This window comes from Cloacibacterium sp. (assembly GCF_047601505.1).
Lineage (GTDB): Bacteria > Bacteroidota > Bacteroidia > Flavobacteriales > Weeksellaceae > Cloacibacterium.
On the sequence record NZ_JASGJD010000001.1, the window covers coordinates 2,708,751 to 2,766,421 of the forward strand.

At 32.1% G+C, this 57,671-nt stretch carries 48 protein-coding genes (2 of these 48 cut by a window edge); 14 read left to right on the forward strand and 34 right to left on the reverse strand.

Translation table 11 applies throughout. From position 1 onward, the window contains the following. Positions 1–2,071 carry the 5' portion of a metallophosphoesterase gene (locus QM746_RS12345; protein WP_414984510.1) on the reverse strand. It extends 1,652 nt beyond the left edge of the window, so 2,071 of the gene's 3,723 nt are visible here — the first part of the coding sequence; its start codon is at positions 2,069–2,071; its stop codon lies beyond the left edge, outside the window. Between the two features lie 28 nt (positions 2,072–2,099). Here QM746_RS12345 and QM746_RS12350 point away from each other — a divergent pair, with 28 nt between their 5' ends. Beyond that, a complete protein-coding gene (locus tag QM746_RS12350; RefSeq protein WP_414984511.1) occupies positions 2,100–3,272 on the forward strand; it encodes a Pycsar system effector family protein in 1,173 nt (390 codons plus the stop codon). Here QM746_RS12350 and QM746_RS12355 read toward each other — a convergent pair. The 11 genes from QM746_RS12355 to QM746_RS12405 form a co-directional block, all read right to left on the reverse strand. Next, entirely contained in the window at positions 3,269–5,575 is a 2,307-nt protein-coding gene (locus tag QM746_RS12355) for a GAF domain-containing protein (protein ID WP_414984512.1), read from the reverse strand. The two genes, QM746_RS12350 and QM746_RS12355, sit on opposite strands and share 4 nt — an antisense overlap. Before the next feature lie 109 nt (positions 5,576–5,684). Continuing rightward, complete coding sequence (locus tag QM746_RS12360; RefSeq protein WP_414984513.1) at positions 5,685–7,217, reverse strand: TSUP family transporter; 1,533 nt, start codon at positions 7,215–7,217, stop codon at positions 5,685–5,687. 6 nt (positions 7,218–7,223) lie between these two features. Continuing rightward, a complete protein-coding gene (locus QM746_RS12365; RefSeq protein WP_414984514.1) occupies positions 7,224–9,800 on the reverse strand; it encodes a TonB-dependent receptor in 2,577 nt (858 codons plus the stop codon). 324 nt (positions 9,801–10,124) lie between these two features. Then, positions 10,125–10,544, reverse strand: coding sequence for an RrF2 family transcriptional regulator (locus QM746_RS12370; RefSeq protein WP_374365066.1), 420 nt, complete (start codon positions 10,542–10,544; stop codon positions 10,125–10,127). Positions 10,545–10,609: 65 nt separating this feature from the next. Further along, a complete protein-coding gene (locus QM746_RS12375) occupies positions 10,610–12,256 on the reverse strand; it encodes an NADPH-dependent assimilatory sulfite reductase hemoprotein subunit (RefSeq protein WP_414985154.1) in 1,647 nt (548 codons plus the stop codon). 90 nt (positions 12,257–12,346) lie between these two features. After that, entirely contained in the window at positions 12,347–14,044 is a 1,698-nt protein-coding gene (locus tag QM746_RS12380) for a sulfite reductase flavoprotein subunit alpha (protein WP_414984515.1), read from the reverse strand. Further along, positions 14,034–14,855 (reverse strand): uroporphyrinogen-III C-methyltransferase, encoded by an 822-nt coding sequence (gene cobA / locus QM746_RS12385; RefSeq protein WP_414984516.1) that lies wholly within the window; start codon positions 14,853–14,855, stop codon positions 14,034–14,036. Before cobA ends, QM746_RS12380 begins: the two co-directional genes overlap by 11 nt. 162 nt (positions 14,856–15,017) lie before the next feature. Continuing rightward, complete coding sequence (cysK, locus tag QM746_RS12390; RefSeq protein ID WP_414984517.1) at positions 15,018–15,926, reverse strand: cysteine synthase A; 909 nt, start codon at positions 15,924–15,926, stop codon at positions 15,018–15,020. Between the two features lie 30 nt (positions 15,927–15,956). Further along, a complete protein-coding gene (locus tag QM746_RS12395; RefSeq protein ID WP_414984518.1) occupies positions 15,957–17,189 on the reverse strand; it encodes a sulfate adenylyltransferase subunit 1 in 1,233 nt (410 codons plus the stop codon). Between the two features lie 73 nt (positions 17,190–17,262). Beyond that, entirely contained in the window at positions 17,263–18,168 is a 906-nt protein-coding gene (gene cysD, locus QM746_RS12400) for a sulfate adenylyltransferase subunit CysD (protein ID WP_414984519.1), read from the reverse strand. 18 nt (positions 18,169–18,186) lie between these two features. Further along, positions 18,187–18,879 carry a phosphoadenylyl-sulfate reductase gene (locus QM746_RS12405; RefSeq protein WP_414984520.1) on the reverse strand — a complete coding sequence of 231 codons (693 nt, stop codon included), beginning with the start codon at positions 18,877–18,879 and terminating at the stop codon, positions 18,187–18,189. 617 nt (positions 18,880–19,496) lie between these two features. Between QM746_RS12405 and QM746_RS12410 the strand changes: the two genes are divergently transcribed. Further along, the gene (locus QM746_RS12410) at positions 19,497–20,453 is read left to right on the forward strand and encodes a TIGR01212 family radical SAM protein (protein ID WP_414984521.1); all 957 of its coding nucleotides are present in this window, start codon (positions 19,497–19,499) and stop codon (positions 20,451–20,453) included. 43 nt (positions 20,454–20,496) lie between these two features. Here QM746_RS12410 and QM746_RS12415 read toward each other — a convergent pair whose 3' ends face one another. Continuing rightward, positions 20,497–21,429, reverse strand: a complete 933-nt coding sequence (locus QM746_RS12415) for an SPFH domain-containing protein (RefSeq protein ID WP_374363696.1) — start codon at positions 21,427–21,429, stop codon at positions 20,497–20,499. A 236-nt stretch (positions 21,430–21,665) separates the two neighbouring features. Beyond that, complete coding sequence (dgt, locus tag QM746_RS12420; protein WP_414984522.1) at positions 21,666–23,024, reverse strand: dGTP triphosphohydrolase; 1,359 nt, start codon at positions 23,022–23,024, stop codon at positions 21,666–21,668. A 137-nt stretch (positions 23,025–23,161) separates the two neighbouring features. Here dgt and QM746_RS12425 point away from each other — a divergent pair, with 137 nt between their 5' ends. After that, positions 23,162–23,638, forward strand: a complete 477-nt coding sequence (locus QM746_RS12425; RefSeq protein WP_374363694.1) for an Lrp/AsnC family transcriptional regulator — start codon at positions 23,162–23,164, stop codon at positions 23,636–23,638. Positions 23,639–23,717: 79 nt separating this feature from the next. Here the strand turns inward: QM746_RS12425 and argH are convergent, their stop codons facing one another. The 8 genes from argH to QM746_RS12465 all read right to left on the reverse strand — a co-directional run bounded on the left by argH (position 23,718) and on the right by QM746_RS12465 (position 32,358). Then, entirely contained in the window at positions 23,718–25,028 is a 1,311-nt protein-coding gene (argH, locus tag QM746_RS12430) for an argininosuccinate lyase (RefSeq protein WP_414984523.1), read from the reverse strand. Then, positions 25,029–26,111, reverse strand: a complete 1,083-nt coding sequence (locus tag QM746_RS12435; protein WP_414984524.1) for a M20 family metallo-hydrolase — start codon at positions 26,109–26,111, stop codon at positions 25,029–25,031. Continuing rightward, positions 26,089–26,892 carry an acetylglutamate kinase gene (argB, locus tag QM746_RS12440; protein ID WP_414984525.1) on the reverse strand — a complete coding sequence of 268 codons (804 nt, stop codon included), beginning with the start codon at positions 26,890–26,892 and terminating at the stop codon, positions 26,089–26,091. The genes QM746_RS12435 and argB overlap by 23 nt, the downstream gene beginning before the upstream one ends. Positions 26,893–27,102: 210 nt before the next feature. After that, complete coding sequence (locus QM746_RS12445; RefSeq protein ID WP_414984526.1) at positions 27,103–28,044, reverse strand: acetylornithine carbamoyltransferase; 942 nt, start codon at positions 28,042–28,044, stop codon at positions 27,103–27,105. A 102-nt stretch (positions 28,045–28,146) separates the two neighbouring features. Then, positions 28,147–29,283, reverse strand: coding sequence for an aspartate aminotransferase family protein (locus QM746_RS12450; protein ID WP_414984527.1), 1,137 nt, complete (start codon positions 29,281–29,283; stop codon positions 28,147–28,149). A 301-nt stretch (positions 29,284–29,584) separates the two neighbouring features. Further along, positions 29,585–30,544, reverse strand: a complete 960-nt coding sequence (gene argC / locus QM746_RS12455; RefSeq protein WP_414984528.1) for an N-acetyl-gamma-glutamyl-phosphate reductase — start codon at positions 30,542–30,544, stop codon at positions 29,585–29,587. Beyond that, positions 30,537–31,733 (reverse strand): argininosuccinate synthase, encoded by a 1,197-nt coding sequence (argG, locus tag QM746_RS12460; RefSeq protein ID WP_374360324.1) that lies wholly within the window; start codon positions 31,731–31,733, stop codon positions 30,537–30,539. The genes argC and argG overlap by 8 nt, the downstream gene beginning before the upstream one ends. A gap of 73 nt (positions 31,734–31,806) precedes the next feature. Further along, positions 31,807–32,358, reverse strand: a complete 552-nt coding sequence (locus QM746_RS12465) for a GNAT family N-acetyltransferase (protein WP_414984529.1) — start codon at positions 32,356–32,358, stop codon at positions 31,807–31,809. Between the two features lie 1,116 nt (positions 32,359–33,474). On the opposite strand from QM746_RS12465, the gene QM746_RS12470 reads away from it, so the two are divergent. From QM746_RS12470 to QM746_RS12490, 5 genes are all read left to right on the forward strand, one after another. Beyond that, complete coding sequence (locus QM746_RS12470; RefSeq protein WP_414984530.1) at positions 33,475–34,869, forward strand: DUF4932 domain-containing protein; 1,395 nt, start codon at positions 33,475–33,477, stop codon at positions 34,867–34,869. 1,005 nt (positions 34,870–35,874) lie between these two features. After that, positions 35,875–36,390, forward strand: coding sequence for a MepB family protein (locus tag QM746_RS12475; protein WP_414984531.1), 516 nt, complete (start codon positions 35,875–35,877; stop codon positions 36,388–36,390). Positions 36,391–36,899: 509 nt separating this feature from the next. After that, on the forward strand, positions 36,900–37,328 hold the full coding sequence (locus QM746_RS12480; RefSeq protein WP_414984532.1) for a hypothetical protein: 429 nt from the start codon (positions 36,900–36,902) through the stop codon (positions 37,326–37,328). Positions 37,329–37,601: 273 nt separating this feature from the next. Next, positions 37,602–38,000 (forward strand): hypothetical protein, encoded by a 399-nt coding sequence (locus QM746_RS12485; protein ID WP_414984533.1) that lies wholly within the window; start codon positions 37,602–37,604, stop codon positions 37,998–38,000. Positions 38,001–38,830: 830 nt separating this feature from the next. Beyond that, positions 38,831–39,328, forward strand: coding sequence for a hypothetical protein (locus QM746_RS12490; protein ID WP_414984534.1), 498 nt, complete (start codon positions 38,831–38,833; stop codon positions 39,326–39,328). Positions 39,329–39,476: 148 nt separating this feature from the next. Here QM746_RS12490 and QM746_RS12495 read toward each other — a convergent pair whose 3' ends face one another. Together QM746_RS12495 and QM746_RS12500 are read right to left on the reverse strand one after the other, a co-directional pair. Beyond that, a complete protein-coding gene (locus tag QM746_RS12495) occupies positions 39,477–39,857 on the reverse strand; it encodes a DUF1634 domain-containing protein (RefSeq protein WP_414984535.1) in 381 nt (126 codons plus the stop codon). Between the two features lies 1 nt (position 39,858). Continuing rightward, a complete protein-coding gene (locus QM746_RS12500; protein WP_374359992.1) occupies positions 39,859–40,695 on the reverse strand; it encodes a sulfite exporter TauE/SafE family protein in 837 nt (278 codons plus the stop codon). 204 nt (positions 40,696–40,899) lie between these two features. On the opposite strand from QM746_RS12500, the gene QM746_RS12505 reads away from it, so the two are divergent. Genes QM746_RS12505 through hemG form a run of 3 tightly spaced genes read left to right on the forward strand, consistent with a single transcriptional unit; the run spans position 40,900 to position 42,852 of the window. Continuing rightward, on the forward strand, positions 40,900–41,460 hold the full coding sequence (locus tag QM746_RS12505; RefSeq protein WP_414984536.1) for a hypothetical protein: 561 nt from the start codon (positions 40,900–40,902) through the stop codon (positions 41,458–41,460). A 51-nt stretch (positions 41,461–41,511) separates the two neighbouring features. Next, the gene (locus QM746_RS12510) at positions 41,512–42,285 is read left to right on the forward strand and encodes a hypothetical protein (RefSeq protein WP_414984537.1); all 774 of its coding nucleotides are present in this window, start codon (positions 41,512–41,514) and stop codon (positions 42,283–42,285) included. Between the two features lie 30 nt (positions 42,286–42,315). Then, positions 42,316–42,852, forward strand: a complete 537-nt coding sequence (hemG, locus tag QM746_RS12515; protein WP_374359995.1) for a menaquinone-dependent protoporphyrinogen IX dehydrogenase — start codon at positions 42,316–42,318, stop codon at positions 42,850–42,852. Positions 42,853–42,958: 106 nt separating this feature from the next. Here the strand turns inward: hemG and gcvP are convergent, their stop codons facing one another. From gcvP to tpx, 5 genes are all read right to left on the reverse strand, one after another. Then, positions 42,959–45,817 carry an aminomethyl-transferring glycine dehydrogenase gene (gene gcvP / locus QM746_RS12520; RefSeq protein WP_414984538.1) on the reverse strand — a complete coding sequence of 953 codons (2,859 nt, stop codon included), beginning with the start codon at positions 45,815–45,817 and terminating at the stop codon, positions 42,959–42,961. Positions 45,818–45,960: 143 nt separating this feature from the next. Continuing rightward, entirely contained in the window at positions 45,961–46,602 is a 642-nt protein-coding gene (locus tag QM746_RS12525) for a J domain-containing protein (RefSeq protein WP_414984539.1), read from the reverse strand. 66 nt (positions 46,603–46,668) lie between these two features. Next, the gene (locus QM746_RS12530; protein ID WP_414984540.1) at positions 46,669–47,085 is read right to left on the reverse strand and encodes an SRPBCC domain-containing protein; all 417 of its coding nucleotides are present in this window, start codon (positions 47,083–47,085) and stop codon (positions 46,669–46,671) included. Positions 47,086–47,127: 42 nt separating this feature from the next. Next, complete coding sequence (locus QM746_RS12535) at positions 47,128–47,580, reverse strand: nuclear transport factor 2 family protein (protein ID WP_414984541.1); 453 nt, start codon at positions 47,578–47,580, stop codon at positions 47,128–47,130. An 84-nt stretch (positions 47,581–47,664) separates the two neighbouring features. Further along, on the reverse strand, positions 47,665–48,162 hold the full coding sequence (tpx, locus tag QM746_RS12540; RefSeq protein ID WP_374360005.1) for a thiol peroxidase: 498 nt from the start codon (positions 48,160–48,162) through the stop codon (positions 47,665–47,667). A gap of 148 nt (positions 48,163–48,310) precedes the next feature. Between tpx and QM746_RS12545 the strand changes: the two genes are divergently transcribed. After that, positions 48,311–50,527: an NADP-dependent isocitrate dehydrogenase gene (locus QM746_RS12545; RefSeq protein ID WP_414984542.1), complete on the forward strand. Its 2,217-nt coding sequence runs from the start codon at positions 48,311–48,313 to the stop codon at positions 50,525–50,527. A 127-nt stretch (positions 50,528–50,654) separates the two neighbouring features. On the opposite strand, the gene QM746_RS12550 is transcribed toward QM746_RS12545, so the two are convergent. The 4 genes from QM746_RS12550 to katG form a co-directional block, all read right to left on the reverse strand. Next, positions 50,655–51,101: a hypothetical protein gene (locus QM746_RS12550; RefSeq protein ID WP_414984543.1), complete on the reverse strand. Its 447-nt coding sequence runs from the start codon at positions 51,099–51,101 to the stop codon at positions 50,655–50,657. A gap of 167 nt (positions 51,102–51,268) precedes the next feature. After that, positions 51,269–52,090: a hypothetical protein gene (locus QM746_RS12555; protein WP_414984544.1), complete on the reverse strand. Its 822-nt coding sequence runs from the start codon at positions 52,088–52,090 to the stop codon at positions 51,269–51,271. Further along, positions 52,080–52,580: an RNA polymerase sigma factor gene (locus tag QM746_RS12560; protein ID WP_374360013.1), complete on the reverse strand. Its 501-nt coding sequence runs from the start codon at positions 52,578–52,580 to the stop codon at positions 52,080–52,082. Before QM746_RS12560 ends, QM746_RS12555 begins: the two co-directional genes overlap by 11 nt. A 111-nt stretch (positions 52,581–52,691) precedes the next feature. Beyond that, complete coding sequence (gene katG, locus QM746_RS12565) at positions 52,692–54,938, reverse strand: catalase/peroxidase HPI (RefSeq protein WP_414984545.1); 2,247 nt, start codon at positions 54,936–54,938, stop codon at positions 52,692–52,694. A 214-nt stretch (positions 54,939–55,152) separates the two neighbouring features. Here katG and QM746_RS12570 point away from each other — a divergent pair, with 214 nt between their 5' ends. Continuing rightward, entirely contained in the window at positions 55,153–56,685 is a 1,533-nt protein-coding gene (locus QM746_RS12570; RefSeq protein ID WP_414984546.1) for a S41 family peptidase, read from the forward strand. A 78-nt stretch (positions 56,686–56,763) separates the two neighbouring features. Here QM746_RS12570 and QM746_RS12575 read toward each other — a convergent pair whose 3' ends face one another. Continuing rightward, positions 56,764–57,093 (reverse strand): single-stranded DNA-binding protein, encoded by a 330-nt coding sequence (locus QM746_RS12575; RefSeq protein WP_374360019.1) that lies wholly within the window; start codon positions 57,091–57,093, stop codon positions 56,764–56,766. Positions 57,094–57,355: 262 nt separating this feature from the next. Here QM746_RS12575 and QM746_RS12580 point away from each other — a divergent pair, with 262 nt between their 5' ends. After that, a protein-coding gene (locus QM746_RS12580; RefSeq protein ID WP_414984547.1) for a DUF6994 family protein crosses the window boundary here: on the forward strand, positions 57,356–57,671 show its 5' end (the start). The gene runs 377 nt beyond the window's last position; the window shows 316 of its 693 coding nt (coding positions 1–316); it begins with the start codon at positions 57,356–57,358; the stop codon falls past the right edge of the window.

A 57,671-nucleotide genomic window follows, 5' to 3' on the forward strand; every position in this document is an offset into this window, starting at 1 on the left:
TAGGATAAGGTTCCATATTAAACCATTTTACATTTTTGAGGTCACTTTTAAAGGTTTTCATGTGTCTAATTGTAGGAATTTGCATTATAATTTTGAACAAAACACCGTCATATTTACTAAAAGCTTGGTCTCTATCTCTCGGAATTGGTTTATACACTGTTTTTTTATCATTTTTATAAGCAGCCCATTTCCATTGGTCTGTATGTCTGTCCCAATCTCCAATTAACATATCAAATAATCTTGCACGCAAATAAATTTCTTGGTCAACTTTATTTTCAGGATTTTTTCTAAGGTCTTTTAAAACATCATCTGTTGATACAATATCATTTGCATTTTCTAAAGATTCAAGCGTTTTTTTATCTGAAGAAAATCTTTCTTCAACCATATAAAGTTCATTACCATATTTTTGATTATACTCTCCTAAAACAGATTGTTTTGGAATATAATACAACTGAGGATTGCTGTGAAAAAGATTAATTTTCTCTGCCAAATTTCCCACAGAAAAAGGAGTAAAAGAATGATTGGCTGTGTAAAAATCCATCAAAAATTTATCTGGAAAAGTATCTTGAAGTTCACTTCCGAAAGTATTTTTCTTGAAAGCCATATTGTTGAGAAAACGTACTGCACTTTTTTTGACACCTCGCATCACAAATTCTTGCCCATCAGATTTTATAAGTCTCAAACTATTTGATTGATTGCCGCCACCTTCTCTAAATGGCATAAATTTATCTTCACTTTTAGAAAAATCTAAAACATTAGCTTCTATAGGAAGTGCATAATATTTTCTGTAATGTTCGCCAAAAAGCCATTTATAAATAGAACTTTTCTGCGTGAGTTCTTTTGGATAAATGGTAGAAACCATCGTTGTGGGAAATTCTGATGCAACATTTTGTGGAAGTACAGAAGTTTTTTCTCTTACAGAAATTTGATTTAACTTTTTAAAAACACCATTTTTAGTTGAAAAAAATTCAACATCCGAACTGCCATTTTCTCTGATATTTAAAACTGCAAAACCGCTTCCTCCGTACGAAAAATCTGTAGCAGCAGTAATGGTTGCAGGATCTGTTTTAGAGCCAGCTCCACTTATAATTTGTCTTAAGTTTTTTTCAGAATGATATTGCAAATTATGGTCGTGACCAGAAACAAAAATAATATTTTCTTTGTCTTGAACCATGCTTTTAATGGTATTGGCAAAATCTGCGTAATGCTTGTTGTTAATATCTTCTATGCTTGCACCAGAAGAATTTCTTAAAATATTGATAAATGAAGCAAAAATAGGCAACGGAAAAGTACTTCTTAGCGGATAAATGTGAGATTTAAAAGAATTAAAACCTCCATGAACGCCAGAATTTACCATAGGATGATGCACTGCTATAATAATTTGCTTATCTTGATTTTTGTTGATTAAATCTTTCAATTCTGAGAAAAAATCATCACGCGTTTTAATGTCACAATCTTTATTAATACCAGGATATTTTTCCCAATCTACAAGACTCCATTCAGAATCTATGGTAATTAATTTAATATTATCCGTTAAATTAACATCATCTATTGGACAAGATTTTCTTGGCAAAAAAGACTTTTTGTCGTTTAAATATTTTTTCACAAATTCTTCCTGAGCTTGCAAACCTTTCAAACCATAATACCAATCATGATTACCCGGAATTACAAAAGTTTTTCCTTTGAAATCTTTGGTAATTAGCAATTGATTTTCTAATTTTTCTTTTGCCAAAGGATAATCTTTGCTGTCTTCCGGCGGCATTCCTAAAGGATAAATATTGTCTCCGAGAAATATTAAAGCTGAACTTTTGTCTGCCGAATCTATTTTAGATTTTAAAAAATGAAGCGTTTGCTGAGATTGAGCTTCATCTGCATTGCCTGCATCGCCAACAAGAAAAATTTGGAATTCTTTATCAGAATTTATCTTAGCTTCTGTAGTTAAAGCTGCATTTTTTCCTATTTGATTGTTATAAGAAGCACAAGAATGAATCGTTAACGAAAATGCTAACAAAGGAAGATATATTGAAAAAGGTCTCGATTTAAAATTAATTATATTCACAGATAAATTCATACATTTACATAAAAATTAATTGAATTACATGCTAAATAAAGCCCGCAATTTTGTAGAACACTTGTTCAAAGATAAGTTATCTTCAGAATACTTGTATCATAATTTTGTTCATACTTCGGAAGTTGTAGAAAAAGCCGAAGAAATATTGAAACATTCTGAGGTCTCTTCGGAAGATTATGATAAGGTTTTGCTTGCGCTTTGGTTTCATGATATAGGATATGTTGTAAACTGCCAAGAACACGAAAAAGAAAGTGCAAAAATCTTGAAAGAATTTCTTGCAAACGAAGATGTTTCGGAAGAATATATTGCAGAAGTTTCTCAACTTATTCTGGCAACAGATAAATACCACACACCAGAAAATTTCTTAGAAAAAGTGGTAAAAGATGCTGATACAGCGCATATTGCTTTCAAAGAATATTCGGAAAAAGCCAAACTTCTGAGAAAAGAATGGGAAATTCTTAATGCTAAACAATTTACAACAGAAGAATGGAATGCTTTGAACCTTAATTTCCTTCAAAATATGCATCAATATTATACCGATTATGCAAAGGAAAATTGGGAACCTAAAAAACAAAAAAACATTAAAAAACTCGCAAAAAAAATAGAAAAAAAGGAACTCGAAAATAAAGATGTAGAAATGAATGTAGAAAAAAAAGAAATAAAGGAAACAAAACCAGACAGAAGTGTAGATACGCTATTTAGAGTTACGCTGAGCAATCATACCAGATTGAGCGATATTGCAGACAGCAAAGCCAATATTTTGCTTTCGGTAAATGCTATTATTATCTCTGTTTGTCTTTCTGTATTGATTCCAAAATTAGATGCTCCTAAAAATTCGCATCTTGTTATTCCTACATTTTTACTTATTTTATCGAGTGTTCTTACTATTATTTTCGCCATTTTATCTACAAAACCAAACGTTACCAACACTACATTTACCAACGAAGATGTAAAAGCTAGAAAAGTAAATCTTTTGTTTTTTGGGAATTTTCATAAAATGACTTTAGAAAACTATCAGGAAGCTATGCAAGATATGATTAAAGACCGAGAATACATTCATAATTCTTTGGTTAAAGATTTATATTTTTTAGGCTCTGTTTTAGACAGAAAATACAAATTGCTTTCTATAACCTACAAAATATTTATGGCAGGAATTATCATTTCCGTACTTTCTTTCGCTTATGCTTTTGTTCAACTTTAATTATTGAAAAACAAAGAAACCCGAAGAGCAAACAAACCCGTAACCCCTTGCAAATCTTGAACTTCTAAAAATTCAACATCATTTTTCAAAAGATTTTTCTCTTGAAGTTTTGCAATATAGCCAAGGTACTCTTTTTCGTGTTCTTTTTCTAAATAAACAATAGTCATTTTACCTGGAGTGGTAAGCCTTTCGGTAGAATTTTTAATGAGCGCTTTGTCTAATCTTTTTTTGATGATTTCGTAATAAGAATTGTAAGCTCCATCTACATCAAACCTTTTTTCATCCATTCTAAAACGGATGTTTACTTTTTCGTTATACACAAAAATAAGTGGTGCCAAATCTAAATGAATTGGCAAACGAGTTTTGAAACTTTCTAATTGATGCTCTACAAAACACATGGTTTCTAACTGCCAAAATCTCAATTCTTTAATAACATCACCAGAATATTTTTGATTAGGAGAAATGCTTTGTCCCACAAACAAATTATGCTCTACTCCATCAGATTTAAAACGTTCGTAGAAATGAGGAAAAATATGTTGAGCCAAAGTTTGTTTTTCGTCTAAAATATCCGCAATCTTCCTATTGATAAGAGTTATAGATTCGTCTAATTTATTCCTTTGAATATAAAAAAGTTCAGATTTAGGAGAAATTTTACCAAAATAATGATGAATATCGTGCTTCAACTTTTCCGAAAGTGTTTCTTCTTGAATTTCTCTTAAAGCAGGATGAATATTATTTTTTAGATATTTTTGAATTTTACGTTCCGTATCTCCTTTCAAATCGTTGTTCAGACTGTCTTTTAAACGCAAAATTTTGCTTTTCATTTTCTCAGAACCGTTTGGAATTTCATCAAAAATATTCTGGAGAGAAAGAAGCTGATGGTTCAAATCTTCTAACATATATTTTATCCTTTTTTCGGAAGACGAACGAATATCCGTTTGTCCAAATAAAGGAATAAGTTTTTTGAAAGAAATCTCTTTCAAAGTGTACATTTTATTAGAAATCATCGCATTGAAATACTTTTCGGCTTCGTTGCGAAACTTCCACACTACGCTTTCGTGAATGCTGGTGTATTCTCTTTGTATAATTGCTTCAATTTGATTGTTTTTCTCAAAATTAAAACGGTCTATCGGAAAGAGAATAACATCCAAAAACGGCTCTATTTTCTTCAATTTCAAACCATTAAAAGAATTCGGAATAGAAGAAGTAAATTCTAAAGCTGCAAGAAATTTACCATCTTTAACGATAGGAATAATCATAAAACTTCTTATATCATGTTCTTCTAAAGATTGATAAGATGGTATTTTTTTTATTTCTTCGTCTAAATTAATAATATCTGAAACAATGATAGGTTTTGGGTTATAACTGATATTAGAAATGGCTTCGCTTCTAATTTTTTTATTGAATAAACTGAGCCAAAAATCTAAAATTGGAGTAGTGAAAACGTTATTATAGAAATCTAATTTCTGCAAATTATGGTTTTTAGCATCATATAACATGAAACCAAAATTAATCTGAGGAATATCAAACAATGATTTGAAAATATCATTCATATTGTTTGGCAAAGGATTTCCTGGGTTAATCTCAATAATGTTAGATTTCAATTCGGAAAGTGCAATTTCTACGGTGCTATCTACCAAAGTAATAATGGTAAAACCTTTTAGATACCAAGATTCTGGCGGGAAATATTTTTTCCACATTTTTACATCGTCCATATTATCCATCAAATAATTAACAATTTCATCTGAAGGAATTTCGGCATTTTCTATGGGATAAATCTCTGTAAAATCTGAGTTTATCGTTATTTTATAATGTTTTATAATTCCATTTTTATCAGGAATATCATAATAAAATGGAAGAGAAGTTCTAATATCTTTTTTAAAATAAGATTGCAAAATAAGACAACAGCAGAAAATATAAAATTCGTCGTCATCTACTTGTCTAAATTCCATACTGAAATCTCTACCTGCTTCGTTTAAAATATTTTTAAAACGTTCGGTATAATTAAAAGTAATATTGGTAATAGGAACGCTTGCTGCTTTTATTTCGTTAAGAGTAAGCCCCGTAGGAAATATATCTGCTAATAAAAGTCTTATTAAATCTGCATGTTTTTCTAACAAGGTTTCGTCTTGAAAACCTTCTCTAAATTCTTTGAAATTTTTTGTTTTTTCGATAAGAGATTCTGCGTACTGCGCACGATATTCTAATCTATCATTATAGCGAATATGCTCCAAAACATCCAAATATTTTTTGAATGATATATAAACTTTAAAAGGAGAAACTCTGGAGTATTTTTCTGTCAACCTATTTTTTTGGTAAATTTATAAAAAAAGCCCAATCAAAAGATAAGGCTTCTTTGGTTTTTATGGTAAAAATTGTGTTTTTTATTTCTTATTTCGAGAATTCATTTGATTAGAAAAAACTCAATACCGTTTTTATAATACTAGATAAACTTAAACCCATTACCAAAACTCCAACGGCAATAAACATATATTTTGAAGGTACTTTTGAGGTAAGTCTTGCAGAAAACGGTGCGGTAATAATTCCTCCAATTAACAATCCTAGAACAATATTCCAGTGGTGAATCCCGATGGTGTAGATAAAAGCAATTGCACTGGCTACCGTTAAAATGAATTTTGCAACCGTAGAACTCCCTACTACATATCTTGGTGTATAACCATTTTTGATAAGTGTACCGGTAACCAAAGGTCCCCAACCGCCACCAGTAAAAGAATCTATAAACCCTCCAAAAACTCCCAAAACTTTGAAATTTGCTTTTCTCTTAGGATATTTCACCGAATCTTTCTTTAAAACAGAATTTTGAAAAATCTTAAATCCTAAATACATCGTGTAAAGAGAAATAAATGGTTTTACGTACTTTGCATATTCTTCGCCTAAAAAAGAAATGGCTGCTACTCCTATAATTACCCCAATAATTGCAGGTAATACAAGCTTTTTCACCATGTTTTTGTTAACGTTTTTCAGTTTGTAGTGACTAATACTTCCTGCCATAGAAGTAAAAGATTCTGCCGAGTGAATACTTGCTGTAACGATATGTGGTGCAATACCAAAACTCAATAAAATAGTAGTACAAATTACTCCATAACCCATCCCTACAGAACCTGCAACTATTTCTGCTACAAATCCTGTAAACATCATCCACAAGAATCGGTTGTTATCTTTATTCAACAATAAAGAAACATCTGCCCAAAGGTTAAAATATTTAATGATGAAAAAAGCAAAAAACAATACCAAAACCGCTCCCATTATCAATAATGTATTGTTAACGATTCTTCTGGCTCTTTTTACCACCAAAACAGATTTTTCGAGCTGAGAAATATCCGAAATATACTTATCAAAATCTTCTGGATGCGAAGAAAGGTTCTCAGTAACTTTATTTAGAATGTGTACTTTATTTTTAAAATCACCAGACAATTGATTTCTCAATTTATTAAGATTCAGAATTAAATCGTCTAGCTGTTCTGGTAAAGATTCGTGCAACGTTTCTTTGAGTCTTTTGGCAATTGTAGGAGATTTACCATTGGTAGAAATTGCTATTTTAAGATTTCCTTTATTAACGATAGAACCCAAATAAAAATCGCACAATTCTGGTTGGTCTGCCGCATTTACCAAAATTTTTCTAGCGTTGGCAAGTTTTTTAATTTCGGCATTAATTTCTCTATTGTTAGTAGCAGCCACCACAAAATCTACCTCATCCAAGTCTGTTTCATCAAATGATTTTAGTTTTATAGAGACATTTTGATAATGATCATCAATTATTTTTAAATCTTCTAAAAAATCTGGTGAAACAATTGTTATTTTTACTTCGGGGTTTTGTTTCAGAAGTGTTTCAGTTTTTTCTAAACCAATATTACCACCGCCTACTACAAGGAAATGAGCTTGGTCTGTTTTTAAGAAAATCGGGAATAGCGTATTTCTACTCATTCAAATTTATTTTAAAGTATATTTCAGCGTTACACCAAAAGTAGCAGGATCGCCTATTACTCCGGCATAATGCCCGGCACTGCCCGAAGCAGCCAATAATTGTTCGTAATAATCTCTGTTAAATAAATTTCTTGCCCAAAGGTTGATAGACAAACCATTAGATGCTCTGAAACCTACTCTACTGTTTACTAAATAATATCCAGAAATGTTTAAATACTGTGAAGGAGAAGGACTGGAAGAAAAATTCGACCTGAAGAATACATCTGCTCCCACGAAATAACTTCCTTCAAAACCTAGAAAATGTCCATCAAAAGAATCTTCTGCCCCGAAAGAACCAGACCATTTAGAAATTCCCGGAAGTCTGCCTCCCGAAACATCTTTAAAAGCTAAGCTTCCTCCTACTTCTTCTAAAGGCACAGGTGCATTGGTAAATTTCACATATTTGCCTTCTGTATATGCCAAAGCAGCATTGAATACAAAATTCTGAATTCTTATGTTACCATCTATTTCCACACCTTTTACATTTACTTTTTCGGCATTTGCAAGATAACCTCTGTTTACACCAGGTTCTGGAGTTTGCACTTGAGTTTGGTAATCTTTGATGTCATCATTAAAAAATACCACATTAAAAATTGAATTAGGTGTAGGTTTTGTTTTTACTCCCACTTCAAAATGTCTTACAGATTCTGGTTTTATTTTTGCTAAATCTATCAAAACTTGTCCGTTAGCTGTAGGCAAACCACCAATATTAACTCCAACTGGTTTATAACTTAAGGAATATGTAGCAAAGGTATTGAAATTATTGTTCACATTGTACTGTAAAGTGAGTTGACCTGAGAAATTTCCTTCTTTAGCATCCGTATCGAAAGCTTGGTTGGTATAGACTTTATTTTTCAATGCAATAAGAGCTGGGTCTGTAGTTTGCAATCCGCCATAAGTTTCTCTTTTATAATTGGCTATTTTTTTGTCATAATTATATCTTACGCCCGGCAAAATGTGAAATTTTTCGGTAATAGCCCAATCAACCTGACTAAATATTGCTAAACTTGTACTTTGAATTCTATTGGTAGTTCTAATTCCAAAATTATCAAACAAACCAGGTGTACTCCATAACGAACTGGTAGAATCTTGTGCAAAACGCCATTGTGCAGAACCCGCTTCTTCCGTTTGTACAGGGTCTGAATTAAGGTCTTGCCACAACCCGAATACACCAATTACACCATGCAATTTTTCGGTTAAATTACCAGAATATCTTATTTCCTGAGACCACTGTTTATGAACCGAATTCCCCGAAGAAATCGTAAAAACAGGCAAACCAATGTAATCTCTATCGTTAAGTGGAGTCCATTTCCAATATCTAAACGCAGAAGTAGAGGTAATTGTACCTTTTCCTAATTTGAAATCTGCATTCAAAGAAACCCCTCCAAGCTGATTATCAGCTTTGGAAGGAGTATCTAAATCTACTTTCCTTTCGAAAGCACTGTTATATGGAATTTCGTAATTTAAATCTTTAATAATATTATAAAATTGTCTGTAAGCAGCTCTTTTTGTAGTTACAACTCCCGCAACTGGCCAACCGTAACCATCTGGTTTTTGGTCTGTAATGTCTGCATTTAAAGTAACTTTAATATTATCCGTTGGTTTATATAAAAATTGAGTTCTTACCCCAATATTATTAATGTCATTTATATTATCTTGAGTGTGAACGTTATACAAAAGTCCGTTTCTCTGAGTTCCAGAAAACGAAATTCTGGCAGCTAATTTTTTAGAAATTGGACCAGAAAGAGAACCTTTAGCTTGTAAAAAACCATAATTTCCTCCGCTAATTTCAAAATTCGCAGTCGGGCGGAAAGTAGCATCTTTCGTTGTAATATTGAAAGCACCAGCCGTAGTATTTTTCCCAAAAAGAGTACCTTGAGGACCTCTAAGAACTTCTATTCTTTCAGTATCAATAAAATCTAAAGCTGTAGCTGCCGGTCTTGCATAATAAACTCCATCCACATAAAAACCAACTCCGGGATCAATTCCGTCGTTTGTTAAACCAAAAGTAGAACCCAAACCTCTAATATTAAGTGTTGTATTTCTTGCATTAGAAGCATACAATTGTACGGTTGGCACCAATTCTTTCAATCTATTTACCGTAAAAGAACCAGTATCGTCTATTTTTTTCGCAGTTAAAACTGTAATTGGAATTGGAATTTTCTGAATTTCTTCGCTTCTCCTTCTAGAAGTTACCAAAACGGCTTCAATATGCTTTTCAATTAAATTCAATTTGATGGTAATGGTAGGTTGATATTCGTCTAAAATGACTTCAGATTTTTGGTATCCTTTTTTATTAACTTCCAAAACTACAGGAAAATCATTCATATTCTGAAGTTTGAAAGTTCCTTCTGCATCAGACCTTACAGAGTATTCTGTACCTTTTATTTTAATAATTGCGTCGGTAAGTGGCGTATTGTCATAATCTACCACATATCCTTTTATTATTTTTCTTTGTGCAATTAGAATGCTGTCTTTTTCTTGAGCGTAGGCAAAATTTTGATTAATAAATAATAGCCCTAAAACGTAAATGATTCTTTTCATTGATGATAATTATTTTAAAAAATTTGTTGATTTGTAATTCTAAAAACTTTAATTCTTATAAGTTTTTTTAGACGATTTTCTTTTAAAATAATTAGCTACAACTGCTCTTGGAGTTATTTTGATAATAAAATCCATTTAAAAATTTAATCTTCATATCACTCTATCTTTCATTGATTTTGAAATAATACTTCTTCCTTAGAAATACCTTTTTACATTATTTAAAGGTGCAAATATACATAAATTATATAATTCCTATATAATTAGTATGAATTATATTAACAACAATTATATGTTACAAATAATTGTTAAAAAATTTGGTTAAAATTAATGGTGTTCGATAGCCATTTGTTCGATGGTTTTGGCAAGAATTGGCAACGTAGCGTCTCTTACTTCTGTAAAGAGCAATTTAATACTACACGTATCTTCATCTATGCAATCTTCACATTTTTGATAGTAATTAATTGAGACGCAATTTACCATAGAAACAGGCCCATCTATAAACCTTATAACCTCTAAAACAGTAATTTCCGAAGGATTTTTAAGGAAAGAATATCCGCCATCTGCACCTCTTTCGCTTTTTAGAATTTTATTTTGTTTGAGTTCTCTCAAAATAGTTTCTAAAAATTTGTACGGAATTTTTACTTTTTCAGAAATTAATTTAGCTGAAATAGGTCTCTTTTCTTCGATATTTTTAGAAATAAATATCAAAGCTTTAATGGCATATTTTACTTTTTTTGAAAGCATATTTTTTGGTAATACTTTTCAAAAATACAAAATATCCTAAATCTTTCCTAAAACTTAATTTTATTTTAATTGAAAAAAGTTCTGTAAGCGAAATCTCCAAAATGCTCTCCTTCTTGTTTTTCCTTCATATATTGAGCGAATAAAACATCTACTTCTTCTAAAATTTCTTGCTCCGAAAGTTTTTCTTTATACAATTTGTTCAATCTTAATCCATATCTATCGCCACCCAACATAAAATTATACTGTTCTGCAGCTGTACCTATAAAACCCAATTCTGCTACATAAGGTCTTCCGCAACCATTAGGGCAACCCGTCATTCTGATGGAAACATCGTCATCTGAAAGTCCGTGTTTTGCTAAAATTGGCTCTATTTTCGTTACCAATTCTGGCAAATAGCGTTGTGCTTCCGCAAGAGCTAATGGACAAGTTGGCAATGCAACACAAGCCATAGAACTCTGTCTGATAGGCGAAATATTTTTCTCAATTTCAAATTTTTCTATTAAATCTTCTATCTTTTTCTTATCATTTTCAGAAATATTTCCAATCATTAGATTTTGGTTTCCTGTAAAAATAAAATTGCTGATATTAAGATTTGCTATTTCTATTAAAAATGCTTTTTGATAAGGTTTTACCACTCCATTTTCTACAAAAAGTGTATAATACCATTTTCCATCAGCACTTTGTTGCCAACCATATCTATCGTTTCTTTCGGTAAATTGATAAGGTTTTGCAGGTTCTAGTTTGAAGCCAATTCTTTTTTCTAATTCTTCTTTAAAGCCTTCTACCGTTAATCTTTCGATAGTATATTTTAGCCTCGATAATTTTCTATCTGCCCTATTTCCAAAATCTCTTTGAATGGTTAAAACTTCGTAAACTGCTTTCATTGTTTTCTCTTCCGAATCTAAAAAACCAAGAACATTTCCTAATCTCGGAAAAGTTGAAGCATTGCCATGTGTAGTTCCCAAACCGCCACCAACAACAAGATTGAAGCCTTTCAATTCATTATTTTCGATAATCGCAATTAATCCTAAATCATTGGTAAACAAATCCACATCGTTGCTTGGCGGAATTGCCACAGCAATTTTGAATTTTCTTGGTAAATAACGGTCTTCGTACAAAGGATCTGCTTCGGCAGAACGTTCGTAGATTTTTTCTCCATCAATAAAAACTTCATAATACGCCTTGGTTTTTGGCAAAAGTAATTTCGAAATTTTATCCGCATATTCGTGCACTTGATGATGAATGGGCGATAATTGCGGATGCGAACTGGCGATTACATTCCTATTTACATCGCCACACGCCGCAATAGAATCTAATTTTGCGGTATTAAATGCCTGAATTGTTGGTCTTATTTCGTGTTTTAAGATACCGTGAAGCTGAACCGTCTGTCTGGTCGTAATTTTGAGAGTTCCTGTACCGAATTCTTCAGAAACTTGGTGTAAAGCTTGCCACTGTTCTGCCGTAATAGCTCCGCCCGGAATTCTGAGACGAATCATAAAAGAGTACAATTTATCAAGTTTTTTTGCAGCTCTTTCGGCTCTTCTGTCTCTGTCGTCCTGTACATACATTCCGTGAAATTTCACCAAAGCTTCATCGTCTGGTCTCACATTTCCGGTATGATTGTCTTGTTCTATACTTTCTTTCAACGTACCTCTCAGTCCGTCGCTTTTCATTTTTATATATTCTATTGGAGATAATTTATCGCTCATAATTTTAATTTTAGATTTTAGATTTTAGATTTAACTTTTGACTTTTGACTTTTGACTTTTGACTTCTGACTTCCGACATCCGACTTCTGACTTCTAATAAACATCCTTCAAAAATTTTCCTTCATTTTCCAGTTCGTCTAAGATTTCAATAGCTTGTTCTACCGAAACATTTCTTTGAGCCGAAATTACTTCTATCAAAGTCTGCTCTACATCTTTAGACATCGGATTTTTTTGCCCACACAAGTAGATGTAAGCTCCATTTTCAATCCATTGATTAAATTCTTTAGCATTTTCTAAAATTCTATCCTGAACATAAATTTTTCTTTGCTGGTCTCTAGAAAAAGCCGTGCTCAGTTTGGTTAGAACTCCCGTACTTATCCATTCCTGAATTTCGGTTTGATAGTAAAAATCTAAAGAAAAATGCTGTTCGCCAAAGAAAAGCCAGTTTTTACCTTCAGCTCCTGTTGAATCTCTTTCTGCCAAAAAGCTTCTGAAAGGCGCAATTCCCGTTCCTGGACCAATTAAAATAATATCTTTATCTTCTTCCGGCAGTCTGAAATTTTCGTTTTTGTGAATATAAAATTCAAATTCTTCTTCTAAAGGCAAATCTGCCAAATAACGAGAAGCAAAACCTTCTTTTTCTTGATCATTTGTATTAAATTTATGAAGATTCACCGTTAAATGAACTTCGCCATCGTGCGCTTCTTTTGAAGACGAAATAGAATACAATCTAGGCGCAACGGGCAACAAAATTTCAAGGAGTTTTGAAAATTTATCAGCGTCTAAATTTTTCTGTTCTGCAGAATTTAAAACATCTAACAAATCTGCTTTTTCCGAAAGAATTTCAATTTCTAAAACTGGTGAAATTGCATCTAAAGTATGCTTGCTGAGTCCTTTAACATTTCGACTTTCTAACCAATCAAAAGCAGTTTTGGTTTCGCCTTTTATAGAAAATTCTTGTTCTTTTTCAACATTGAATTCATCTAAAATAAATTGAATATCTTTTTGAGAATTTTTCGGAATTACACCAAGAGCATCTCCAGGTTGATAAGAAATTTCTTCATCTGAAACAATTTCTATATGATACGTTTCTTTGTTAGAACCATTATCATTGAGTACAATTTTATGTTTTATATTGCCTTTATAATTTTTTTTATGAGGAATATTTTGAACAGAATGTGCAACTTTAGCTTCAGTTTTAACATCAGAAAATAAATTTTGCAAATCTTTTTGCCAATTTTCTACCAAAGGATTAAAATCTACATCTGCTTTTACCAAAGGTAATAATCTTTTGGCTCCTTTTTCTTCTAAAACCTCGTCCAAGAGCGTTCCTGCACTACAAAAAAGAGGATAAGAACTATCTCCCAAACCGAAAACAGCATAAGAAAGTTGACCAAGATTTACATTAGAAGACTTCAGTTTTTCGTAAAAATCTTTTGCATTAAGCGGAAATTCGCCTTCTCCTTGCGTGCTGATAACGAAAAGTACCAACGTTTCTTTTTCTAATTTTTTAACATCAAACTGAAAAATATCTACAGATTTTGCGTTAATTTTTTCCTTTTTAAAACTTGCTTGTAATTTTGATGCTACTTTTTTTGCATTTCCAGTTTCGGTACCATAAACAATGAGAGGTTTTACGTTTACCAAAGCAGAAGATTTCTGTGGCATAGAATTTCCTTCGCCAGATTTTGCAATATAACCCGCCAAATAACCTTTGGCGTAAATTAACTCTTCAAAAGAAGCATTAGAAACCAATTGTTCTAATAAATTTTGTTTAGTATCAGATAGCATTTTGATAACTTGTTTTGTGATTATCGAAATAAGAATTTCCAGATTTTTTTTCTTCGAACCAAGCAAATTGATGATGCAAATTCACTACATTTCCAATAATGATAAGTGTTGGAACAAATTCAAATTCGGGTAAAGATTGAGTTTTAATTTCCTCGAAAGAGAAAACCTGCGTTTTTTGTTCTGGCGTAGTTGCCTGCTGCACCACCGCGATAGATTTAGAACCTTCAATTCCAAATTCTATTAATTTTTGAGTAATATTTTCTAATTTTTGTCCGCTCATATAAAACACCAAAGTGTCTTCTGTAGTTGCCCAATCTTGCCATTGATGAAGTGTTACGAATTTAAAATCGTACAGCGTAAGAAACCTTACACCTCTAGAATATTCGCGAGCGGTAAGCGGAATACCTGTATAAGCCGCAGCACCAAAAGCCGCAGAAACTCCGGGAATAATCTCGTATAAAATTTGGTGTTCTTTTAAAATTTGAAGTTCATCCAAAATATTAGAAAAAAGGCTAGCATCTCCACCTTTTAGACGAAGTACCAATTTCCCTTGTTTGGCAAACTGCACCATCAAATTGTTGATGTCTTTTTGAGGAGTCCAAATTCCTTTAGAACATTGCTTACCAACATACACAATTTCTGCTTTTTCGGAAGCATATTCTTCTATCAACTCTGGCGAAACCAATCTGTCTGTAAGAATTACATCTGCTTTTTGAAGATATTTCAAAGCTTTTAGACTGATAAGTTCCGGATCGCCTGGTCCAGCTCCTGCCAAAACCACTTTTCCTGTATTTTGAATGTTTTTTTTCATAATTTTAGCATAAAATCTCCGCCGCCTTATCGAAAACGATAGGGTAAAAATTTGATTTTCTGAAAGTTAAAGATTTACAATTCTCTTCTAAGAAAAGAAGAAAAATATTTTATGAAATCACTTTCCCTCCCTTAAAAAGAAAGGGAAAAGTGATGATTTTATTTAGAATAATCCTTCAATAGAAAGGTAACGTTCTCCTGTATCGTAATTGAAAGTTAAGATTTTGGCGTCATCTGGCAAAGTAGCTGCTTTTTTAGCAACTGCTGCTAAAGACGCACCTGTAGAAATTCCTACTAAAATCCCTTCTTTTTTAGCAATTTCTCTGGCATATTCGTAAGCTTCGTCTTTACCAATTTGAATAATTTCGTCTATTAAATCTGTACGATAAACATCTGGCACAAAACCTGCTCCAATCCCTTGAATTGGGTGCGGACCTGGCGCTCCACCACTTAAAACCGGAGACAATTCTGGTTCTACAGCAATTACTTTAATATTCGGGAATTTTTCTTTCAAAACAGAAGCTACACCTGTAATGTGACCGCCTGTTCCTACACCTGTAATTACATAATCTAAACCATCTGGAAAATCTGCTAAAATCTCTTGTGCTGTAGTTTTTTTGTGAACTTCAACATTTGCCTGATTGCTAAATTGCGATGGAGACCAAGCATTTGGAGTATTAGCTACCAATTCTGCAGCTCTTTCAATAGCGCCTTTCATTCCTTTTTCGCGAGGAGTAAGATCGAATTCAGCACCATAGATTTCCATTAATTTTCTACGCTCAACACTCATAGATTCTGGCATTACTAAAATTACTTTGTAACCTTTTACCGCTCCTACTAATGCCAAACCAATCCCTGTATTCCCAGAAGTAGGTTCTATAATTACGCTATCTGGTTTTAACAATCCTTTTGCTTCTGCATCTTCTATCATTGCTAGTGCGATACGGTCTTTGATGCTGTTACCCGGATTTGTTCTTTCTAATTTGATGAAAACATTTTTGTCGCCAAATAATTTATTAATTTTTACGACTGGCGTGTTTCCAATTGTTTCTAAAATGTTATTCGCTTTCATATTTTATATTTTTCTAAATTTTGGTTTAATTTAAAGGAACATTAAAGCTCCTACGGTGTTAAAACTGGTTTCGTCTATCAAAATAGCGCTGCCAGATTTTGGATTTTTCTCGAAAGTATCGTAGTACAATGGCTGACTGGTTTTCAATGTAACTTGTGCAATATCATTAAGTTGAACAGCGTCTCCATCTGTAAATTGCCATTGGTTAACATCCCATTTTCTGTTAATTTGTTGAACTTTCACTCTCACATTTTTGAATCTGTGCTGAAGCAAATAAGTTTTACCAACTTGTAATGAATTGTTATCTAACCAAGAAATCCAAGTATTGATTTGGTTGTCTTCTTTTGGCAACTGATTGCTAAGAACCACAGTGTCTCCACGGCTGATGTCTATATCATTTTCGAAATGTAGTACAACATTGTCCCCAGCTACTACTTCCGAAACTTCTTTTAAATCTTTTTCGATTTTAACCAAAGTGGTTTCAATTTTAGCAGGCAGAATGGTTACTTTGTTTCCAACTTTATAACTTCCGCTTAGGATTTGTCCGGCATAACCTCTGTAATCGTGGTTGTCTTCATCTTTTGGTCTAATTACCCATTGTACTTGGAATCTTGCTTCTAAATCTTCCGTTCCGTCTAATTCTACAGATTCTAAAGTTTGAAGAATAGATTTCCCGTTGTACCAAGGTGTATTTTCAGAAGTTGTAACTACGTTATCTCCCACCAAAGCACTTACCGGAATGTAGATAATTTCGTTGTAATTGAGTTCAGATTTTATTGCTTCGAAATCATTTTTAATTTGATTAAAAACTTCTTCAGAATAATTTAATAAATCAATTTTATTGATGGCAATAATAGCTTTTTTAATTCCCATTAAAGAACCTACACTTGCGTGTCTTTTGGTTTGGTCTGTAATCCCGTTTCTGGCATCTACTAAAACGATAATTAAATCTGAATTAGAAGCTCCAGTAATCATATTTCGGGTATATTGCTCGTGACCAGGCGCATCTGCAATGATGAATTTTCTTTTAGAAGTAGAGAAATATTTGTACGCAACATCAATAGTTATCCCTTGTTCGCGCTCTGCTCTAAGACCATCTGTGATAAGAGACAAATCTATATCTACGCCTTCTTGCTTGGTTTGCTTTTGTAAAACGCCCAATTGGTCTGTATGTATACTGTCAGAATCATATAGAAGTCTTCCAATCAAAGTACTTTTTCCATCATCTACATTTCCTGCGGTTATAAATCTTAATGTATTCATTTTTTTATGAGTTTCGAGTTTCGTGATATGAGTTTCGAGTTAATTATTAATTTAAAATTTCGAATGTTTGATATTAAAAATACCCTTGTTTTTTACGGTCTTCCATTGCAGCTTCCGAAAGTTGGTCATCTAATCTTGTTTGTCCTCTTTCGCTGATTCTTGTTTGAATAATATCTTCAATAATATCATCAATTGTAGAAGCTTCAGAAGGCACAGCAGCGGTACAAGTCATATCTCCAACGGTTCTGTATCTTACTTTTTCAATCACTACTTCGTCTCCTTCTTGAGGTTGAATAAACGCTGACGTAGCCACTAATTTATCTTGAAATTTAATACATTCTCTATCATGAGAAAAATATAAATTTGGCAATTCAATATTGTATTTTTTAATGTAATTCCAGATGTCTAATTCTGTCCAGTTACTGATTGGGAAAACTCTTACATTATGACCTTTTTGCACTTTCCCGTTGAGGATATTCCAAAGTTCTGGTCTTTGAAGTTTTGGATCCCAAGCCCCGAAATCGTCTCTTACAGAGAAAATTCTTTCTTTAGCTCTGGCTTTTTCTTCGTCTCTTCTAGCACCACCAATACAAGCATCAAATTCATTTTCTTCAATTGTATCTAAAAGTGTATAAGTCTGTAGAGAATTTCTAGAAGGAAATCTACCACCTGTTTCTTTTAAATTATATTTTTTGATGCTATCTTCTACATTGCCTACCACCAATTTTTCGCCAATTTTTTCTACCAATTCATCTCTAAATTGTATGGCTTCTGGAAAATTATGACCTGTATCTATATGTACCAAAGGAAAAGGAAATTTGCCCGGACGAAACGCCTTCAAAGCCAAATGTACCAACACAATGGAATCTTTTCCTCCCGAAAAAAGCAAAGCTGGCTTTTCAAACTGCGCTGCTGTTTCTCTTAAGATATAAATTGCTTCGTTTTCTAATTGCTCTAAATAATCTACTGTATTACTCATTTTAATTTTTTTCTGCATTTATTTATGTAAACCACATTCTTTTTTAGATTGATCTTCCCACCACCATCTTCCAGCACGGAAATCTTCACCTTCTTTTACGGCTCTAGTACACGGCGCACAACCAATACTAATGAAACCTTTGTGATGAAGCGTGTTATACGGAACACCTTTTTTCTGTAAATATTCTACTACTTCTTCGGTTGTCCAATTGAGCAAAGGATTAAATTTGAATAATTGATGAGCTTCGTCCCATTCTACCAATTTCATACCTTGTCTGTTTTGCGATTGCTCTGCTCTAAGACCTGTAATCCAAACATTTGCACCTTTTAAAGCTCTATTTAACGGTTGAACTTTTCTAATATTGCAACATTCTTTTCTTAAATCTACACTATTATAAAAACCATTAATTCCGTTGTCTAAAACATATTTTTCTATAGTTACAGCTTCTGGATAAAAAGGTTTTATCTTGTTGCCATATTTAAGGTTAGATTTATCCCAAACATCATAAGTTTCGGGGAAAAGTCTGCCAGTATCTAATGTAAAAACCTCTATATTTTCTAGTTTATTGCTAAAAATTTCGTTGGTTATTACTTGGTCTTCAATACCAAAACTGGTAGAAAAAACAATTCTTCCTTTTAGCTGTTCATTCAGGATTTGCAAATTTTCCTGAACTGAATTATTCTCATTAAGTAATTTTAATACTTCTTCCATATAATTTTCTCAAAAAAAATGACCTCTTGAAAAACAAGAAGCCAATATTAATTTATAATCACAATAATTTTATACTATAGACCATAAGAAATATAAGCTCCCACAGAAACTTTACAACAGCAAGGCATCATACACATTGTTGTGCTTTTATTTTCATTGCTTTTTAATGCAAAAATTTTTGTGTTCATTTCGTTTCTAATTTCTATTGTTAAATTTCTGTGTAAAATTACTAATTTTTTAAAACAAAAAAGACTCCTTAATCATAAAATTAAGGAGTCTTTTTTAATATTTTTCTTTATTTATATCAATGTGAAAAAGCACTCCTCTATTGAAGAGAGCAACAACAAACAGCGATATTTAATAAAATTTGTTCCATTTTGATGTTGCAAATATAGAATTAATTTTAATCAAAACAACATTTCGTTGACAAAAAAATACAAATTTCTACTATTTTGGTAGAAATAATATAAAACTTACCATTCAAAAAGTGTCTAAAGAAGCACTATTCAGAATATTTTATTCTTTATTTTCTTATAGAAAAAAAATTGTATTTTTTTGTGATATGATTAAATTCATGTCTATAAAATTCGAGATTTTTGAGTTGTATCTTTGCAAAAATGAATTTAAAAATGGAAAAAGCATTGGCTTTTGGAGAAAAAAACTATAATTATTACAGCGCTTTTCTTAGAAATAAATATAACGGACAAAAAGTTTACAAGGTAATTGTAGATGCGGGTTTTACTTGCCCAAACAGAGATGGAAGCAAAGGTTACGGCGGTTGCGCCTATTGTAATACAGATTCTTTTACGCCTGTTTCTAGAAATTTAGACACTTTTAGAGAGCAGATTTCTTACAGCATGGAAAGAGCGGAAAAAACCTATGGTGCGGAAAAATTTATTGTTTATTTTCAGCCTAATACCAATACTTATGCACCTGTAGAAGAACTCAAATTTCTATACGACGAAGCTTTAAAAATTAATCTAGAAAAAATTGTAGGACTTTCTGTAGGAACCAGACCAGATTGTATAGACGAAGAAAAAATTGCTCTTTTGGAAAGCTATAAAGAACAAGGTTTGGAAGTAGATTTGGAAATGGGAATGGAATCTATCTATGATGAAACTTTGGTTGAAATAAACAGAGGTTGCTCTCATCAAGAATTTGTAGATGCTATGAATTTACTAGAAAATTCGACATTAGATGTTTGCATACACACTATTTTGGGATTTCCCAATGAAACCAAAGAAATGATGCTAAAATATGTGAATGAACTCAATAGATTTTCTAAAATTAATTTTGTAAAATTCCACCATCTTCATATTGTGGAAGGTTCTATTTTTGGGGTAAAATACAAAAGAAATCCTTTCAAACTCTTCAGTATAGAAGAATATACCGATTTGCTTTGCGAAATTTTACCAAAATTAAGACCAGATATTGTAATCCAAAGATTGTTTGGCTTGTCAGATTTAGACATGCTAATTGCACCGAACTGGAATCTCAAAAAATCTCAAATTCAAAACTTTATAGATGCTGAAATTGAAAAAAGAGGAGTAATACAAGGCTGCGAATTCAGATAAAAAAAAGGCTATCTCAAAATAGAAATAGCCTCCTCTTATCTTTTTAATGCGTATGATCTTTTGGTGGTTTCGGATAATTGGTTTTATCGGCTTCTTCTAATTTAGATACCGAATTCATTGCAACCAGCATGTCGTTCAACATATTGCTTGCTGCGGTTGGCGAATTGGGCAATAAAACCAGATTACTTCTGTTGTTAGCGCCAATTGAATGAAGCGTATCATAATGTTGCGTAACTACAATTAACGAAGAAGCTTCTTGAGAGCCAATATTAACATTATTCAGCATTCTTACAGATTCTTCCAGACCTTTTGCAATTTCTCTTCGTTGGTCTGCAATACCTTGTCCTTGCAATTTTTTAGATTCCGCTTCCGCTTTTGCTACGGCAACAATTCTAATTCTTTGAGCTTCAGATTCGTATTCTGCGGCAGTTTTTTCACGTTCAGCAGCATTGATACGGTTCATCGCGTGTTTCACTTGTTCATCTGGGTCTATATCTGTTACCAAAGCTTTCACAATGTCATAACCGTAAGATTGCATCGCTTCTTGCAACTCACCTTTTACAGCAATTGCAATATCATCTTTTCTCACGAAAACATCATCCAATTTCAACTTTGGAACTTCTGCTCTCACTACATCAAAAACATAAGAAGTAATTTGATTTTCAGGATTTTCTAATTTATAAAAAGAATCTGCAACTTGTTCTTTTATAACTTGATACTGTACAGAAACTTTCATTCTGATGAAAACATTATCTAAAGTTTTAGTATCAATCATTACGTCTAATTGTTGAATTCTGAGATTCATTCTTTTGGTAACTTGATCGATATACGGAATTTTAAGATGTAAACCCGCATGGCGAACAGAATGGAATTTACCCAATCTCTCCACAATAGCTGCTGTAGCTTGTTTTACCGTAAAAAACGAAGCAAAAAGCGTGATAAGTCCCAGAAAGACTAAAATACCTAAATATGTCATAGTTTAATATTTTATTGAGTTAGTAGCTGAATTTCTATAAAGTTACAAAAAAAATATAAAATTGTGAAGGAGTGAAATCGTAAAGTCGTTAAATTTATAAAATCGTAGGATTGTGAAGTTGTTAATTTCCGAAATTAAAAATCTATACTTTAAAAATGATTTCTTAATCATTAACAAATTTAGCATATAACATTTTAGCTACCTTGCAATTTTACAAATTAGCGATTTAGCAAATATTACATCGTCATCCCAATATCAATTCCTTTAATTTTTCGGTAGAGATCTGTAGCAAAATTATCTGTCATTCCGCTTACGAAATCTAAAACACCCAAAACTTTCTCATAAACAGAACTTTCTTCATACAAAAATTGAGAAGGTAATAATTGTAAAGCTTTTTTGTCGTAAGATTTTCTCTGGTCTTTTTCTAAAATTATTGGCGGAATAAAATGATTCAAAAGTTCGTACATTACATTATAACCTGCATTTTCTATTTCTACCACACTTCTATGACCATAAATTTTTTCGATGGAAAAACTTTCAACTTTTTGGAAAGAAGCACTTTCTTTTTTAAAAATATCCAACAAAGCTTTGTCTTGAGTTCCGTTAAGAATATTTCCGAAATTTTCTTCGTAAAGAAACATTGTTTTTGTGATTAAAGCATTAATCACTTTGGCCCTTAAATACGAAATTCTTTCGTTGGCATTAGAAAGGTTCGCAAGCTTATCTTTTACTTTTTTTTCTTCTTTTTCGTTGACCGATTTTATTAAATCTACAAAAAGATTTTCGCAATCATGGGTAGAAATTATGCCCAATCTGTGTGCATCTTCCATGTCGATAATATTGTAGCAAATATCGTCTGCTGCTTCTACCAACCATACAAAAGGATGACGCTTAAAGATAGTAGGTTCGTTATTTTCTACTATCATTTGGGTAGATTTTGCAATCTCTAAAAACGTTTCTTTTTCACTTTGAAAAAAACCGAATTTCTTACGATTAATGAAACCTTTTTTCTTGGCAATGGCTTCGCAAGGATATTTTGCAATGCTCGACAAAGTAGTGTAAGTAAGTTGGGTTCCGCCTTCGTCTTTACCGTTTTGCTGGTGCGTAAGAACTCGAATTGCATTGGCATTTCCTTCAAAATTTACCAAATCTGCCCATTCTTTTTCAGTAAATTTTTCTTTTAAATCTTTTTCATTTTTTTCGAAATAAGAAGCTATTGCATCTTCACCAGAATGCCCAAATGCAGGATTGCCAATATCATGACAAAGACAAGCTGCTGCAATAACATTATTGAGATTGTGGAGATAAAAATTTTTAGAATTTTCGTCTAAATCTTCCTTAAAATTCTGAACGATAAATTCGCCAGCCAAACTTCCCAAACTTCTGCCAACAGACGAAACTTCCAAAGAATGCGTTAATCTATTATGTACAAAAACGCTTCCTGGCAAAGGAAAAACTTGCGTTTTATTTTGCAATCTTCTAAAAGCTGAAGAAAATATTATTCTATCAAAATCGCGTTGAAAATCTGTTCTGGAAACTTTGGATGGAGCATTGTTCCCTGTTCTTTGGTTGGTGAAAATTTGGTTAAGAATCATAATTCAAAAATACTTCAATTAAATTAAAATCAAAAACTATTTTTCACTACAATCTCTATCAATTTTATCTAATTTCACTCTAAAATAAAGAAATGTTATCTATTTTTGATATATTTGTTATCCACTAAATACTACAAATGGAAAATCTAGACCATAAAGACTTACAAATTCTCGATTTATTACAAAGGAATTCTAATTATTCTGTAAAAGAAATAGGAGAAAAAATCGGATTGTCTTTTACCCCAACTTATGAAAGGATAAAGCATCTTGAAAAAGATGGAGTAATAGAGAAATATGCAGCTGTTCTGAATCGCAAAAAAATTGGAATTGAATTGGTAGCTTATTGCAACGTTACCATTCGCAATCAATCTAAAAAATCTCTAGACGAATTTGAACAAGAAATTGTAAAACACGAAGAAGTACAAGAGGTTTTGAGCCTTTCTGGAACGTATGATTTCATGTTAAAAATCGCGACTAAAAACATAGATAGCTACAACAGTTTTATCACAAATGTTTTAGCCAATACGCCCAATATTTACCAATATCACAGCAGCATTGTACTGAACGAAATAAAAAGAGAAAACGCTTATAAATTGCTTGAAGACAAGAAATAAATGCAATTTTCTGATAAAAAACATTAGGCTTTAGAATAATTCTAAAGCCTAAATTGTTATAAAAATCAAAAGATTTATATTAATTAAATTTTTCAAAAACTTCAGAAAATTCCTTTTCTATTTCGTTGTTGCAAAGATTACCAATGCTTCCTTCGTGCGTGTGGTTCAAATTTCGGTGAGGTTCAAAATTTTTATTTTCTATACTTTGACCCACCTGAACGTAAGCATCTCTAAACGAAACGCCATTCAGAACCAAATCGTTTACATTTTCTACACTGAAAAGATATTTATACTTGTCGTCTTCCAAAATTTGATCTTTTACCTGAATGTAATTTAAAGTATATTCGGTAATGTAAAGACAATCTTTTATGGTATTAATTGCTGGAAAAAGCACTTCTTTGGTCAATTGCATTTCACGGTGATAACCTGAAGGCAAATTATTGGTAAGCAAAGTTAATTCCGTAGGAACGCCTTGCAGAATATTGCATTTGCCACGAATTAACTCAAAAATATCTGGATTTTTTTTGTGTGGCATTATGCTACTTCCCGTTGTAAAAGTATCTGGAAAGGTGATGAAACCAAAATTTTGATTCATGTACAAACAAACATCATAAGCCAATTTACTTAGCGTATGTGCAATTGCAGAAATGGCAGTTGCTAATGTTTTTTCGGATTTTCCACGGGTCATTTGTGCGTAAACTACGTTATAATTCAACGTTTTGAAATCTAATAATTCTGTGGTAAGTTTTCTATTAATAGGAAAAGAAGAACCATAACCAGCGCCAGAACCTAAAGGATTTTTATTCACGATTTTGTAGGCTGCCAACAACATTTCTAAATCGTCTATCAATGCTTCTGCATACGCTCCAAACCACAAGCCAAAAGACGAAGGCATCGCAATTTGAAAATGAGTATAACCTGGGATTAATTGAGATTGATGCTTATTGCTTAGTTTTTGTAACGTCTCGAAAAGCTTTTTCACCAAATCTTTTATTTCTAAAATCTCGTTTTTCAGAAATAATTTAATATCTACCAAAACTTGGTCGTTTCTAGAACGTGCAGAGTGAATTTTTTTCCCAATATCTCCTAATTTTTTGGTCAAAAGAAACTCAATTTGAGAGTGTACATCTTCTATACCTTCTTCTATTACAAAGTTTCCTTCTTCTATCTGAATCGCAATTTGGTCTAATTCTTCCAGAATTTTTGGCAATTCATCTTCTTCAATTAAACCAATAGTAGCCAACATCTGTACATGAGCTTTATTTCCTAAAACATCATATTTAGCCAATTGTAAATCAAATTCTGCATCTCTGCCAATGGTGAATTTTTCTACCAAAGCTGCATGCTCGTTATCTGATAATTGATTTTTCTGCCAAATTTTTTTGCTCATTTAAAAAACTATTTTTGATAATAATTGAATGTAAATTTTCACACCATCTAAAATTTCGTCTACATAAATAAATTCGTCACTGCTATGAGAACGAGCAGACAAACCTGGTCCCATTTTGAGTGATGGAAAAGGAATAACCGCTTGGTCTGAAGTAGTAGGCGAACCATAAGTAATTCTTCCTAATTCTAAACCTGCATTTATCACAGGATGGTCTAACGGAATAGAAGAAGAATTGAGCCTGAAACTTCTGGCTTCGGCTTTACTTTTTATATTTTCTCTGATGATTTGCAACACTTCTCTATTGCTGTATTGGTCTGTAGTTCTAACATCTATGGTAAAAGTACACGTATTTGGAACCATATTGTGCAATTTGCCCGCATTAATGACCGTAACCGTCATTTTAACATCTCCTAAAACTTCAGAAGTATTCGGGAACTGATAATTTTTAATCCATTCAATATCTTTCAAAGCGTTATAAATAGCATTATCATCATTAAAATGAGCAGCGTGAGAAGAAGTTCCCGAAGCTTCACAATCTACCACCATCAATCCTTTTTCCGCGATTGCCATTTGCATCTCCGTAGGCTCTCCAACTATGGCAAAATCAAGATTTCCAAAATGCGGAAGAATTGATTCTACTCCATCAACTCCAGAATTTTCTTCTTCTGCCGTTGCTGCATATATAAAATTATATTTTAAGTGATTTGAATGATAAAAATAAAGAAAAGTAGCCATTAGCGAAACCAAAGCTCCACCAGCATCATTACTGCCCAAACCGAATAACTTACCATCTTTAACCATTGGCGTAAAAGGGTCTAGCGTATAACCAGAATTGGGTCTTACGGTATCGTGATGAGAATTGAGCAAAACAGTAGGTTTTTCGGGAGAAAAATTCTCATTGAAAGCCCACACATTGTTCTTTTCACGATGTGTTTTCACTCCTTTTTGTTGAAGGTATTTTTCTATTAAATCCGCAGTTTTATCTTCTTCTTTACTGAAAGAAGGTATCGAAATAAGGTTTTTAAGAAGTTCTACAGCATTTTCGCCGAGTTCTAAAAAATTATTTGGTGATTTCTGTTCCACTCGTTCTGTCGTTTTCGTTAATTAGTCTCTTCAAAAAAGTTTCTTTTACAATAAAAACAGATTTTACGCCTTTTTCTATTGCTGCAAAAGCGTTATCTATTTTAGGAATCATTCCTTCGTTTACAATATTATTCTCTTTGAGTTGAGCATAAGTATCAGGAATAATTTTAGAAATTACAGAGTTTTCGTCTTCAATATTTTCTAAAACTCCATTTTTCTCGAAGCAATATACCAAATTTATATCAAAATCTGAAGATAATGCTACTGCTAAACTCGATGCAATGGTATCTGCATTGGTATTGAGCAAATTACCTTTCCCATCATGAGTAATGGCGCAAAAAACCGGACAAACATTTTCTGCTATTACTTTTGTAATAAATTCCGCATTAATTTTCTCCGTTTCTACATCTCCTACCCAACCGAAATCTACGGTTTTTACAGGTCTTTTGTGCGCAGGAATTACATTAGCATCAGCACCAGAAAAACCAATAGCATTTAATTTATTTCTCTGTAAAGTAGCTACAATATTTTTATTAATTAAACCTGCATACACCATCACTGCTACATCTCTGGTTTCTTGATTGGTAATTCTTCTGCCTTCAAAAAACTCTTGAGGAATTTCTAATTTTTCGGCGAGTTTTGTGGCTAATTTACCACCGCCATGAACCAGAATTTTCGGTTTTTGTAATTCCGAGAAATCCTTCAAAAAAGCTTCTAACTTTTCTGGATTATCTATTACGTTTCCGCCAATTTTAACGATGTATAGTTCTGGTTTTTGCATTTTTTTCGGTTTTAAACACAAAGATTTTTTAATCTTCATAATATTTAAGAAAGCTAAGCTTAATCAACTAATTGATTTTATGAAGCTATACTTTATTAGGCTCTTTCAATTCGCTTGCGAATTAATCTTTGCTCACTTTTTTTTATTTATTTTTTAATAAAACTTTGCGTCTCATATTTTTAAAGTAAAACCATAAATTTTAGAAATCAATTACAAAATATTTTTCAACACAGCTTGTGCAGCAAATAATCTGTTGTAAGATTGTTCGAAAATCAAAGATTGTTCAGAATCTAATACTTCATCGCTTACTTCTACATTTCTTCTAACAGGCAAACAATGCATTGGTTTACCATTATTAGTGATTTTCATTTTTTCATCGGTAAGCATCCAATCTTCAAAACCTTCTGCTACTTTTCCGTAATCATTAAAAGAACTCCAATTTTTGATATAAACAAAATCGGCATCTTTCAACGCATCTTCTTGATTGTAAGTTACTTTTGCATCTCCTACAAACGCAGGATCTAAATCTAAACCTTCGGGATGCGTAATTACAAAATCTACATCCTGTGTATTCATCCATTCTGCAAAAGAATTGGCTACAGCATGAGGAATGGGTTTCACGTGCGGTCCCCAAGTAAGAACTACTTTTGGTTTTCTATTTTCCTTCCATTGTTCTTTAATGGTAATGGTATCTGCCAAACTCTGCAAAGGATGTCTGGTAGCTGCTTCCATCGAAATTAAAGGTTTCCCGACAAATTTTTGAAAAAGTGTTAAAATCTTTTCTTCTGTATCTGATTTTTTATTTTTTAAATCTGCAAAACATCTAATTGCCACTACATCACAATATTGTCCTATTACTTTAGCTGCATCTTTAATATGCTCAACAGTTGTACCATCCATTACCGCTCCATCTTCAGTTTCCCACGCCCAAAAGTCTTGTCCAGCATTGAAAGTCATTACTTTAAAACCTAAATTTTCGGCAGCTTTTTGAGTACTCATCCTAGTTCTAAGACTTGAATTCATAAAAATTAAGCCTAAAGTTTTTCCTTTAGCCAAATTTTCGTCTTTTAACGGATTTTTTTTGTACTCTAAAGCATCTTGAATCAAATTTTCAAGATTTTCTACGTCATTTATAGATAGAAACTGTTTCATTTTAATTTATTTTAAACGCAAAGGTTTAATTTTTTATATTTTATTCTGAATTACAAGAATTTACACAGATTTATTAAATATCTCAATTGTAAATCTTCAATTTTAGTATTCACTTAAAATTTGGATTAAAGAATCTGCAAATTTCTTCACATCTTCTTTTTTAACATTTAAAGCAGGTAAAACTCTCAAAGTATTCGGTGTAGAAGCATTACCCGTCAACATTTTAAATTCTTTTACCAATTGAGTCCTTACTTCGTTGCAAGGAAAAGCCAAGTCGATACCAATCATTAAACCTTGATAACGAATTTCTTTAATATTTTTTTGATTTTGAAGCAAAGAAACCAAGTAATCTCCCACTTCTTGAGCATTTTGCAAAAGATTTTCTTCTTCAATAACATCCAAAACCGCTTTTGTAGCAGCACAAGCCAAGAAATTACCTCCAAAGGTTGTCCCAAGCAAACCGTAAGAAGCATGGAATTTAGGCGAAATTAAAATTCCAGCCACAGGAAAACCATTTCCCATACCTTTTGCCATTGAAATAACATCAGGAGTAACACCAGCGTGTTGATGTGCAAAGAATTTTCCACTTCTTCCGAAGCCAGATTGAATTTCGTCTGCGATGAAAACCGCGTTGTTTTCATTACACAAATGTTGAATCTTCTGTAAAAATTCTGTAGTTGGAATTTGTACACCTCCAACTCCTTGAATTCCTTCTACAATAACTCCAGCAATATCGTTATTGGTTTTGAATTCGTTTTCTAAAGCTTCCAAATCATTAAAAGGAAGTTTTACGAAATTATCTGATTGATTGACTGGCGCTACAATTTTTGGATTGTCTGTACAAGCCACAGCCGCAGAAGTTCTACCATGAAAAGCTCCCGAAAAATAGATAATTTTCTTTTTTCCGGTGTGGAAAGAAGCCAATTTAATGGCATTTTCATTGGCTTCAGCACCAGAATTGCAAAGGAAAAGTGTATAATCTGGATAGCCAGACAACTTGGTCAATTGTTCAGCTACTTCATTCTGAATTGGGATTTTTACATAATTAGAGTAAAAACCAATATTATTCAATTGTTCTGTAATATATTTTACATAAGTTGGGTGAGAGTGCCCAATAGAAATTACGGCGTGACCTCCGTATAAATCTAAGTATTCTGTTCCGTTTTCGTCCCAAAAATAGCTTCCTTCTGCTTTTGCAGGAGTAACGTCTATTAGTGGATATACATCAAAAAGTTTCATTTAATTATTTCTTTTGGTTAAGTTCTTTTGTCTTAAAACAAAAGAACCAAAAATTCAAGACTTAGATTCTCGGCTAAAATTCTAAAACTAATTCTAAAATCTCTGAAACTCGACCCTCAACATTCCCATCGCTTTCTCAAACAGCAGAGATTTTTTAACGAATTATTTTCAGAATTTCTTAACGCCTCCGAATCTTATGTCATTTACTTTTTTTTTAATATTTTCTTCTTAAAAACTTTGTCAAAGATTAATTTGCTAAGTAAAACTTTGAAAAAGTGTCTTTCATTTTTACTTTTTATTTCTAAAAAGCGATAGATTTGAGTTTCAAACCTGCATTTTCGGGAAACCCGAAAGATATATTCATGTTGTGAATAGCTTGTCCTGAAGCGCCTTTTAAGAGATTATCAATTGCAGAATGCACCACGGCAAAATCTCCATTTTTTTCAATATTTATCAAGCACCTATTGGTATTAACCACTTGTTTCAGATTGATTTCTTTTCTGGAAACAGTAGTGAAAATTTGTCCTTCGTAGAAGTTTTCGTACACTTCAAACAATTCTTCTAAAGAAAGCGAAGTTTTAAAAGTAGAACTCACAAAAATTCCTCTGGCAAAATCTCCTCTCCACGGAACAAACTGTACTGAAAACGGCACTTTACTCAATTCTTTTAGTTGAAAATTAATTTCTCCTAAGTGCTGATGCGTTAAAGTTTTATATGCGGAAATATTATTTTGCCTCCAACTGAAATGTGTAGTTTCCGAAAGAGATTTTCCAGCACCTGTAGCACCTGTAATTCCAGTAGTGTAAATTTCTGAAACTTCTTGAGCTTGAAGAATCGGGATAATTCCCAACTGAATCGCGGTAGCAAAACAACCAGGATTAGCGATGAGTTTTGCACCTTTTATTTGTTCTAAATTCAACTCTGGAAGTCCATACACGAAAGAATTGCCAAGATAAGTATCACCAATTCTGAAATCGTTTCCTAAATCAATAACGACTGCGTTTCCTACGTTGTTATTTTCGAGCCAAACTTTACTTTCTTTGTGTGGCAAAGCCAGAAAAAGAACATCAGCATCGGTAGAATTATCAATAAATTCTAAATCTATTTCTCCGATTAAATCTTGATGCAAATCCGTCACTTTTTTGCCCACGTTAGAATAACTCGTCACGAAAGCAAGTTCTGCATTCGGGTGATTAAGCAACAAACGAATCAGTTCGCCACCAGTATAACCTGTTCCGCCGATAATTCCTGCCTTAATCATTCTCTTCTGCGTTTACTTGATGGTAAATAGACAAAGAATTGGTGTAGATTTTAGAGAAACCTTTCACGTCTTCTCCGCTCCAAGTTTTGTTCATTTCTCCGTAACTTCCGAATTTAGAAGTCATTAAATCGTATTTAGATTCAATTCCATTCAATTCAAAACGATAAGGATGAAGTGTAATAAATACTTTACCTGTAACGTTTTTCTGAGAGTTTTCCATTAATTTTTCGATATCTCTCATTACTGGGTCTAAGAAAAGAGCTTCGTGAAGCCAAGTTCCGTACCAATCTGCCAACTGAGATTTTATCATCAATTGATATTTAGAAAGCACGTGTTTTTCTAGCAAATGATGCGCTTTAAGAGTTAAAATAGCACCTGCAGCTTCGAAACCTACTCTACCTTTAATCCCGATAATCGTATCGCCCACGTGAGTATCTCTTCCGATGGCAAATGCTGAAGCAATTTCATTAAGTTTTACAATTGCTTCCGAAGGGTGAGCGTATGCTTTATCATTAATTTTAACCAAATGACCTTTTTCAAATTCTAAGGTTAATTTTTCTGGATTTTGTTTCTTTAATTGAGAAGGATAAGCCTCTTCTGGCAACGAAGTGTGAGAAGTAAGCGTTTCTTTGCCACCAACGGAAGTTCCCCAAAGACCTTGATTAATTGAGTAAACTGATTTGGTATAATCTCCCGAAAAACCTCTGTCTGTAAGATATTGAATTTCCGCTTCGCGAGACAATCTAAGGTCACGAATTGGTGTAATAATCTCCATTTGCGGACAAACGATATTGAAAATCCCATCAAAACGAACTTGGTCATTCCCAGCACCAGTACTACCATGAGCGATAGCTGTAGCACCAACTTTCAAAGCGTATTCTGCTAAAGATTTAGCTTGTATGGTTCGTTCTGCACTTACAGAAAGTGGATAAGTATTGTTTTTCAAGACATTACCAAAAACCAAATATTGAATGCAAGAATCATAATATTCTTTCACCACATCTAAACATGTAAAGGTTTTAGCACCTAGTAACAAAGCCTTTTCCCTTAACTTCTCTACTTCATCTGCATTAAAACCACCTGTATTTACCGTAACAGCATGAACCTCGTAACCAAGATCTTGCTGCAAATAAACCGCGCAAAAAGAAGTATCCAAACCACCACTAAATGCTAAAACTACTTTTTTCATGTTTTTACAACTATTTTATTTTATTTGAGATTTAAGACTTGAAACTTACATTAATCAATTCTGTATCTCGATATTATTTATTTTCTTCGTCTTTTTTAGGAGGAATGTACAACATAGCTGTACACAGACAATTTTTCCTTCCTTTGCTTTGAAGTATAGGATAGTTAACACAACTCTGGCAACTGTTCCAAAACTCATCATCATGGGTAAGTTCTGCAAAAGTTACAGGATAGTAACCCAACCTAGAATTAATCTTCATCACTGCCAAACCTGTAGTAATCCCAAAAAGTTTTGCATTGGGATATTTCGTAATGGTAAGATTAAAGATAGCCTCTTTAATCATACTAGCCAAGCCCATATTTCTAAATTTGGGAGACACAATAAGTCCCGAATTAGAAGCATAAGCTCCATTAGACCAAGTTTCTATATAACAAAAACCTGCCCACACTCCATCTTCGGTAAGTGCAATAATAGCACTCCCCGATTTCATTTTTTCTCTGATATACCCTGGAGTTCTTTTAGCGATACCCGTACCTCTCACTTTCGCAAAGGATTCCATCTCTTCTACAATCTCTTCTGCGTAGCCGAAATGTTTATCACTTGTAACTTCTGTAACGAATTTCATCTGTTATTCATCAATTTAACAATGCAAATATACAATAAAATCCAAACCAAAAGATTAAAAATCTATTAAATTTAACAAAAACAATAAAAATAATTTACATTAAGTAAAATGAACAATTAATTCTATCTGAAATAATTTTAAAATACACTCCAAACAAACTTCAATAACATAACTCTAGAATTTATTCAAAAAAAATGATTGAAATTCTACACATTTATCATTGTTGATAATACATCAAAACAATGATTTTACATTCTTTTAACATTAATCTAACTCAACTTTACGTTTAATTTGACTAATGATTTCTATACTATAACTATACTACAACTATATATTAACTATAGCTTAGACTACTTTTTAATTATCCTCTGATTAACCTCTAAATACACTGTGCATATATAAAGATATGCCTTTTAACACCTTTCTGAAAGAGGGAAATTTTGGCTTCGTGAACTTCGTTCGCAGACCTTCGGCCTGTGCTCAGCGACCGAATTCGCCAAGTCTATGCTCTGCCAACGGGTCAATGCTAAGCCAACGGATATATACTAAGCTAGCACGAAGTGACACAGACTGATATAGTAAATTAATCGCAAAGATTTTGTATGCTTGGTTTTTAGTTTTTTTAAGGAAGCAAAGTTTTGTGAATAAATTCACTTTTAAGCGCTCGCTCAATAAATTGTTTTTCTTTACGATGGCATTAGATTGATTGGAGTTAAAAGTGAATTGGTAATTTAGTAAGAAAATAATATAATGTTGTGTTGTGAAATTTTGTTTTTTTATACACCCCGTCATTCCTATTTCATTGGAATGCCACCCCTCTAAAAGAGGGGAATTTTAGAGAGTTTTGAATTAAGGTTTTAAGAAATTTGAGAAATTTGGAAGTTACTTTGACCTTTTTATTATTACGCTCCGAAGTTACAAACTTCGGAGAGCAGGCATCCATAAACAATAGAATTATCTGCCGTTATCTTCTAAACTACACAACTATAGCTAATGGTGGGAAATTCCCTGAATATATCGTATATTTTTATCGCTACAGCTCAAAAAAAAACGCTATATTTGTTTACCAAATTGTGATGTTTATTCACAGTCTGTGTTAACTATGATTTTAAAACCATGAAGTCTCAAATAAAAAAAATCACATTATTGCTATTAATAATTCTTTCAATTAAGTCTTTTTCTCAAAGAAATTTAAAAATAGAATTATCTGAAAATTATGAATTGGGAAATATCATTTTAGCGTTGACTAATTATGGCAGAACTGACCCTTGGGATGTTCAAAAAATTCCACCTTATTACAATGAAATTATTTCATATTTTGAACCTGTAAAAAACCATCCACTTTTAGACAGTGTAAATTATTCTCGTAAAGACTGGGAAAAATTTCTCGGTTTCAGAACCGATTTTTATGCTTTTTCATTTGACAAAAATGGAAATCTAAAAAGAGATTATCCATTTAATTCATTTGGACCAAAAGAAGTTGACAAAAATTTAGAATTAATTAACGATTTTGTGAAGAAATCAAATTATAGAAACTTCTATAATCAACATAAAAACTTCTACAATCAATTGATGTCCAACTATAAAAAATACTATTATATTGACAAGAGTTTTTCATTTTTAGATAAGTTTGCACCCAACCTAAAACAAAAAAGTAATAGCAATTATGTTATTGCAATTTCACCTTTAGTCGGTGGTCAGAATTGTCACCGAGATATTAATAGTTTAACGACCGTTGATTTTCCTAATATTGGAGAAGATTTAATTTTAGGTAAAATGGAGGAAAATATTTCTTCAAGAATTGTAGACAATCATTCTATCTTTACAGAAATGGATCACGGATATGTAAACCCTATTTCTGAGAAATATTCTGAATTAATTTCTAAAAATTTTGACCTCAAAAAATGGGATAATAAATCCGGATATCTAGGAATTAATTCTTTTAATGAATATATGACTTGGGCTGTTTACGATATTTTCATTTCCGATAATTTCTCGAAAGAAAAAACAGACAGCATTTCTAATATTTATTGGAAACAAAATGCAACTCGTGGATTTATTGCCCAGAATTTATTTTCAAAAAAACTCATTGAACTTCACAACAAAAATAAATCAAAGCAGCTTGAAGATTTATATTTTCCAATGCTGAAATGGTGTAAAAAAGTTGAAAATAAAATTTCACAGCCTAAACTTTTAAATTCAGATACTAAAAATTTCATCACTTTAAAAAATAATGTGGTAGAGTTACATTTTTCTGAGCCTATGCAAAAGTCTAAAATTATTGACCTTGTTTTAATAAAATTTGAAAACGGTAAACAAACTCAAAACCGACAAAATCTAAAAATTGAAAATCCAATTTGGTCGGAAGACGGGAGAAATGTGAATTTCAAAATAACGAGTGAATTTGAGCAATATGCAATTAGCTTCTACGTTTGGAATAGTTCAAATGGACTTTATTCTAAAAATGATATATTATTAAATCCGCAAAGTTATATTCTTATAAAAAAGTAAAAAAAACGTCAACTAATAACCTGATTTTCGTTGGGCTTGCAAAGCCAACAATGAAACTCCTGTTGCCCTTCGGCTTCGCTCCGGGTTCTCTTCTTCAATTGTAGGATATTTGTTTTTTTTAAGATTCATTCGGTATTGAAAATTTTTTGTTTTATACACCCCGTCATTCCTATTTCATTGGAATGCCACCCTATAAAAGAAGGGAATTTTAGAGAGTTTTGAATTAAGGTTATTATGTGGTTGAGAAATTTGGAAGTTACGTTGAACATTTTTATTTATATGCTCCGAAGTTACAAACTTCGAAGAGCAGGCGGATTTTGGCTTCGTGAACTTCAATTGCGGATGGCTTCGACTCCGCTCAGCCACCGTTTCGGGAACTTCGTTCGCAGACCTTCGGTCTGTGCTCAGCCACCAAATATATACTAAGCTAGCACTACAAACCTCAGATTAATATGAATTAAATACAAGGAAATTTTGTAATGTTATTTTTATCACAAAGATTTTATATCCTTTGCTTTCAGTCTTTAAAGGAAGCAAAGTTTTGTGAATAAATTCACTTTTAAGCGTTCGCTCAATAAATTGTTTTTCTTTACGATTGCTTTAGATTGATTGGAGGTAAAAGTGAATTGGTAATTTAGTAAGAAAATAATATAATGTTGTGTAGTGAAATTTTTTGTTTTAAACACCCCGTCATTCCTATTTCATTGGAATGCCACCCCTCTAAAAGAGGGGAATTTTAGAGAGTTTTGAATTAAGGTTATTATGTGGTTGAGAAATTTGAAAGTTACGTTGAACCTTTTTATTATTACGCTCCGAAGTTTGTAACTTCGGAGAGCAGAGCTGTACAACAGACACAATAGTTCTGCGAAATAGCTATTTTATCTTTAACCACAACATTCGATTTCGCGCTAGAAATCTTATCTTAGCAAGAAAATAAATCGTTCTCGAAACCGCTACCAGAATGTTACCTGTAAGGCGACAAAACTCTGCATCAAAAGAAATTAAATGATATTTGAAGAATTAAAACGTATTGAAAATTCAATATTTAAAACTAACCATCAACAAATTAAAAACCTAATAAAAGATTCTGAATGTGAAGAATATTTAGGATTCAATTTTCAACTTGAAAAGCTAAATATAAAATTTAGAAAAGCGAAAATAACACCCAAAAAAGTAGGATTGTTTGTAACGCTTTGGAAAAGAAATACTGAAAATGAAACAGAACCATTTAATGAAAATGATAATTTTGATTTCTATATCATTGTAAGTGAACAAAAAGAAAAATTTGGATTTTTTCTATTTCCAAAAAAGATATTATGCGAAAAACAAATAATAACAACCAAAAATAAAGAAGGAAAACGAGGTTTCAGAGTTTATCCTAGCTGGACACAAACAGAAAATAAACAAGCTGAAAAAACACAGAGTTGGCAAATAGAATATTTCATCGAACTTACAAATCTAGAGAATATAAACATTGAAAAATTCAAATCAATAATAAATAGCAGTTCACAAGAAATGTAGCAGCGGGATCTGTTGCACATCTCCATTTTTTTTAAAATATTTTTGAAAACATAAAATTTAGACCTTGCCTATTCTTCGAAAAGCACTGAAACCTTTTCTGGAGAGGTTTTTCTTAAAATTCTAAAAAAGCAACTAACACTCTTTATTTGCTAAATGCAAGGTTATATTACCTAAATCGAAAAGCATCAATCATTTATTCGTAGTGCTTTTTCTTTGATTATTGCTATAATTTTATCACTTGAAAAAATAGTCCTCTTTGCAATAAGAATTGGACTTTACAATTTTTTACTGAATCAAATAATAAGCTAAAAAAACTAACAATAATGAAAATCGCTTTAAAATTATTATTTACCCTATTTGTTTTTTTAAGTTCAAACTTTGTTAAATCTCAAAAATTTGGAAAATTAGAGAAAATTAATAAAACTGAAACTCAAAAGAAAAAAACTAAAATATTCGAGTTCGAAAAATTTAAAATATCGAAAGGAAAAATTGGCAATATAAAAATTGGCATGAATATAATTGATGCCGAAAAAGAAATCTTTGAATTAACTAAAAAGCAAGCTGAAGCGTTTGATTTTGGCTTTGATGGCGGAGGAAAAGCATATATTTATTCACTTAAAAATGAGCCTATTTTAGCTCTTATTCCGAAAAGAGATTCAAAAGAAATATTTGCAATTATTGCATTAAACAAAAATTTAAAAACAGAGAATGGCTTGAATCCTAAATCTAAGATATCAGAAATACAAAATAAATATCCAAGCATTAAGATTAATCAAGATTTAATGATGGATTGGGAATACATTTTTGATAAAAAAAATAATTGGGATTTTGTATTTATGACAAATGGAAAAAATAGAATTGGAGAATATCAAAAATCTGAAATGTCTGCTAAACCGAAAAAAGCAGAATCAAAAATGGATTGGATAACAATTAAATAAAACCGCTTTACAACTCCTAATTTAGAAAAATGCTCAATTTATTTTCACTTTTCTAGAATATTCAGAATAATTAAATTACCAAACAAGTTTTATTTATTTGCTAAATGCAAAATTATATTACCTAAATCGAAAAGCATCAATCATTTATTCGTACTGCTTTTTCTTTGATTATTGCTATAATTTTATCACTTGAAAAATAGTCTTTTTTGCAATAAAAATTGGACTTTACAATTTTTTACTGAATCAAATAATAAGCTAAAAAAACTAAAAATAATGAAAATCACTTTAAAATTATTATTTACCCTATTTATTTTTTTAAGTTCAAACTTTGTTAAATCTCAGAATTTTGAAAATTTTGAAAAGCAAATCACAAAAGAATGGAGGCTAAAAAGCTATGAAACAAATGGAAAAAAACACCCTCCAAAACCTGGTCATGAATCTGATAAAATGATTTTTACAGAAGACCATAAAACAAACTCTATAACTAAAGGAATTTCGAGAATTGGAACGTGGAAATTTGACAAAGAAAATGGAATATTATCTATAGTAGATGATGTATTGCAATTTGAAATTATATTAAACGTTATTTCATATGCAGATAACAATTGTGTTTTAGAATTGGAAAATCCCGAAAAACAAAAAACACGAATATATTTGGTTAGTAAAAAATAAGAATACACTCAAATACTTTTCTCTTCATTTCGATATAATTTTTAAGGTATTTCCTAAAAATTTAATCTCAAAAATTCTTTGGTAAAACTTAGAAATTTGCCACAACCTATCATTAAGATAACACAATCAGTGTAAAAAGATATCCTAAAAACAGAAACAAAAAATATGTGGGATAATTTTTAATAGCAACTTTCAAAAAGCTAAGGTTGAGAAATTTGGAAGTTACTTTGACTATTTTTATTTATATGCTCCGAAGTTGCAAACTTCGGAGAGCAAAGGTTATTAATGCTTGGAAAGACTGATTTGTAAAAGCAAAGTTCTTCTCTTGTTTTAGCAAAAACATTGTTGCCCTTCGGCTTTGCTTTGGGTTCTCTTCTTCGATTTTTAGGATATTTGTTTTTTTAAGATTCATTCGGTGTTGGAATTTTTTTTGTTTTAAACACCCCGTCATTCCTATTTCATAGGAATGCCACCCCTCTGAAAGAGGGGAATTTTGGGGAGTTTTGAATTAAGGGTTTAAAAAATTTGAGAAATTTGAAATTACGTTGAACATTTTTATTATTACGCTCCGAAGTTGCAAACTTCGGAGAGCAGGAACAAAAAATATGTGGGATAATTTTTAATAGCAACCTTCAAAAAGCTAAGGTTGAGAAATTTGGAAGTTACTTTGACCATTTTTATTTATTTACTCCGAAGTTACAAACTTCGGAGAGCAGAAGACGAAAAAAGAAAAATCGCAATCATTAAAAGAATTAAAAAACAAAACACTAAATTTGACCTGACTAATGAAGACCATAATTAATTTTAACGTTAGTCAGAAGTTTATAAAAATGAACCGCAAAAAAAATAATATTTTTATTCTAATTTTCATTTTCTTAGCTGTATTCTTTACTACTGCAACAAATACTTCTATTGCAATTCTCATAAATTTCAGTTTTTTTTCTTTACTAATTTTGACTTTGTTTGTAATTAGTATTATTGATGCTATAAAAAAAACTAAGCTCAAAATATTTTTCCTTAAAATTATAGGAATAAGTACTTTTTCTTTACTAATTGGAATAGTTGCTATAAATCTTCAAAAAGAATTTAATAAGAAAAGAGTTGAGAATTTAATTGTTAAAATTGATGATTACAAAAATAAAACAAGTAAATATCCAGAAAAAAAACAAGTCAAATTCCCGAAAATAATAAATGGCCTTTATATTTCTGAAATTCAATATGAACATAATACAGTTTTTGGAAATGCTTATAAAATAAGATATTATGATGATTTTTGGCAATATAAAGTTTACCGTTCTGATACAAAAAAATGGTATATTGATGATTAAAAAACTATAGCTAACAACCAGGGCTTCGTCTTGTCCGAAGGATACGAGATAAAAAAACTTTCGACTTCGCTCAGGGTTCTCATTTATAGTAGGACTTTTTCTCGTGTTGTAGCAAGAATCTTTTCAAAATCTCAATAAACCAAAAACATTAATGTGAGAATCCTAATGTAACACTCATCACAATAATCGCAAGTACAATGCAAGTGATAAGAATGTAGAGTTTATCTTTTTCTAAAATAAAAGAAAAAAGAGACAACAAAAGTCTTAAAAAAGGTGTACAAAACAAAATTAAAACCGCCAAGTAAATGATAGATCTTCCGTCAAAATGGCTAACTCCTACAAAAATAGACTTCACTACTTGGAAGAAATTTTGGTCGTTTTCTTTAAAAACTGAATAATGCACCATGTCTTGTTGATGCCCGAATAAGTAAATTAGACCTCCAAAAATCCCAATAGTTAATACTGTTAACACACCATATTTCAGTACGGCACCAATAATTTTTTGTAAATCTTTATCTGTAATATTCATCTTAAAATTTTCCGTTTAAACCATTATAAATCATATTCGCAGCCAAGAAAAAGATAACGAATGCAAAGAAAATACGCAGCTTTTTAGGGTCTGTCGCCATCAGAATTTTAGAACCAATCATAGCACCCGTTAAAACGCCAATCATCACAGGCAAACAAATATCTGGCACGATATAACCTTTTTGTACGTAGATAACGCAACTTGCTAAAGCGGTAACTCCCATCATAAAGTTACTGGTAGTGGTAGAAACTTTAAAAGGAATTTTCATAATGGTATCCATCGCAATTACTTTAAAAGCTCCAGAACCTATCCCTAGCATCCCAGAAAGCATCCCTGCAAGTCCCATCATGCTAAAACCACCAATCACGTTTTTGGTGCCATATTTTACCCATTCTCCTTTTTTAACTGGATACTGAGAAGGCAATTTTAATTTTTCTGCAAGAAGGCTAGAATTTTGTACAATATGTTCTTCTTTTTTTCTAATAGAATTAATTGCTGAAAAAATTAAAGCCAACCCGAAAATCACTGCAATAATTGAACCTGGTGCCATCGTAGAAATAAGCGCACCTCCTACAGCTCCAAGAGTAGTTGCAATCTCCAGAAACATCCCCAATCTCATATTGGCAACCCCTTCTCTTACATACGCTGCAGCAGAACCCGAAGAAGTAGCGATTACCGACACCAAAGCTGCACCAATGGCGTAATGCAAATCTACTCCCAACACAATTGACAAAAGTGGAATGACCACGATACCTCCTCCTAAACCTGAAAGCGAACCAATAACTCCGGCAGCAATAGAACCTACCAAAACGATTAGTGTAAACGTTATAACTGTCATAAATAAAAAAATTGAACTGAAAAGCGCTAGTCTTTTCTTAAAATCTATGCGAAATTAGTCCTTTTTGAGGAAAATTAATGATTTAGCACATTAAAATGAAATTAAAACTCACTTTTCAGTTCTTTTTAACAGCGAAAAAAAAAAAAAAAAAGCTTATTTAAAAGGGAATTTTGTAAATTAGCTTCAAAAGAAATCATAAAAAAAATGACTGTCAATAAAAGAATTTTAGAACAAAAAACGAATCAAGAGTTAGAAGACTATATAAAACCCGAAAGCAAATTTATTGATTTGGCTAAAATTTATGCTTTTGAAATTCTTCAGACAAGAGGAAGATTATTAAACGATGAAGAAACTAAAACTTATAATGGATTAATTGCCAACGAAAAAAATAACGAAATTGTAGAAATTCATCCCAATTATAAAAAAGCCACACTGTTTATCAATATATCTGCATTAATAGGAATTGGAAACATTATTTGGGATTACGAAAACTTCAACACAACTTTCTCCATTGTTATTGCAATTTTTATTATAGGTTCTTTGTTTTTAATAGGATATTTTATTGAAAAGGGAAATGAAATAGCCAAATACTTATTTATCATTCTATTCATTTTGGGATTGGTAAGTATAAGTATTCCAGGTTTATTTATTAATTTTCTATTCAACCCCGTTTTAGGCACTCTCAATCTATTACAAACTATTATGCAATTCTGCGCTTTAGTATTATTAATAGGAATTCCTGCAAAGAAAAAACAAATAAATTAGAAAGGATTTTTGTAAATTAGCTTCATTGTAAAACTAATACACACTAAAGCGATGAAAAACTTACTAAAAGTTCTTTCCTTTATATTATTAACAACAATTTTAAGTTGTTTTAAACTTGAAAACAAACCCTCTGAAAAAGAAACTTTATTAGTTGCAGTATATGAAAATACCTATTTAAATAAAATTAATGAAACGTTTAAAATATACAAAGACAGCACCTATCTTTTTACCCAAAATACAATAGAACCTGACCATAGTAAGTTGGAAAAATTTGAAGGAAAAGTTCAAATTAAAAACGATACTATTCAATTTACTCCTTTCGGATTTAGTTTTAACAATGCAAAAACAGCAGTCTTAAAAAACGGATTTGTTGAATTTATTGATAGTGACGACTATCCTTATAGAATGAAAATTGAAAAAACTTCGCTATTTGTAAAAAACAATATAGACTTTAATCAATTTAAAAACTACGCTGTTTTCACATTTTACAAAAAATACAACAGAATAAATGAGGAAAACAACAACTCTAATTACGACCTGAATAACAACGATTTAAAAAAAATTGAAGCCATCTTAAGTTCTCAAATCAAGAAAAACAAAAATCTAAACAATTACAGTTCTTATTTGAAACAAATTGTAGCCGAAAAAAATGAAAAAAATGAGGTTATTGTCTTTGTTCATTTTTTTTGTAAAGACCAACATACGCTTTCTAACTATCAATATTATGAAATCTCTATGATGGACGGAGGAAAATGTAACATTAGAATATCATTAAATCTTTCTACCGGGAAAATCAATTTTATAAATTTCGCAGGTCTTGCCTGAAATTAGAAAAAAACTTCTAAAAAAAATAAAATGGCAGCAAAAACAATTATTATCTATTCTTCGATTGACGGACAAACAAAGAAAATTTGCAGTTACATGAATAAAGCTTTCATCAAGAGCAAGCAATCTGTAGAAATTTTCAGCATTGACGGACTGAGAAACGCTGTCGAAAAACTTCAATCTTCTGATAAAATAATAATTGCGTCTAGCATTAGATATGGCAAACACCACCCTTCTATTATCCAATTGGTACAAGAGAATTTTGAGTTATTAAATTCTAAAATTACAGCATTTGTATCGGTGAATTTAGTTGCCCGAAAGCCAGAAAAAAGCAGTCCAGAAACCAATCCTTATTTGGTAAAATTTCTTAATTCTATACCATGGAAACCAACGATTTGTAAAGTTTTTGCAGGAAAATTAGATTATAAAAAATATTCGTTTTTAGATAGAATCATGATTAAATTAATTATGGTAATGACGAAAGGCCCAACAAATTCTAAAACCGAAATTGAATACACAAACTGGAAAGATGTAGTTTTGTTTACTAAAAAATTAATTGAAATATAGAGAGTTCTATTTCGCTCAGTATGACAAATTTAGAATGATTAATCAAAACAAAAAAGTCGCTGAATTAAGAGTTCAGCGACTTTTTGTATATAAAGTTTAAAAATTCTTATTGATAAGATTCAATAGGCTCACAAGTACAAACTAAGTTTCTATCTCCGTAAGCTTCTTCAATTCTAGACACCGAAGCAAAGAATTTGTGTGTTCTCACCCATTCTAACGGATAAGCAGCTTTTTCTCTGCTGTAAGGTTTGTCCCAAGCATCAGAAATTACTACTTGCTCTGTGTGCGGTGCATTTTTCAATACATTGTTATGAGCATCAGCTTTACCTTCAGCAATTTCTTCAATTTCAGATTTTATAGAAATTAAAGCTTCTGCAAAACGGTCTAGTTCTTCTTTAGATTCAGATTCTGTAGGCTCTATCATTAATGTACCCGCAACAGGGAAACTCACTGTAGGCGCATGGAAACCATAATCCATTAATCTTTTTGCAACATCTGCCACTTCTATTCCTAGAGGTTTAAACTGACGGAAATCTACAATACATTCGTGAGCTACTCTACCGCTTTGGTTAGCATATAAAATTGGGAAATGTTCTGCTAATACTTCTTTTAAATAATTAGCATTCAAAATTGCATATTCTGTAGATTTTTTAAGACCTTCAGCACCTAACATTTTGATGTAAGCATAAGAAATATTGAGAACTAAAGCAGAACCATAAGGTGCCGCAGAAACCGCATCAATTCCATTTTCGCCACCCGTTGGGATGTTAGGATTTTTTGGCAAGAAAGGAACTAAATGCTTCGCTGCACAGATTGGCCCAACACCAGGTCCACCACCACCGTGAGGAATCGCAAAAGTTTTGTGTAAATTAAGGTGACAAACATCTGCACCAATATTTCCCGGAGAAGTAAAACCAACTTGTGCATTCATATTCGCACCGTCCATATAAACTTGTCCGCCATTATCATGAATAAGATTGGTAATTTCTTTTACGTTAGCATCAAAGAAACCATAAGTAGAAGGATACGTAATCATTAAAGCAGATAAATTGTCTTTATGTTCTTCTACTTTAGCTTTTAAATCTTCAAAATCAATTTCTCCATTTTCAAGATTTTTCACTACTACTACTTTTAAACCAGCAATTACTGCAGAAGCAGGGTTGGTACCATGTGCAGATTGAGGAATAAGGCAGATATTTCGGTGTCCTTGTCCGATAGATTTTTGATATGCTCTAATCACCATTAACCCAGAATATTCTCCTTGTGCACCAGAATTTGGCTGAAGAGAAGTTCCTTCGAAACCTGTAATTTCGGCTAAATATTTCTCTAACGACTGAATTAATCTTTGGTAACCTTGAGCTTGTTCTACAGGAACAAAAGGATGAATAGCGCCCCAATTTTCCCAAGAAAGCGGAATCATTTCGGTAGCAGCATTCAGTTTCATTGTACAAGAACCAAGAGAAATCATAGAATGGGTAAGACTAAGGTCTTTTCTTTCTAAACGCTTGATGTAGCGCATTAAATCTGTCTCTGTATGATATTTATTGAAAACTTCTTCTTTTAAAATCTCGTCTTTTCTCAATAATTCTTGAGGAATAGAATACTCTTCTTTCAGAGTCAATTTAAAACCTTGTTTTTGTTTGTAATGAGCAAGAGAATCAACCAATTTATTAATCTTGTCGATAGTAGTAGTTTCATTTAAAGAAATACTTACAATACCTTCTGAGAAATAGTTTAGGTTAATTTTATGGTCAATTAAAAATCTTTTTAAATTCAATTTTTCAGATTCTGAAAATTTAATTTTCACTGTATCAAAAACAGGGTCTTTTACAATTTCGTATCCTAAAATTTGAAGAGCATCTCTTAGAGCATTGGTTTTGTAATGAATTTGGTCTGCAATAAATTCTAATCCAGCTTTACCGTGATATACCGCATACATACTCGCCATTACTGCCAAAAGAACTTGCGCAGTACAGATATTAGAAGTTGCTTTTTCACGTTTTATATGCTGTTCTCTTGTCTGTAAAGCCATTCTTAAGGCACGTTTGCCATACATATCCTGAGAAATCCCAATAATTCTTCCCGGTATATCCCTTTTATAATCTTCTTTACATGCAAAAAAAGCAGCGTGAGGACCACCATAACCTAGAGGAATACCAAATCTTTGAGAAGTTCCTACGGCACAATCTGCTCCCATTTCTGCAGGAGATTTTAATTTAACCAAAGCCAAAGGGTCACAAGCTACGGCAACTTGAAGATTTTGAGATTTTACATTTTTAATGAACTCTGTATAATCTAAAACAATTCCGTTTTTGCCTGGATATTGCAATAAAGCACCAAAGAAAGAAGCATCTGCTGAGAATGTTTCGTGGTCTCCAATAACGATTTCAATGCCAAGACCTTCAGCTTTTGTAGTAAGAACGGCAATTGTTTGAGGCAAAACCAATTCTGAAACAAAAAATTTATTCGCTTCGGCTTTTTTCTGGTCTTTTGTTCTATTGCTGAAGAACATGTTCATCGCTTCTGAAGCCGCAGTAGATTCGTCTAGCAAAGAAGCGTTGGCAAGGACAAAACCTGTAAGATTGGTAATTAACGTTTGATAATTAAGCAAAGCTTCTAATCTGCCTTGTGCAATCTCTGCCTGATATGGTGTATAAGCCGTGTACCAGCTAGGATTTTCTAAAATATTTCTTTGGATGGCACTAGGCAAAATACTATTGTGATATCCAAAACCAATGTAGGTGTCGTAATCTAAATTTTTCTCTGCCAATTCCTTAGAGCGTTGAAGCATTTCGTATTCTGAAAGTGCTTCTGGAATATCCAAATCTTTGGTAAGACGGATGGCATCTGGAATGGTTTGAGAGATAAGTTCATCAATAGAAGAAACGCCAATTTTACTTAGCATTGCTCTTCTATCAGCATCATTTAGATTAATGTGACGATTCACAAACTGCTGTGTGTTCATAGATTTAATACGTGTTGATTTTTTACTTTTATTAGGTTTGTAAAAATACGAAAACTTTGTGTAATGCTCAAATTTAGAATTTTAAAGAAAATTTCTTTTCTCTTGCTTTAAGCATTCAATTATCTATGATACTATGAGATTATCTATTTCTCAGAAAAATAAATTGCAAGTGCTGCAATAATGAGAAGCATCAAAAAAACGAACCATTTTTTTGATTGCTTTTTTCGTTTAGAAATTGTTTCAGATGACGTTTTAGGCGTTACAAATTCTGTATTTTTTTCTAATTTTTCATCATTTAAAATTTCAGAAATGGTAATACCTTGCACCGCAGTTTTGTGTAGAAAAGTATTGGTAGCGTGTAAAATAATTTGAAATTTACCTTCTTTGTCAAATTCCTTTATTCTGAATTTTCTTTCGCCTTGCGATTTTTCTAATCCAAAAGGAGTAATTTTCACAAAATCAGCATCATACGTTTGCCAATAGATGGTAATCTCGTCGCCTTTTTTGGCTCTAATTGTACTGGCATTAAAATTTTTAATTTTTGGAGGCAAAACAGATTTGTAACTTCTTTGAAACTGGCCATAACTTTGGTCATAAATCTTGCGTCTTTCGGCATCAATTAACGTTTCATAAGCTTCTTGAATTTCTCTGAAACGCTCGGTAAAAAACTCATCATTTTCGTTTTTATCAGGATGATATTTGAAAGACAATTTTCGGTACGCTTTTTTTATTTCGTCTTCCGAAGCGTTTGGCTTAATCCCGAGAAAATAATAATAGTCTTTCAATGGATGATGAATGATTGATTGAGGACAAAAATAGGGAAAATTTATTTGCAACAAAAAAAAGGAAACCTACAAGTTTCCTTCCATATAATTTTTAAATTGATTCAAAATGCTTTGCCAACCTTGTTCTTGCATTTCTATAGCATTAATTTGTTCAGGTTCGAAACGCTCGAAAATTTCGGTAGTATTTTCGTCAATTTCATTAAAAAATATTTCCACTTTTCTGCCATCTTCTATAAAATATTCTATTTTTTGAAGCGGAATAATTTCGGTGTACGTTCCATGAAAAACAAAACTTGCCGATTTGTCTTTTGCAGCCATTGTGTAGAAAAATTCTCCACCAACTTCCAGATTATTTTCAGCTCTTGGACAATGCCAACTTTCGTGGGCAAAATTCCAGTGAACGATATGTTCTGCTTTGGTAAAAAAGTCCCAAACTTTTTCTATTGGTGAATTGATGGTTGTGTTTACTATTAATGGTTCCATTTTAAAGTTAGAAGTTAAAAATTAGAAGTTAGAGGTTATATTTTATTTAGAATTATCAAAATAGGTGTAATCTTTGGTTATTTTTCCGTTTTCTATGGTAAAAATGGTACAAATAGGCAATTGAAATCTGGATTTATCTGGCAAAGTTCCAGACGCTACAAATTCTACAATTACGTTTTTATCACCCGAAGGATAAACAGCAACTACAGAATCTTTTACATCACCAAACTGTTGCTGCAATGCGGTATATTCTTTTACAATTTGCGTTTTCAATTTTTTTTGAGCAACCATACCAGAAGCAGGTTCTTTAAATTCTGCATTTTCGATGTACAAATCTGCCATTTTTTGCCAATCGTGATTATTGAAATGTACAAAAAGTTCTTTGGCAACTTTTTCGTTATTTGCAGAATTACTTTCCGAGATTATTACTTTTTCTTCGTTTTGTTTGCAAGAAAACACGAAGAAAGCCAAGGATAAAAACAATAAATTTCTCATCACAAAATATTTTTAAGTTTTACCAAAGATAAAAAAAGCGTACTCAAAAAAAGTACGCTTCTATTAAAAAATTACAAATTGCTATTATTTAACTGCTTCTAAAGCAGCTGCATAGTTTGGTTCTTGAGCAATTTCTGGCACTTGTTCGGTATATTTTACGGTACCGTTTTCGTCCAAAACAATTACTGCTCTGCTTAATAAACCTTTAAGTGGAGAATCTGTAATGGTTAAACCATAAGTTTCGCCAAAATTGCTTCTAAAATCTGAAAGATTAATCACATTTTTAAGACCTTCAGCAGCGCAAAATCTACCCAAAGCAAAAGGTAAATCTTTAGAAATATTAAGAACTACTGTATTTTCTAAAGAATTTAAATCTGCATTAAAATGTCTTGCAGAAGCAGCGCAAACTCCAGTATCAATACTTGGAAAAATATTAAGAACTACTTTTTTTCCAGCAAAATCAGAAAGAGATTTTTCTGATAAATCTTCTGCTACCAATGTGAAGTTTTGAGCTACAGAACCTACTTCAGGAAGGTTTCCTGTGGTATGAATTTCATTTCCTTGTAATGTAATACTTGCCATGTTTTTTTTATTTTAATCTTAGTCAAAGATATTATTTTTAAATGGAAAAGAAATAATGTATTTATAAATTGATTCGTTTCATAATTTCTATAAAAATCCCTAAATTTGCTAACTTCTTAATTTTTAACAAATAAAAACTGAAAAATAAATGTCTTTATCTAAAATTTATTACACCCTTACAGATGAAGCTCCTATGTTGGCAACTCATTCTTTTTTGCCAATTGTAAAGGCTTTTACTCAATCTGCAGATATTGAGATTGCTGTTCCAGACATCTCTCTTTCTGGAAGAATTTTAGCTAATTTCCCGGAATTTTTAAAAGAAGACCAAAAAATTGGTGATGCTTTAGCAGAATTGGGAGAATTGGCAACAAAACCAGAAGCTAATATTATTAAATTGCCTAATATTTCTGCTTCTATTCCTCAGTTAGAAGCTGCTATTTCAGAATTGAAAGCTAAAGGATTTGCGATTCCTAATTATCCTGCAGAACCAAAAACTGAAGACGAAAAAGCTATTAAAACTAAATATGCAAAAGTTTTGGGAAGTGCTGTAAACCCAGTTCTTAGAGAAGGAAACTCAGACAGACGTGCCCCAAAAGCAGTGAAAAACTACGCAAAAGCAAATCCTCATAGAATGGGAAATTGGGCATCTGACAGCAAAACAGACGTTGCACACATGAACAATGGAGATTTCTATGGTACTGAAACTTCTACCACTCTAGAAAATGCTACGAAATACAAAATCGTTTTCAAAGGAAATGATGATTCTGAAAAATTATTGAAAGATTTTGCTCCTTTAAAAGCTGGCGAAGTGATAGATTCTTCTGTAATGAATCTTAATGCTTTGAAATCTTTCGTTAAAGATGCGATTGCAGAAGCTAAAAATAGAAATGTATTGCTTTCTGCACATCTTAAAGCTACTATGATGAAGGTTTCAGACCCTATTATTTTCGGGGCAATTGTAGAAACTTTCTTTAGTGAAGTTTTTCAAAAATATGCAGAAACTTTCAAATCTTTAGATATTAACCCAAACAATGGTTTAGCAAATTTATACGATAAAATTGCAGGCATTCCTCAGGAAGCAGAGATTAAAGCAGACCTAGAAAAAGCACTAGAAAACAGACCAAGAGTTGCTATGGTAAATTCGGACAAAGGAATTACCAACTTCCACGTTCCAAGTGATATTATTGTAGATGCTTCTATGGCAGCGCTAATACGAGGTGGCGGTAAAATGTGGAACAAAGAAGGGAAAGAAGAAGATACGGTTTGTATCATCCCAGACCGTTCTTATGCTGGTTTTTACCAAGCTTGTATTGATGATATGAAAGCGAACGGAAAACTAGACCCTACAACGATGGGTTCTGTTCCTAACGTTGGATTGATGGCTCAAAAAGCTGAAGAATATGGTTCTCACGACAAGACTTTCCAAATTTCTGGAGAAGGTGTAGTGAATGTTGAAGACGAAAACGGAAATATTCTTCTTTCTCAAAAAGTAGAAAATGGTGATATTTTCAGAATGTGTCAAACTAAAGATGCTCCAATTCAAGATTGGGTAAAATTGGCGGTAAACAGAGCAAGATTATCTGATACACCTGCTATTTTCTGGCTAGACAAAGGAAGAGCTCACGATGCTGAAATCATCAAAAAAGTAGAAAAATATCTTAAAGATTACGACACTACAGGTCTAGACATCAGAATTTTGGATGTAAAAGACGCTATGACGGAAACTTTAAAAAGAGCAAGAGAAGGTAAAGATACCATTTCTTGTTCTGGAAACGTTTTGAGAGATTATTTAACAGACCTTTTCCCAATTCTAGAACTAGGAACTTCTGCAAAAATGCTTTCTATTGTACCGTTGATGAATGGTGGTGGTTTATTCGAAACTGGCGCTGGTGGTTCTGCACCAAAACACATCGAACAATTTATAGAAGAAGGATATTTAAGATGGGATTCTTTGGGTGAATTTTTGGCACTTCAAGCCTCTTTAGAGCATTTGGCTCAAACTCAAGGAAACCAGAAAGCTCAAATTTTGGCAGATGCTTTAGACGAAGCGAACGCTAAATTCTTAGCAAATGACAAATCTCCTGCAAGAAAAATTGGAGGAATAGACAATAGAGGTTCTCATTTCTATTTGGCAACTTATTGGGCTGAAGCTTTGGCTGCTCAAACAAAAGATACTGAAATTGCGGCTAAATTTGCTCCTGTAGCAAAAGCAATGCAAGAAAATGAAGCAAAAATTAATGAAGAATTAATTGCGGCACAAGGTTCTGCTCAAAACATCGAAGGTTATTACAGACCCAACGAAGCAAAAACTTATGCTGCTATGAGACCATCTGCTACACTTAATGCAATTGTAGATGCGCTATAAGATTATAAATTTTAGACTATAAATAGAACTCCCGAAATTTCGGGAGTTTTTATATTTTAAAGATAAAACTAAATCCTTATAACTATAAAAAATTAGTATTGAATAGCTTTTTATTCAACGTAAAAAATTAATTAAAACAAATATCAAACTGATTCTTTTTATTAAAAAGTGAACTTAAAGACACTAGTATTATAAAAGGAACCGTCAATGTAAAGTTAAACTGTATCTCTTTAAAAAATAAAGAAAAACAAATAACAAAAGCATAAACAATTAAAAAACCTATAAGAAATCCTTTAATTGCCTTTTCTAATTTTTCATTTGCAGGACTCCAAAAATAACTCTCTTTAATTCCTACTGGCAATATTGGTTTTTCTGAGTTTAAGTCAAAATGCTTTTCTACCACAGAATAATCACTTTTAATTACAATCTTATGATTTCCTAAACTTGTTATATAATCCAATTTTGGAGTTCTTTTATCTAAACTTCCTATAAATATATCATCTAAAAATACCTCATATCGGTTATTCTTAAACAAAGCTCTTCTAGTAAGTTTTAATTTTAATTTTCCGTTCATCTGTTAATGATTAAAAATTAATGAGTAATGTAATATAAAAATTTCCCGAATTCATATCCTAAATGATATAATGTAAACGCTAAAAAAATTATCAAAAAAATAATTTTCAAGGAAAAATATTTTAGCAACTTATCAACTTCATTTCTTGTTTTCATATTATTTGTTTTTTATTTCCCAAAAAGTTCTTTTGCATCTAGAACGTTATATTTCGCGCCAAAATAACCTGCTGCAAATCCCACCAATCCAGATAGAATAAATAAAATGATAAAAGAAATAACCATCCAAATTAAAAAATTAATTTGCAATCCTTTGTCTCCGAATTTCTTTTCAAAAAACACTTTTGATTTAAAATATAATGGATTTTTAAAATTATAATCAATATTGAGGATTTTTCTGTCCACATCAAAAGTATCGTCTTCGTTTAAACTTTGGATAAGAGACGAAATTTCGTTGATGTACTTTCCGTACAATTCTTTGAGCCAAATTTTACCAACGATATACAAGAAAAAACACGTAAAAAAGAAGCTAAAACTAAAGATTAAAATTTGCGTTTGATTTCTCAATGTAAAATGAGTTGAAACCAATAAAACACAAACTAAAATCGGAATAAAAGCAATGTAATACGATTTATACAACTCTTTATGAATCACCAATTCGCTTCTTAAATTCAACAAATGATAATTGGTAGTGAGGTTTACTTTTGAAATAATTTGGTACAACTTAAAAAATTTAGCAAAGTAATAAGCTGTAATTCCAATTCCCAATAAAATTAGAAAAATGATGATAAAACGGTCTTCGTTTTTAATGATAAAAGGAAAAAAAACAGCAATTATCAATACATAACTCACAATGGAATACCAAAATTCCATTTTCATGTTTCGTCTAATTTTTTCTAAAGGATTGTTTATTTTATGCTGATGGTCTAAAGAAATTTCGGGTGCCGAAACCTCTTCATTTTGCCATTGTTTTTGTAATTCATCAAAATTCATAACCGTATTTTTTTATGATTTGTTGTAATTTTTCTTTCGTTCTGTTGAGTTTCACGCGCGCGTTTATTTCGCTAATTCCTAAGTTTTGAGAAATTTCTTTGTGATTTTGACCTTCTAAAAACAAGAAAATCAAAGCTTTTTCTATAGGATTGAGTTCTTGCACTGCTTTGTAAAGAAAATCTATTTGAATTTCTTTCTGATGAGTTTCTTCTTCGGCTACGTCTAGATTTTCGTATAAAAAACCATTGTCTGGCTTTCTTTTTTCGGTTTTCAAAAAAGTAAGCGCCGTATTAAGACTTACTCGGTATAACCATGTAGAAAACTGACTTTTGCCTTCGAATTTCTGGTAAGATTTCCACAATTGGAAGACAATTTCCTGATACAAATCTTCTCTATCTTGTTGGTTATCTACATACATTTTAGAAATTTTGAAAATCATGCCTTTATGATTTTCTATTTTTTCTAAAAATTCTTGTTGTAGGTTTACCATTTTCTTCTTTCTAAGGAGTTAGTATAAAAATAAAAAAAATGTTACAACATCTAATAAAAAATCCTCCAAAGCATCTACTTTGAAGGACTTTAAAAACAAAATTTATAACAATTATTTCAAATCGTATCGGTCTGCATTCATTACTTTAGACCAAGCTTTTACAAAATCTTTTACAAATTTTTCTTTGTTATCGTCTTGTGCATATACCTCAGCGTAAGACCTTAAAATAGAATTAGACCCGAAAACCAAATCTACTCTTGTTGCCGTCCATTTGGTAGCTCCAGATTTTCGGTCAACAATATTATATTGATTTTCTGCTGTAGGAATCCATTTGTTGTTCATATCCGTTAAATTCACAAAGAAATCGTTGCTTAAAACACCTACTTTATCTGTAAAAACACCATGAAGCGAACCTCCGAAATTGGTACCTAAAACTCTCATTCCGCCAATTAAAACCACCATTTCAGGAGCAGTAAGTCCCATCAACTGAGTTCTATCTAATAATAATTCTTCAGCTTTTACAGCGTAATTATGTTTGGTGAAATTTCTAAATCCATCATGAATGGTTTCTAAAAATTCGAAAGATTCTACATCCGTTTGTTCTTGTGTAGCATCTCCTCTACCTGCGAAGAAAGGAACAGTGATTTCAACTCCAGCTTCGTAAGCTGCTTGCTCTACTGCTGCTGTACCTCCCAAAACGATTAAGTCTGCAATAGATACTTTTTTAGGTAATTTAGCTTGAATTTCTTCTAATTTAGATAAAACTTTATTCAATCTTTCAGGTTCGTTGGCTACCCAACTTCTTTGAGGTTCTAACCTAATTCTTGCGCCATTAGCACCACCTCTGTAATCAGAACCACGATAAGTTCTAGCTGAATCCCAAGCAGTATTAATTAATTCTGTTCTTGTTAATCCAGCATTTAATAAAGTTTGTTTTAAATCTGCGATTTCAGATTCAGACAGCGTATAATCAACAGCAGGAATTGGGTCTTGCCAAATTAAATCTTCTGCCGGAACATCAGCACCTAGATATCTAGATTTAGGACCTAAATCTCTATGAGTAAGTTTGAACCAAGCTCTTGCAAAAACATCCGCCAATTCATCAGGATTATGTAAGAATCTTTCAGCAATTGCTCTAAAACCTGGGTCTACTTTAATTGCCATATCAGCATCCGTCATCATTGGATTTCTTTTCACATTAGGATTGTGAGCATCAACAGGTTTGTCTTCATCAGAAATATTTACAGGTTCGTATTGATGAGCACCTGCTGGCGATTTTGTTAATTGCCAATCGTATTTGAAAAGTAGTGTAAGAAATTCGTTGTCCCATTTTGTAGGATGTGTAGTCCAAGCGCCTTCAATTCCTGAAACAATGGTATTTCCTGCATTTCCAGAACCTTCAGGATTGTGCCATCCCAAACCTTGCTCAAACACCTCTGCCGCTTCTGGGTCTGGTCCTAATTTAGAAGCATCGCCGTTTCCGTGCGCTTTTCCTACGGTATGTCCACCAACTGTTAACGCAACCGTTTCTTCGTCATTCATTCCCATTCTGCTGAACGTTACACGCATATCGTGAGCGGTTTTCAATGGGTCTGGATTACCATCAACACCTTCAGGATTTACATAGATTAATCCCATTTGCACTGCCGCTAAAGGATTTTCTAGAGAATCACGATTTTGGTCATCATGATAACGATTTTCTGTAGCATCTAACCATTTTTTCTCAGAGCCCCAATATACATCTTTCTCAGGTGCCCAAATATCTAATCTACCGCCACCAAAACCGAAAGTTTTAAGACCTACTGCTTCATAAGCAACAGTACCTGCAAGAACAATTAAATCTCCCCAAGAAATTTTATTTCCATATTTCTTTTTAATAGGCCACAAAAGACGACGTCCTTTATCTGTATTCACATTATCTGGCCAAGAATTAAGCGGAGCAAAACGTTGGTTACCTGTATTAGCACCACCTCTTCCGTCCATAGACCTATAACTTCCTGCCAAATGCCAAGCTGTACGAACAAACATACCTACATAGTTGCCCCAATCTGCAGGCCACCATTCTTGGCTATCTGTTAATAACGTTTTAATATCATTTTTAACCGCTTCTAAATCTAATTTTTTAAATTCTTCGGCGTAATTAAAATCTTCTCCTAGCGGATTTGTTTTGGTATCGTGCTGAGACAAAATATCTAGATTAAGTGCATTAGGCCACCAATCCATTACCGATTCGTTATTAGAAGTTAATCCACCATGAATTACAGGGCATTTTCCAGAAGTTGAAGCATGAGAATTAGTATCTTCAACAGGCAAATTGTGATGAGGGAAAGGACATTTTCCTTGTTCTGATGTGCTCATAATATAAAATTTGTTGTTAATATTTTTTGCCAAAATTAAAAGAAGTTATCTTCATTAAATTAATTTTTAGAATCAAAGAATTGATACGAATTATAGATAAAACATATCAACTAAATAAAAATCAATACAAACAATCTATTGAAAATTGATTTTGTATTTTCTTATACAACAAAATCTTCTAAATTTTCCCTATTTTTGAGAGTAATTATTCATCATGAAGAAATTTTCCCACGTACTCGTCTCTCTTTTGTTGGTCTCTTGTACCTCTGTAAAAGAGTTTAATAAAAAATTAGAAGAACCTATACCTTCTGTAAAGTTAAAACAAGATGTAGATTTTGCCAACAAAAAATTGCAAAAATTTCACCCCAATCTTTATTGGTATATCACTAAAAATCAGTTAGATTATAAATTTGACAGTTTAAAACAAACCATCAAACAACCTTTAAAACCCAGCGAATTTTACCTGAAATTAGCTCCCATTATTGCTGATGTGAGAGAAGGGCACCTTAGATTGGTCCCTTTAGAAAAAAAACTCACCAAAAAGGAAACAAAAAAACTAAAAAACCAAAAAGGATTATTAAACAGATTTAATTATGTGATACAAGACAATCACCTTTATCTAAAAGATAATGCAGAAAATGTAGGAAACCTAAAAGTAGGCACAGAATTGTTAAAAATTAACAATGTTCCTGTGGCTGAAATTCTTAATAAATACAGACCTTTGGTTACCAGTGATGGCTACAATACCACTTACCAAAAATATTCTTTAGCAAGAAGATTTAATACTTATTTCACTTTAGAATACGGAATTTTAGACAGCGTAAAAATAGAAACCAAACAAAAAGACAGCATACAAACCTTAGTTTTAAAAAGAGAAACAAAAACCAAAACCGAGAAGAAAAAAGAAAAACAAGACCAAAAACTTACGCAAGAAAAGAAAACCAAAGGTTACAACCCAATTACAAAAAGTTTCAACAGAAATTTACAATTTTTAGCAAAAGACAGTTCTGTGGCGTATATCAAGATTAAATCTTTCTCTGGAACTTACTCCAAAAAGTTTTACAAGGAAACTTTTGCCACTTTAAAAAAAGCTAAAACGAAGTATTTAATTATTGATATTCGGGATAATTTGGGCGGTTCTTTGGCTGAAATCAACAATCTTTACACTTATTTTGCTAAAGAAAAATTCAAATTCATCAAAGACATAGAAGTAAGCAGCCGCACTTCTATTCTTTCTACCGATTACCTCAGCAATTTCCCTACTTTTACCAAACCATTGGGGATTATTTCGTATCCACTTTATATGATGTTTTCGGTAATTAGCACCAAAAAGAAAGATGGAAAATTCTACATAAAAGATTTATTTCCTTCAAAAAAACCAAAAACCAACGCTTACAATGGCGAAACCTATGTTTTGATTAACGGAAGCAGTTTTTCGGCATCTTCTGTTATTTCTGCAAAATTAAAAGCAGACCATTTGGCAACTCTTGTAGGCGAAGAAACGGGTGGCGCAAACGACGGAACCGTTGCCGGAATTTACACCACACAAAAACTTCCCAATTCTAAAATGAAACTCCCGATTGGACTTTTCCTTATTCAACCGAATATTGAATTTAGCAACACTATGAAAGGTGTTACGCCAAATGTAGAAATTATCCCTACGTTAGAAGAAGTTCTTCAAAAGAAAGATGTACAACTGAACTGGATTTTGAACGATATAAGTTCTAAAAAAACTTCTCAAAAATAAAACTCTCATTCCTCAGAAAATAACAAAAAAGTCTTGCCAAAATCCGACAAGACTTTTTCATCATTTACATTTTCTGAATTATTTAGTCCCCAAAAGCACCAACTCTTCTACTCTAATTTCGGTGATGTAGCGTTTTTGTCCGTCTTTGTCGTCGTAGGTTCTATACGTAAGTTTACCTTCTACGGCAATTTCTTTACCTTTTTGCACGTATTTTTGCATAATTTCAGCAGTTTTACCAAATGCCACCAAATTGTGCCATTGCGTTTCTTCTACTTTTTCGCCAAGAGAATTGGTATAATAATCGTTGGTGGCTAGGGAAACGGTAGCTTTCATTCCTTTTTCGAAATTTACGATTTCAACTTCTTTTCCGGTGTGACCAATAAGTGTCACTTTGTTTCTTAAAGACATAATATTAAAATTTTAAATTAAACACTAGAAACGAGACGTTCTGTAATTCCCTCGAATCTCTGATGCAAATTTGTGAGGAATAGCAAAAATTAGTCGGTAACTAACCATTTATATCCGTTTATAAACGTTTACAAACGTTTTTATTATTGATTTTATGATGGTTATGTATTTTTTGAAAAGATTTGAATTGTTTGTATATTTGGGTTCACCTATAAGCTTTCAAAAAAATGACCGCTAAAGAATTCGTTAAAAATTTAAAGAAATGATTGATGTGAATTTTGACTTTAGAAAAGATAGTGAATGTGGAGACCCAGACAATGACAGTCAAAAACTTTATGAAAATCACAAAATTTTATGGAACAAAATATTACCGAATGAAAAAATATTTGAGTTTGAAATTCTTATGTTAGGCGGAAAATATGGAAGAATTGTTTTAAAAAATAAATTATGTGCAAATTTATCTAGTGACAGAATGTGCCCTCATTTTGATGGAAAATATAACTTAAAATGTAATGATTGGCTTACTAAATTTGAAATGGAAGAACTAAAAGAAAAAGTTCGCACAGTTGGTGGGCATA

Coding starts and splice junctions, on each gene's coding strand:
- QM746_RS12350 (WP_414984511.1), top strand. CDS start 2,100: ATGCTAAATAAAGCCCGCAATTTTGTAGAACACTTGTTCAAAGATAAG.
- QM746_RS12360 (WP_414984513.1), bottom strand. CDS start 7,217: ATGAGTAGAAATACGCTATTCCCGATTTTCTTAAAAACAGACCAAGCT.
- QM746_RS12365 (WP_414984514.1), bottom strand. CDS start 9,800: ATGAAAAGAATCATTTACGTTTTAGGGCTATTATTTATTAATCAAAAT.
- QM746_RS12370 (WP_374365066.1), bottom strand. CDS start 10,544: ATGCTTTCAAAAAAAGTAAAATATGCCATTAAAGCTTTGATATTTATT.
- QM746_RS12380 (WP_414984515.1), bottom strand. CDS start 14,044: ATGCTATCTGATACTAAACAAAATTTATTAGAACAATTGGTTTCTAAT.
- cobA (WP_414984516.1), bottom strand. CDS start 14,855: ATGAAAAAAAACATTCAAAATACAGGAAAAGTGGTTTTGGCAGGAGCT.
- cysK (WP_414984517.1), bottom strand. CDS start 15,926: ATGAAAGCGAATAACATTTTAGAAACAATTGGAAACACGCCAGTCGTA.
- QM746_RS12395 (WP_414984518.1), bottom strand. CDS start 17,189: ATGAATACATTAAGATTTATAACCGCAGGAAATGTAGATGATGGAAAA.
- cysD (WP_414984519.1), bottom strand. CDS start 18,168: ATGAGTAATACAGTAGATTATTTAGAGCAATTAGAAAACGAAGCAATT.
- QM746_RS12405 (WP_414984520.1), bottom strand. CDS start 18,879: ATGGAAGAAGTATTAAAATTACTTAATGAGAATAATTCAGTTCAGGAA.
- QM746_RS12410 (WP_414984521.1), top strand. CDS start 19,497: ATGAATTTAAAAATGGAAAAAGCATTGGCTTTTGGAGAAAAAAACTAT.
- QM746_RS12415 (WP_374363696.1), bottom strand. CDS start 21,429: ATGACATATTTAGGTATTTTAGTCTTTCTGGGACTTATCACGCTTTTT.
- dgt (WP_414984522.1), bottom strand. CDS start 23,024: ATGATTCTTAACCAAATTTTCACCAACCAAAGAACAGGGAACAATGCT.
- QM746_RS12425 (WP_374363694.1), top strand. CDS start 23,162: ATGGAAAATCTAGACCATAAAGACTTACAAATTCTCGATTTATTACAA.
- argH (WP_414984523.1), bottom strand. CDS start 25,028: ATGAGCAAAAAAATTTGGCAGAAAAATCAATTATCAGATAACGAGCAT.
- argB (WP_414984525.1), bottom strand. CDS start 26,892: ATGCAAAAACCAGAACTATACATCGTTAAAATTGGCGGAAACGTAATA.
- QM746_RS12445 (WP_414984526.1), bottom strand. CDS start 28,044: ATGAAACAGTTTCTATCTATAAATGACGTAGAAAATCTTGAAAATTTG.
- QM746_RS12450 (WP_414984527.1), bottom strand. CDS start 29,283: ATGAAACTTTTTGATGTATATCCACTAATAGACGTTACTCCTGCAAAA.
- argC (WP_414984528.1), bottom strand. CDS start 30,544: ATGATTAAGGCAGGAATTATCGGCGGAACAGGTTATACTGGTGGCGAA.
- argG (WP_374360324.1), bottom strand. CDS start 31,733: ATGAAAAAAGTAGTTTTAGCATTTAGTGGTGGTTTGGATACTTCTTTT.
- QM746_RS12465 (WP_414984529.1), bottom strand. CDS start 32,358: ATGAAATTCGTTACAGAAGTTACAAGTGATAAACATTTCGGCTACGCA.
- QM746_RS12470 (WP_414984530.1), top strand. CDS start 33,475: ATGAAGTCTCAAATAAAAAAAATCACATTATTGCTATTAATAATTCTT.
- QM746_RS12475 (WP_414984531.1), top strand. CDS start 35,875: ATGATATTTGAAGAATTAAAACGTATTGAAAATTCAATATTTAAAACT.
- QM746_RS12480 (WP_414984532.1), top strand. CDS start 36,900: ATGAATATAATTGATGCCGAAAAAGAAATCTTTGAATTAACTAAAAAG.
- QM746_RS12485 (WP_414984533.1), top strand. CDS start 37,602: ATGAAAATCACTTTAAAATTATTATTTACCCTATTTATTTTTTTAAGT.
- QM746_RS12490 (WP_414984534.1), top strand. CDS start 38,831: ATGAACCGCAAAAAAAATAATATTTTTATTCTAATTTTCATTTTCTTA.
- QM746_RS12495 (WP_414984535.1), bottom strand. CDS start 39,857: ATGAATATTACAGATAAAGATTTACAAAAAATTATTGGTGCCGTACTG.
- QM746_RS12500 (WP_374359992.1), bottom strand. CDS start 40,695: ATGACAGTTATAACGTTTACACTAATCGTTTTGGTAGGTTCTATTGCT.
- QM746_RS12505 (WP_414984536.1), top strand. CDS start 40,900: ATGACTGTCAATAAAAGAATTTTAGAACAAAAAACGAATCAAGAGTTA.
- QM746_RS12510 (WP_414984537.1), top strand. CDS start 41,512: ATGAAAAACTTACTAAAAGTTCTTTCCTTTATATTATTAACAACAATT.
- hemG (WP_374359995.1), top strand. CDS start 42,316: ATGGCAGCAAAAACAATTATTATCTATTCTTCGATTGACGGACAAACA.
- gcvP (WP_414984538.1), bottom strand. CDS start 45,817: ATGAACACACAGCAGTTTGTGAATCGTCACATTAATCTAAATGATGCT.
- QM746_RS12530 (WP_414984540.1), bottom strand. CDS start 47,085: ATGGAACCATTAATAGTAAACACAACCATCAATTCACCAATAGAAAAA.
- QM746_RS12535 (WP_414984541.1), bottom strand. CDS start 47,580: ATGAGAAATTTATTGTTTTTATCCTTGGCTTTCTTCGTGTTTTCTTGC.
- tpx (WP_374360005.1), bottom strand. CDS start 48,162: ATGGCAAGTATTACATTACAAGGAAATGAAATTCATACCACAGGAAAC.
- QM746_RS12545 (WP_414984542.1), top strand. CDS start 48,311: ATGTCTTTATCTAAAATTTATTACACCCTTACAGATGAAGCTCCTATG.
- QM746_RS12550 (WP_414984543.1), bottom strand. CDS start 51,101: ATGAACGGAAAATTAAAATTAAAACTTACTAGAAGAGCTTTGTTTAAG.
- QM746_RS12555 (WP_414984544.1), bottom strand. CDS start 52,090: ATGAATTTTGATGAATTACAAAAACAATGGCAAAATGAAGAGGTTTCG.
- QM746_RS12560 (WP_374360013.1), bottom strand. CDS start 52,580: ATGGTAAACCTACAACAAGAATTTTTAGAAAAAATAGAAAATCATAAA.
- katG (WP_414984545.1), bottom strand. CDS start 54,938: ATGAGCACATCAGAACAAGGAAAATGTCCTTTCCCTCATCACAATTTG.
- QM746_RS12570 (WP_414984546.1), top strand. CDS start 55,153: ATGAAGAAATTTTCCCACGTACTCGTCTCTCTTTTGTTGGTCTCTTGT.
- QM746_RS12575 (WP_374360019.1), bottom strand. CDS start 57,093: ATGTCTTTAAGAAACAAAGTGACACTTATTGGTCACACCGGAAAAGAA.